51 protein-coding genes (2 of these 51 running past the window's edge) are annotated in these 56,450 nt (G+C 65.4%); 29 read left to right on the top strand and 22 right to left on the bottom strand.

The features are described from left to right. Positions 1-235, top strand: partial view of an acyltransferase family protein gene (locus D0T21_RS26805; protein WP_116992651.1) — the final stretch only. It extends 1,742 nt beyond the left edge of the window; 235 of the gene's 1,977 nt are visible here — the last part of the coding sequence; its start codon lies off the left edge, out of view; it ends in the stop codon at positions 233-235. Positions 236-279: 44 nt separating this feature from the next. On the opposite strand, the gene D0T21_RS26810 is transcribed toward D0T21_RS26805, so the two are convergent. Beyond that, positions 280-2,202, bottom strand: coding sequence for a PhoX family phosphatase (locus D0T21_RS26810; RefSeq protein ID WP_116992650.1), 1,923 nt, complete (start codon positions 2,200-2,202; stop codon positions 280-282). 217 nt (positions 2,203-2,419) lie between these two features. Between D0T21_RS26810 and D0T21_RS26815 the strand changes: the two genes are divergently transcribed. Further along, the gene (locus tag D0T21_RS26815) at positions 2,420-2,911 is read left to right on the top strand and encodes a DUF3016 domain-containing protein (RefSeq protein ID WP_116992649.1); all 492 of its coding nucleotides are present in this window, start codon (positions 2,420-2,422) and stop codon (positions 2,909-2,911) included. 14 nt (positions 2,912-2,925) lie between these two features. Here D0T21_RS26815 and D0T21_RS26820 read toward each other — a convergent pair whose 3' ends face one another. The 3 genes from D0T21_RS26820 to D0T21_RS26830 are packed head-to-tail and all read right to left on the bottom strand — an operon-like array spanning position 2,926 to position 5,749. Continuing rightward, positions 2,926-3,369 (bottom strand): thioesterase family protein, encoded by a 444-nt coding sequence (locus D0T21_RS26820; protein ID WP_116992648.1) that lies wholly within the window; start codon positions 3,367-3,369, stop codon positions 2,926-2,928. Continuing rightward, a complete protein-coding gene (locus tag D0T21_RS26825; protein WP_116992647.1) occupies positions 3,369-4,067 on the bottom strand; it encodes a dienelactone hydrolase family protein in 699 nt (232 codons plus the stop codon). The genes D0T21_RS26820 and D0T21_RS26825 overlap by 1 nt, the downstream gene beginning before the upstream one ends. Positions 4,068-4,120: 53 nt before the next feature. Then, entirely contained in the window at positions 4,121-5,749 is a 1,629-nt protein-coding gene (locus tag D0T21_RS26830) for a M28 family peptidase (RefSeq protein ID WP_116992646.1), read from the bottom strand. 72 nt (positions 5,750-5,821) lie between these two features. On the opposite strand from D0T21_RS26830, the gene D0T21_RS26835 reads away from it, so the two are divergent. The 16 genes from D0T21_RS26835 to D0T21_RS26910 all read left to right on the top strand — a co-directional run bounded on the left by D0T21_RS26835 (position 5,822) and on the right by D0T21_RS26910 (position 21,924). Continuing rightward, positions 5,822-6,628 carry an SDR family oxidoreductase gene (locus D0T21_RS26835; RefSeq protein WP_116992645.1) on the top strand — a complete coding sequence of 269 codons (807 nt, stop codon included), beginning with the start codon at positions 5,822-5,824 and terminating at the stop codon, positions 6,626-6,628. Between the two features lie 143 nt (positions 6,629-6,771). Beyond that, positions 6,772-7,029 (top strand): hypothetical protein, encoded by a 258-nt coding sequence (locus tag D0T21_RS26840; protein WP_116992644.1) that lies wholly within the window; start codon positions 6,772-6,774, stop codon positions 7,027-7,029. Between the two features lie 39 nt (positions 7,030-7,068). After that, positions 7,069-7,314, top strand: coding sequence for a hypothetical protein (locus tag D0T21_RS26845; RefSeq protein ID WP_116992640.1), 246 nt, complete (start codon positions 7,069-7,071; stop codon positions 7,312-7,314). A 211-nt stretch (positions 7,315-7,525) separates the two neighbouring features. Next, positions 7,526-7,768: a hypothetical protein gene (locus D0T21_RS26850; protein WP_116992643.1), complete on the top strand. Its 243-nt coding sequence runs from the start codon at positions 7,526-7,528 to the stop codon at positions 7,766-7,768. 39 nt (positions 7,769-7,807) lie between these two features. After that, positions 7,808-8,053, top strand: a complete 246-nt coding sequence (locus tag D0T21_RS26855) for a hypothetical protein (protein ID WP_116992642.1) — start codon at positions 7,808-7,810, stop codon at positions 8,051-8,053. A 211-nt stretch (positions 8,054-8,264) separates the two neighbouring features. Further along, the gene (locus tag D0T21_RS26860) at positions 8,265-8,561 is read left to right on the top strand and encodes a hypothetical protein (RefSeq protein WP_116994559.1); all 297 of its coding nucleotides are present in this window, start codon (positions 8,265-8,267) and stop codon (positions 8,559-8,561) included. Between the two features lie 48 nt (positions 8,562-8,609). Further along, the gene (locus D0T21_RS26865) at positions 8,610-8,855 is read left to right on the top strand and encodes a hypothetical protein (RefSeq protein ID WP_116992640.1); all 246 of its coding nucleotides are present in this window, start codon (positions 8,610-8,612) and stop codon (positions 8,853-8,855) included. Between the two features lie 226 nt (positions 8,856-9,081). Next, positions 9,082-11,322, top strand: a complete 2,241-nt coding sequence (locus D0T21_RS26870; RefSeq protein WP_116992639.1) for a DEAD/DEAH box helicase — start codon at positions 9,082-9,084, stop codon at positions 11,320-11,322. A gap of 281 nt (positions 11,323-11,603) precedes the next feature. Beyond that, positions 11,604-13,517 carry a Mu transposase C-terminal domain-containing protein gene (locus tag D0T21_RS26875; protein ID WP_116992638.1) on the top strand — a complete coding sequence of 638 codons (1,914 nt, stop codon included), beginning with the start codon at positions 11,604-11,606 and terminating at the stop codon, positions 13,515-13,517. A gap of 280 nt (positions 13,518-13,797) precedes the next feature. Next, the gene (locus tag D0T21_RS26880; RefSeq protein WP_116992637.1) at positions 13,798-15,405 is read left to right on the top strand and encodes a flavin monoamine oxidase family protein; all 1,608 of its coding nucleotides are present in this window, start codon (positions 13,798-13,800) and stop codon (positions 15,403-15,405) included. Next, complete coding sequence (locus D0T21_RS26885; RefSeq protein WP_116992636.1) at positions 15,402-15,815, top strand: cytochrome c; 414 nt, start codon at positions 15,402-15,404, stop codon at positions 15,813-15,815. Before D0T21_RS26880 ends, D0T21_RS26885 begins: the two co-directional genes overlap by 4 nt. An 11-nt stretch (positions 15,816-15,826) precedes the next feature. Continuing rightward, a complete protein-coding gene (locus tag D0T21_RS26890) occupies positions 15,827-16,342 on the top strand; it encodes a RidA family protein (protein ID WP_116992635.1) in 516 nt (171 codons plus the stop codon). 45 nt (positions 16,343-16,387) lie between these two features. Then, positions 16,388-18,826: a TonB-dependent siderophore receptor gene (locus D0T21_RS26895; protein ID WP_116992634.1), complete on the top strand. Its 2,439-nt coding sequence runs from the start codon at positions 16,388-16,390 to the stop codon at positions 18,824-18,826. A gap of 137 nt (positions 18,827-18,963) precedes the next feature. Beyond that, positions 18,964-19,860, top strand: coding sequence for an alpha/beta hydrolase (locus tag D0T21_RS26900; protein ID WP_116992633.1), 897 nt, complete (start codon positions 18,964-18,966; stop codon positions 19,858-19,860). A 116-nt stretch (positions 19,861-19,976) separates the two neighbouring features. Beyond that, on the top strand, positions 19,977-21,209 hold the full coding sequence (locus D0T21_RS26905) for a helix-turn-helix domain-containing protein (protein WP_116992632.1): 1,233 nt from the start codon (positions 19,977-19,979) through the stop codon (positions 21,207-21,209). Between the two features lie 49 nt (positions 21,210-21,258). After that, positions 21,259-21,924 (top strand): PQQ-binding-like beta-propeller repeat protein, encoded by a 666-nt coding sequence (locus tag D0T21_RS26910; RefSeq protein WP_116992631.1) that lies wholly within the window; start codon positions 21,259-21,261, stop codon positions 21,922-21,924. 4 nt (positions 21,925-21,928) lie between these two features. On the opposite strand, the gene D0T21_RS26915 is transcribed toward D0T21_RS26910, so the two are convergent. Next, complete coding sequence (locus tag D0T21_RS26915) at positions 21,929-22,291, bottom strand: nucleotide pyrophosphohydrolase (protein WP_116992630.1); 363 nt, start codon at positions 22,289-22,291, stop codon at positions 21,929-21,931. Positions 22,292-22,465: 174 nt separating this feature from the next. Between D0T21_RS26915 and D0T21_RS26920 the strand changes: the two genes are divergently transcribed. After that, positions 22,466-23,347 (top strand): head GIN domain-containing protein, encoded by an 882-nt coding sequence (locus tag D0T21_RS26920; protein ID WP_116992820.1) that lies wholly within the window; start codon positions 22,466-22,468, stop codon positions 23,345-23,347. Here the strand turns inward: D0T21_RS26920 and D0T21_RS26925 are convergent. From D0T21_RS26925 to D0T21_RS26940, 4 genes are all read right to left on the bottom strand, one after another. Then, the gene (locus D0T21_RS26925; protein WP_116992629.1) at positions 23,331-24,332 is read right to left on the bottom strand and encodes an alpha/beta fold hydrolase; all 1,002 of its coding nucleotides are present in this window, start codon (positions 24,330-24,332) and stop codon (positions 23,331-23,333) included. The two genes, D0T21_RS26920 and D0T21_RS26925, sit on opposite strands and share 17 nt — an antisense overlap. Before the next feature lie 18 nt (positions 24,333-24,350). After that, positions 24,351-25,850: a methyl-accepting chemotaxis protein gene (locus D0T21_RS26930; RefSeq protein WP_116992628.1), complete on the bottom strand. Its 1,500-nt coding sequence runs from the start codon at positions 25,848-25,850 to the stop codon at positions 24,351-24,353. Between the two features lie 26 nt (positions 25,851-25,876). Next, positions 25,877-28,168: a bifunctional diguanylate cyclase/phosphodiesterase gene (locus D0T21_RS26935; RefSeq protein ID WP_116992627.1), complete on the bottom strand. Its 2,292-nt coding sequence runs from the start codon at positions 28,166-28,168 to the stop codon at positions 25,877-25,879. 92 nt (positions 28,169-28,260) lie between these two features. Beyond that, complete coding sequence (locus D0T21_RS26940; protein ID WP_116992626.1) at positions 28,261-28,893, bottom strand: GIN domain-containing protein; 633 nt, start codon at positions 28,891-28,893, stop codon at positions 28,261-28,263. 239 nt (positions 28,894-29,132) lie between these two features. Between D0T21_RS26940 and D0T21_RS26945 the strand changes: the two genes are divergently transcribed. Beyond that, positions 29,133-30,440 (top strand): MFS transporter, encoded by a 1,308-nt coding sequence (locus D0T21_RS26945; RefSeq protein ID WP_116992625.1) that lies wholly within the window; start codon positions 29,133-29,135, stop codon positions 30,438-30,440. 81 nt (positions 30,441-30,521) lie between these two features. Here the strand turns inward: D0T21_RS26945 and D0T21_RS26950 are convergent, their stop codons facing one another. Both D0T21_RS26950 and D0T21_RS26955 read right to left on the bottom strand, forming a co-directional pair. After that, entirely contained in the window at positions 30,522-30,809 is a 288-nt protein-coding gene (locus D0T21_RS26950; RefSeq protein WP_116992624.1) for a PsiF family protein, read from the bottom strand. 90 nt (positions 30,810-30,899) lie between these two features. Then, positions 30,900-34,019: an alpha-1,6-glucosidase domain-containing protein gene (locus tag D0T21_RS26955; RefSeq protein WP_116994560.1), complete on the bottom strand. Its 3,120-nt coding sequence runs from the start codon at positions 34,017-34,019 to the stop codon at positions 30,900-30,902. 232 nt (positions 34,020-34,251) lie between these two features. Here D0T21_RS26955 and D0T21_RS26960 point away from each other — a divergent pair, with 232 nt between their 5' ends. Continuing rightward, the gene (locus tag D0T21_RS26960; protein ID WP_116992622.1) at positions 34,252-35,106 is read left to right on the top strand and encodes a glycine betaine ABC transporter substrate-binding protein; all 855 of its coding nucleotides are present in this window, start codon (positions 34,252-34,254) and stop codon (positions 35,104-35,106) included. On the opposite strand, the gene D0T21_RS26965 is transcribed toward D0T21_RS26960, so the two are convergent. From D0T21_RS26965 to D0T21_RS26985, 5 genes are all read right to left on the bottom strand, one after another. Next, positions 35,070-36,596, bottom strand: coding sequence for a tryptophan halogenase family protein (locus tag D0T21_RS26965; protein ID WP_116992621.1), 1,527 nt, complete (start codon positions 36,594-36,596; stop codon positions 35,070-35,072). The two genes, D0T21_RS26960 and D0T21_RS26965, sit on opposite strands and share 37 nt — an antisense overlap. 10 nt (positions 36,597-36,606) lie before the next feature. Further along, the gene (locus tag D0T21_RS26970; RefSeq protein WP_116992620.1) at positions 36,607-37,611 is read right to left on the bottom strand and encodes a cupin-like domain-containing protein; all 1,005 of its coding nucleotides are present in this window, start codon (positions 37,609-37,611) and stop codon (positions 36,607-36,609) included. Continuing rightward, on the bottom strand, positions 37,604-38,305 hold the full coding sequence (locus tag D0T21_RS26975; protein ID WP_116992619.1) for a SapC family protein: 702 nt from the start codon (positions 38,303-38,305) through the stop codon (positions 37,604-37,606). Before D0T21_RS26975 ends, D0T21_RS26970 begins: the two co-directional genes overlap by 8 nt. A 15-nt stretch (positions 38,306-38,320) precedes the next feature. Beyond that, positions 38,321-39,844: a tryptophan halogenase family protein gene (locus D0T21_RS26980; RefSeq protein ID WP_116992618.1), complete on the bottom strand. Its 1,524-nt coding sequence runs from the start codon at positions 39,842-39,844 to the stop codon at positions 38,321-38,323. 91 nt (positions 39,845-39,935) lie between these two features. Beyond that, positions 39,936-42,893, bottom strand: coding sequence for a TonB-dependent receptor (locus tag D0T21_RS26985; RefSeq protein WP_116992617.1), 2,958 nt, complete (start codon positions 42,891-42,893; stop codon positions 39,936-39,938). A 237-nt stretch (positions 42,894-43,130) separates the two neighbouring features. Between D0T21_RS26985 and D0T21_RS26990 the strand changes: the two genes are divergently transcribed. The 3 genes from D0T21_RS26990 to D0T21_RS27000 all read left to right on the top strand — a co-directional run bounded on the left by D0T21_RS26990 (position 43,131) and on the right by D0T21_RS27000 (position 47,592). After that, positions 43,131-44,174, top strand: coding sequence for a LacI family DNA-binding transcriptional regulator (locus D0T21_RS26990; protein ID WP_116992616.1), 1,044 nt, complete (start codon positions 43,131-43,133; stop codon positions 44,172-44,174). A gap of 218 nt (positions 44,175-44,392) precedes the next feature. Further along, a complete protein-coding gene (locus D0T21_RS26995; protein ID WP_116992615.1) occupies positions 44,393-46,978 on the top strand; it encodes a TonB-dependent siderophore receptor in 2,586 nt (861 codons plus the stop codon). Between the two features lie 74 nt (positions 46,979-47,052). After that, positions 47,053-47,592, top strand: coding sequence for a DUF2058 domain-containing protein (locus D0T21_RS27000; RefSeq protein ID WP_116992614.1), 540 nt, complete (start codon positions 47,053-47,055; stop codon positions 47,590-47,592). On the opposite strand, the gene D0T21_RS27005 is transcribed toward D0T21_RS27000, so the two are convergent. The 4 genes from D0T21_RS27005 to D0T21_RS27020 form a co-directional block, all read right to left on the bottom strand. Beyond that, a complete protein-coding gene (locus D0T21_RS27005) occupies positions 47,593-48,012 on the bottom strand; it encodes a YidB family protein (protein WP_229211647.1) in 420 nt (139 codons plus the stop codon). It abuts the gene before it with no gap. 95 nt (positions 48,013-48,107) lie between these two features. Further along, the gene (locus D0T21_RS27010) at positions 48,108-48,785 is read right to left on the bottom strand and encodes a type 1 glutamine amidotransferase domain-containing protein (protein WP_116992612.1); all 678 of its coding nucleotides are present in this window, start codon (positions 48,783-48,785) and stop codon (positions 48,108-48,110) included. 30 nt (positions 48,786-48,815) lie between these two features. Then, positions 48,816-49,973 (bottom strand): iron-containing alcohol dehydrogenase, encoded by a 1,158-nt coding sequence (locus tag D0T21_RS27015; RefSeq protein WP_116992611.1) that lies wholly within the window; start codon positions 49,971-49,973, stop codon positions 48,816-48,818. Between the two features lie 118 nt (positions 49,974-50,091). Next, positions 50,092-50,703, bottom strand: coding sequence for a TetR/AcrR family transcriptional regulator (locus D0T21_RS27020; protein ID WP_116992610.1), 612 nt, complete (start codon positions 50,701-50,703; stop codon positions 50,092-50,094). Between the two features lie 153 nt (positions 50,704-50,856). On the opposite strand from D0T21_RS27020, the gene D0T21_RS27025 reads away from it, so the two are divergent. Beyond that, entirely contained in the window at positions 50,857-51,498 is a 642-nt protein-coding gene (locus tag D0T21_RS27025; protein ID WP_229211648.1) for a PEP-CTERM sorting domain-containing protein, read from the top strand. A gap of 60 nt (positions 51,499-51,558) precedes the next feature. Here the strand turns inward: D0T21_RS27025 and D0T21_RS27030 are convergent, their stop codons facing one another. Next, positions 51,559-52,116, bottom strand: a complete 558-nt coding sequence (locus D0T21_RS27030) for a PEP-CTERM sorting domain-containing protein (protein WP_116992609.1) — start codon at positions 52,114-52,116, stop codon at positions 51,559-51,561. A 129-nt stretch (positions 52,117-52,245) separates the two neighbouring features. Between D0T21_RS27030 and D0T21_RS27035 the strand changes: the two genes are divergently transcribed. From D0T21_RS27035 to D0T21_RS27050, 4 genes are all read left to right on the top strand, one after another. Further along, positions 52,246-53,340 (top strand): histidine kinase, encoded by a 1,095-nt coding sequence (locus D0T21_RS27035; protein WP_116992608.1) that lies wholly within the window; start codon positions 52,246-52,248, stop codon positions 53,338-53,340. Continuing rightward, on the top strand, positions 53,330-54,475 hold the full coding sequence (locus tag D0T21_RS27040) for a sensor histidine kinase (RefSeq protein ID WP_229211649.1): 1,146 nt from the start codon (positions 53,330-53,332) through the stop codon (positions 54,473-54,475). The genes D0T21_RS27035 and D0T21_RS27040 overlap by 11 nt, the downstream gene beginning before the upstream one ends. Continuing rightward, complete coding sequence (locus D0T21_RS27045; protein ID WP_116992606.1) at positions 54,417-55,226, top strand: LytTR family DNA-binding domain-containing protein; 810 nt, start codon at positions 54,417-54,419, stop codon at positions 55,224-55,226. The genes D0T21_RS27040 and D0T21_RS27045 overlap by 59 nt, the downstream gene beginning before the upstream one ends. A 121-nt stretch (positions 55,227-55,347) precedes the next feature. Next, positions 55,348-56,295, top strand: coding sequence for an alpha/beta fold hydrolase (locus tag D0T21_RS27050; RefSeq protein ID WP_116992605.1), 948 nt, complete (start codon positions 55,348-55,350; stop codon positions 56,293-56,295). Between the two features lie 13 nt (positions 56,296-56,308). On the opposite strand, the gene D0T21_RS27055 is transcribed toward D0T21_RS27050, so the two are convergent. After that, positions 56,309-56,450: the 3' end of a serine hydrolase gene (locus tag D0T21_RS27055; protein WP_116992604.1), read on the bottom strand. The gene runs 1,505 nt beyond the window's last position; only the last 142 of its 1,647 coding nucleotides appear in the window; its start codon lies off the right edge, out of view; the stop codon is at positions 56,309-56,311.

Here is a 56,450-nt window from a genome sequence, read left to right on the forward strand (position 1 = left end):
CGGCGGCTACCGCAGCCGCATGCTGCCGCTGCTGGCGCAGTCCGGGGTGGCGGTGTTCGACCCGTTCCCGGTGCTGTGTCCCGGCAAGGTCTGCAAGACCCTGGACGGCGAGCGCATCCTGTACGCCGACATCAATCACCTGAGCCTGTTCGGCGCCCAGTACCTGGCCCGCAACGGCAGGCCGGCGCTGGACGCCGTGCTGCCGCGCCATGAAAAAAGCCCGCAAGGAGCGTGACGCTCGTTGCGGGCCGGGACAGCTGGGGTAACTAGTTCAACGGCTTAGCTCAGGGTCGGGAAGCCGGTCAGGTAGCCGACGGCGGCGCCGAAGCGGTCGCGGTAGTTGGCGCGGATCAGCGGGTCCAGCGTGGTCTGCACCTTGCCGTGCAGCGCCGAGTCCCAGTCGCCCGGATGCTGGAAGTTGCTCATGATGTAGGCGAAGCCGTTCATGTCGTCGACCGCGTGCAGGCCGGTCGACTCGGCGCCGGCCGGGGTCGACAGCATGCGCGTCAGCGCCTTGGTGTCGACGTTGTAGGCCCACAGGAAGTTGTTGACGTGCATACCGCTGTCTTCGCCGATGAACAGCGTGCGCAGCTTTTCCGAGAACTTGATGTTGTCCGGATTGGCGATCTTGTCCGGATTGGCCAGGTTGCCCAGCACGTCGGGCTTGGCCAGGTCCTCGCCCACCAGCGCAGGCACCGCGGCCATGTCGACCGGCACCCATTCGCTGTTGATGGCGGCGCCGGTGTCGTCGACCTGGCCGGCCTTCAGGTTCAGCGCGTAGACGATGCCGGCGCTCGGACCCTGGATCTTGATGCCGCCGGAGCCGTCCTTCATGGCGCCGTTGATGTAGCTCATCGCGCTGTAGGCGATCTTGTCCTTGGCGTTGACGGTGGTGCCTTCCATCTTGGTGAAGCCCATGCTGCCGCCCTTGAGCGCGGCGTAGCGGTGGGTTTCCAGGAAGGCCGCGGCTTTTTCCTTGCCCGGCACGATCTTGACCCAGTTGCTCTTGCCGCTGAACGGGATCTTGGTATAGCTGGCGTCGGCCGGGTCGCTGGTCTTGGCGCTGAGGATGTCGGCCGCCTTCAGGGTGTCGGCCAGGGCCTTGATCTCGGCGCTGGTGGCGCTGCCCAGCTTGATCCACGACAGCGTCGCCGAACCGCCGTTTTCGGCGGTCTTCTGGTTCCACTTGGCGACGTACAGCGTGCCGGAGGACAGGTCCTGCGCCTTGTCGGCGACGAACATGAACAGGCCGCCGTTGGTGGCGTCGTCGCCCATCAGCGCGGTGCGCTCGTCCGGCATCACCTGCACCAGCTCGTGCGAGATGCGGCCCATGCAGTAGTGCTTCTTGATGCTGCCGGTGCCGTCCGGGTTGACGGTGATCTCCGGCATGTGGCCGTAGTGGTAAGGGTTGGCCTTGGTGGCGTCGCCGAACAGGTTGCTGCTGAAGGCGGCGAACTGGGTGTTGCTGGCGATGGTGGTCGCGTCCGGCTCGTACTCTTCGCTCGACAGGTGGGTGTTCCACGGCGAGCGGCTGGCGCCGCAGGTGATCCACAGGCCGTTGACGCCGGCCGTGTTGACGTTGTGGTATTTCACCAGCGTCAGCGCGCCGGTGGTCTTGTCCTGGTCCAGGGTCAGCACGGCGATCGGCGATGGCAGCATGCCGTACATCGAGTCGCCCTTGACGTTGCGGGTGGCGTATTCGAACTGCACCACGGCGAACACGGTGTTGCCCTTGATGCCGGCCACGGTCGGCGCGGCCAGCTTGAGCAGCGAGGTGCCGTCCGGGCAGTCGGAGAAGAACTGGCGCTGGGCGGCGTCGGTCTTGTCGACGATGGGCTGGTTGTTGATGTCGTAGTAGCCGCCGGCCAGCACGGTGCCGCCGCTGCCGTTGGACACTTTGGCGCCGGTGATGAAGAAGGTCTGGTAAGCCAGCGAGTAGGGCTGGGTCTTGCCGTCGGAGTAGGTCAGGTTCAGCGTCGAGCCGACCGTGGTGGTGGCCATGGCGGCGGCGTCGCCCAGGGACGGCGCGGCCATGCCGGTGAAGGTCACGGACAGCAGCTGCGGCGCTTGCGCGGCGGTGTCGCCGCCGCCGCAGGCGGCCAGCAGGGCGGCGGTGGCGCTGCCGCCGGCCAGCGGCAGCAGCGGCGCACTGGACAAGAATTTGAGGATGCTGCGGCGGGACAGATCGAGCGACTCGGTCATGGGGAAATCCTGTTGTAATAGTGGCCATTCCATGTGCCGCGCCGGGCGCGGCATCATGCGAGGTGGTGGCTTCACCTCGACGGGCGCAATATTAGTGATTTGATATGACAAGGGCGTGACATGGGAGTAAAGTAAGTTCGGTAACAAAGCAATTCAGCGCGGGCCGGCGACCGCGAAAAGGGCTATATTGAAAGCATCAACCGTGAAGGAGAAGCAAATGCGAGTACTCCCCCGTACCATGCTGGCGGCCGCTTTGGCGCTGCTGGCCAGCGCCGCCTGGGCCGACGTCAGCGTCAGCTACGTCAAGCCGGACGACTATGCCGACGTGCCGCGCAACGCCGTCGACCGCGAACGCGTGCTGAAGGATTTCAGCGACTATTTCGCCACCCTGAACAAGAAGCTGCCGGCCGGCCAGAACCTGAAGATCGAGGTGCTGGATATCGACCTGGCGGGCCGCATGTGGCCGCGCCGTAACGGCGGCGAGGACATCCGCGTGCTGAACGGCGGCGCCGACTGGCCGCGCATGCACCTGCGCTACACGCTGGAGCAGGATGGCAAGGTGCTGCGTAGCGGCGACGAGCAGCTGTCGAACATGAACTACATGCAGGGCATGAGCCGCTACAGCGACAGCGACACGCTGCGTTATGAAAAGCAGATGCTGGACGACTGGTTCAACAAGGTCATCGTGCCGAAGGTGGCCACGCGCTGAGCCGAGGCGCGGCCTCAGTCGAGGCGGTTGACCTTGGGGAACTTGGCCAGGAATTCCGGCGCCATCGGCGTTACCTGGCCGGTTTTGTAGTTGAAGAAGACGAAGCCGGACTTGGCCATCGCCACCAGCTTGCCGTCCTTGGGGCGGCTGATGCGGAAGGTGATGTCGCCGCCGTAGGCGTTGAAGTCCATCACGCCGATCTCGAACAGCAGCTGGTCGCGCGCGTGGGCTTCGGCCTTGTAGGTGGTGGCCAGGTCGGTGACGATGATGCCGACGCCGTCGCTGCCGGTTTCCTGCACGCCGAAGTCGTACAGGAAGCGGGCGCGCGCCTCGGAGATCATCGAGATCATCGAGTCGTTGCCCAGGTGGTTGGCGCCGTTGATGTCGGTCACGCGCACCGTCAGCTGGGTTTGAAAGTAGTATTGGTCTTCCGGGAAGACCAGCGTCAGGCGGGCCATTACAGCTGCTCGCCGAGGAACAGCAGCGTGTTGCCGTGCGCCTGGGCGGCGGCGCGCTGGTGGTAGGCGGAGCGGTGGTTGCAGTTGAAGCCGTGCTCGGCCCCCGGGTAGATGTGGATCTCGACCTGCTCGTTGTCCTCGAAACGCTCGGCGATGCTTTGCACGGCGGCCGGCGGGATGTGGCTGTCGGCGCCGCCGAAGTGCATCAGCATCGGCACCGTGATCTGGCCGGCGCGCTCCAGCGCGTTGTGGATGCCGCCGCCGTAGTAGCACACCGCCGCGTCCACCAGGCCGTTGGCGGCCGTGTGGTAGGACAGGCGGCCGCCGAAGCAGTAGCCGATGCTGGCGATCTTGTCTGCCACGCCGTCGGTCGCGCGCAGCGCCTTGACGGTGGCGGCGATGTCGGACTGCGCCAGCGCGACGTCGGTGGCGTTCATCAGTTCGACGGCGCGCTTCCAGCCGGCGTCGTCGTAACCCAGCTCGATGCGCGCGCCGTGGCGCCAGAACAGGTCCGGCGCGATCACCACGTAGCCGTCGGCCGCGTACTGGTCGGCGACGTTGCGGATGTGCTGGTTGACGCCGAAGATCTCCTGCAACAGCACGATGCCCGGGCCCTTGCCGCCGCGCGGCAGCGAGACGTAGGCGCCGAAGCTGCCGTCGGCGGTGGCGATGTCGATCCAGTGGCTGTTGGTTTCCATGGTGTTCCTTATGCGTGGGTGGACGGAGCGGCCATCCTACCTTTTTTTGCGGTTTAGCGTTTGACCTTGCCGAAGGCGTCGCCGGCCTTCCAGCTTTGCATGGCCGGCGCGTTGCCGACCGCGTAGCCGAGGTTGAGCGTGAACTGCGCCTGCTGCACCATGCCCGACAAGTCCCAGTCGGCGTGGTATTCGTCGCTGACCTGGTGGTAGTCTTGTTTGAACGCGACCAGGCGCGCGGCCGATTGCTCCGGATCCTTGACGAACTCGAAATGGCCGTCGCCGGAGAACACCGCCGAGCCGACGTTGAACGCCGGCACGCCGGCCTTGGCGAAGTTGAAGTGGTCGGCGCGGAAGTAGGCGCCGGACAGGTCGGGGATGGCCGGCGCCAGCTTCAGTCCCATCTTGCGCGCCACCGCGCCGGCAGCCTCGTACAGGCTGCTGCGCTCGGCGCCGGCGACGCCGATGTCGCGCGTCAGGCCGACGAAGTTCATGCTGTCCAGATTGAGGTCGGCCGTGGTCTGCGCCAGCGGCCAGGCAGGGTTGCGCACATAGGCGGCGCTGCCCAGCAGGCCTTGTTCCTCGGCGGCCGGCCACAGGAAGACCTGGGTGCGCTTGGCCGGATGCTTGACCGCTTCGGCCGCCATCGCCAGCAGCGCGGCGGCGCCGGAGGCGTTGTCGATGGCGCCGTTCCAGATATGGTCGCTGCGGTCGTCGCGGCGCACGCCTTCGTCCATGCCCAGGTGGTCCCAATGGGCCGAGTAGACCACCGCCTGCGCCTTCAGCTTGGCGTCCGAGCCGGGCACGATGCCGGCCACGTTGAACTGCTCGATCTGGCGGATCGCGCTGTGGACTTCGGCGTGCACGCTGGTCTTCAGGTCGACCGGACGGAACTCGCGGGTCTCGGCCTGGGCGCGCAGCGCGTCCAGGTCGAAGCCGGCGGCGGCGAACAACGCGCGCGCGGTCTCCTCCTGCAGCCAGCCTTCGACCGGATTGCCGGCGCCGGCCAGGTGGAAGCGCTCGTGACTGAAACCGTTGGCCGGCACGCTCCATGGATACGAGGCGGAAGGCGTGGTGTGGATCAGCAGCACGCCGGCCGCGCCCTGGCGCACCGCTTCCTCGTACTTGTACAGCCAGCGGCCGTAGTAGGTGTAGGCCTTGCCGGCGAAGCGGTTCGGTTCTTCGGCGGTGGGCTGCGGATCGTTGACCATCATGACCAGGATCTTGCCCTTCATGTCGACGCCCTTGTAGTCGTCCCATTTCTCTTCCGGCGCGATGGCGCCGTAGCCGACGAACACCAGCGGCGCGTCGATGGTGATGTCGGCCTTGCCGGCGGCGGTGCCGAACACGATCTCGCTGCCGTTTTGCGGCGTGATGCTTTTGCCGTTGGCGTCGAACCGCACGAGGCTATTTGCCAACAGTTTGGTGCCCTCGATCTTGACCGGCATGCGATAGCCGCCGCCGGCCAGCGGCTTGAGGCCGATGATGGCGGCCTGGGTTTCCAGGTAGCGTACCGCGAGGTCGCCGCCGCGCTGGCCGGTGCCGCGGCCTTCGAACAGGTCGTCGGCCAGGAAGGACAGGTGGGCGCGCAGCGGCGCTTCCGTCACCACCGGCGCCTGCTGGGCGGCGGCGTGGAGGGAAGCCAGGCCAAGGCCGGCGGCGATTGCGAGGGCTGGAAGACGCATATTTACTCCGTAATGTGTGATTCGGTGCAGAAGCGGGCTATCTTACTGTACTTGCCCAAATAAAGGAGAGCTATGAAAGTCATCATCATCACCGGCAGTTCGGACGGCATCGGCGCCGAGATGGCGCGCCAGCTGGCGCGCAGCCATGGCGGCGGCGTGGCGCTGGTGCTGGCGGCGCGCAACGCTGAGGCGCTGGAGCTGGTGGCAGCCGATTGCGCGGCGGCCGGCGCGCAGACGCTGGTGGCGCCGACCGACGTCTCGGTGCAGGCGCAGTGCACGGCGCTGGTGGCGGCCTGCGTGGCGCGCTTCGGCCGCGTCGATGCGCTGATCAACAACGCAGGCCGCTCGGCGCATGCGCTGTTCGAGGAGGTCGACAACCTGGCCTGGTACGAGGAGCTCATGAAGATCAACCTGTGGGGCAGTGTGTGGTGCACCCATGCGGCGCTGCCTTATTTGAAGCAGTCGCGCGGCAGCATCGTCGCGGTGTCGTCGCTGGCGGGGCTGGTCGGGGTGCCGGGGCGCACCGCCTACGGCGCCAGCAAGTTCGCCATGAGCGGCTTCTTCGAGGCCTTGCGCGCTGAATTGAAGGCGGCCGGGGTGAGCGTGACGATCGCCTATCCGGGCGTGGTGGCGACGCAGATCCGTTATCGCGGCTACAACGCGGCCGGAGGGGCGCTGGGCAGCAGCAGCCTGAAAGAGGACAAGGCGATGCCGGTGGAAGAATGCGCGCGGCTGATCGTCGACGGCATGCAGGCGCGCCGGCGCGAGGTGGTGATGTCGGCCAAGGGCAAGTTGGGGCGCTGGATGAAGCTGATCGCCCCGGGACTGGTGGAGCGCATGGCGCTGGCGGCGCTGAAGGATGACGTGAAACCGCATTGAGGATGGCTGCGGCGAGTTGTAAGCGAGTGTAAGAGTCGGTAAGAGCTTGTAATGGGCGTCAACTGATCGGGTGGCTGCGCCGTTTTTTGCTCATGCGACACGGGATAGTCCCGATGCCGAAACCCAGAAAAAGGAAATACATCATGACCAAAATTATCGCTTCCCTGATCGCCGGCTTGTTCGCTACCGCAGCATTCGCACAAGCGCCAGTCGCCGCCACCACCGCGCCAGCCGCCAAGCCAGCCGTGCTGAAAACCGAAGCGAAGGCTGAAGTCAAAGCCGCCGATGTTAAAACCGAAGCCAAAGTCCATCACAAGGCCAAAGAATCCAAAGTCGCAGCGCCGGTCGTCGCTGCGAAAGTAGAAACCAAGGTTGCCGCGCCAGTGGCCGCAGCCAAGTAATTAAATAAACTATCTAAATCATTTTAAGGAAAACACATCATGAAAAAAGTAATCGCTACCCTGATCGCCACCCTGTTCGCAGGCGCCGCATTCGCTCAAGCTCCAGCCGCTTCGGCCTCCGCAACCGTCGCCGCATCGACCCCGGCTCCAGCCGCATCGGCGCCAGCAGCCAGCGCACCGGCCAAGAAAGTGCATCACAAGAAGGCCAAGGCAGTCAAAGCCGCCAGCGCACCGGCAGCATCGACCCCGGCGCCGGCAGCATCGGCTCCAGCAGCAAGCAAGTAATCCAAGACGCAGTACGGCTTCGGCCCGAATGCCGCCCAGTTCACGCTGGGCGGCATTTTTCATTTCAGCCGGCCGCAGGGCGAGTTGTAAGCGAGTGTAAGAGTCGGTAAGTGCTTGTAATGAGCGTCAACTGAACGGGTGGCTGCACCGTTTTTTACTCATGCGACACGGGATAGTCCCGATGCCGAAACCCAGAAAAAGGAAATACATCATGACCAAAATTATCGCTTCCCTGATCGCCGGCTTGTTCGCTACCGTAGCATTCGCACAAGCGCCAGTCGCCGCCACCACCGCTCCAGCCGCCAAGCCAGCCGTGCTGAAAACCGAAGCGAAGGCTGAAGTCAAAACCGAAGCCAAAGTCCATCACAAGGCCAAAGAATCCAAAGTCGCAGCGCCAGTCGCCGCTGCGAAAGTAGACACCAAGGTTGCCGCGCCAGTGGCCGCAGCCAAGTAATTAAATAAACTATCTAAATCATTTTAAGGAAAACACATCATGAAAAAAGTAATCGCCACCCTGATCGCCACCCTGTTCGCAGGCGCCGCATTCGCTCAAGCTCCAGCCGCTTCGGCCTCCGCAACCGTCGCCGCATCGACCCCGGCTCCAGCCGCATCGGCGCCAGCAGCCAGCGCACCGGCCAAGAAAATGCATCACAAGAAGGCCAAGGCAGTCAAAGCCGCCAGCGCACCGGCAGCATCGACCCCGGCGCCGGCAGCATCGGCTCCAGCAGCCAGCAAGTAATCCAAGACGCAATAAGGCTTCGGCCCGAATGCCGCCCAGTTCACGCTGGGCGGCATTTTTCATTTCAGCCGGCCGCAGGGCGAGTTGTAAGCGAGTGTAAGAGTCGGTAAGAGCTTGTAATGAGCGTCAACTGAACGGGTGGCTGCGCCGTTTTTTACTCATGCGACACGGGATAGTCCCGATGCCGAAACCCAGAAAAAGGAAATACATCATGACCAAAATTATCGCTTCCCTGATCGCCGGCTTGTTCGCTACCGCAGCATTCGCACAAGCACCAGTCGCCACCACCACCGCTCCAGCCGCCAAGCCAGCCGTGGTAAAAACCGAAGCGAAGGCTGAAGTCAAAAACGCCGATGTCAAAACCGAAGCCAAGCCTGAAGTGAAAGCTGAAGTGAAGACCGCGAAGACCAAAGTCCATCACAAGGCCAAAGAATCCAAAGTCGCAGCGCCAGTCGCCGCAGCAAAAGTAGAAGCCAAAGCCGACACCAAAGTCGCAGCAGCCAAGTAATCCAAGTAATTAAATAAACTATATAAACCATTTTAAGGAAATCACATCATGAAAAAAGTAATCGCTACCCTGATCGCCACCCTGTTCGCAGGCGCCGCATTCGCTCAAGCTCCAGCCGCTTCGGCTTCCGCAACCGTCGCCGCATCGACCCCGGCTCCAGCCGCATCGGCACCGGCGGCCAGCGCACCGGCCAAGAAAGTGCATCACAAGAAGGCCAAGGCAGTCAAAGCCGCCAGCGCACCGGCAGCATCGACCCCGGCACCAGCAGCATCGGCTCCAGCCGCCAGCAAATAAGTCGCATCCGCTAGCGCAGGACGTGCCGCCCCGGACCTCTGGCCTGGGCGGCGCAAGAAAAAGGGACAGGCTCAGGCCTGTCCCTTTTTTTGGGCGGCTGATGTCGCGCTTTTGCCTGTAAATGGCGGTTTTTGTCCATTTTTCGGCTCAAAGTGTCGATAGAGAGTAAACTACGCACAAATTTCTTTCGCAATTAGGCGATTCGAACATACTTGTGAGTGACGCCATGTCTGAAACCCCAACATCCCCGATTACCCTTTTTACCGACCTGAACCTCAGCGCGCCCCTGATTCAAGCGCTGAAAGATGTCGGCTACGAGTCGCCGTCGCCTATCCAGGCCGCGACCATCCCGTCGCTGCTGGACAACCAAGACGTCCTGGGCCAGGCGCAAACGGGTACGGGTAAAACCGCCGCCTTCGCGCTGCCTATCCTGTCGCGCATCGATATCAAACAGACCACGCCACAGGCGCTGGTGCTGGCGCCGACCCGCGAACTGGCGATCCAGGTCGCCGAAGCCTTCCAGACCTACGCCGCGCACATCCCCGGCTTCCACGTGCTGCCGATTTACGGCGGCCAAAGCTACGGCCCACAGCTGTCGGCGCTGCGCCGCGGCGTGCACGTCGTCGTCGGCACGCCGGGCCGCGTCATCGATCACCTGGACAAGGGTTCGCTCGACCTGTCCAAGCTGAAAACGCTGGTGCTGGACGAAGCCGATGAAATGCTGCGCATGGGCTTCATCGACGACGTCGAACGCATCCTGCAGGAGACCCCGGATACGCGCCAGACCGCGCTGTTCTCGGCCACCATGCCGTCGGCCATCCGCCGCATCGCCAATACCTACCTGCGCAATCCGAAGGAAATCACGGTAGCCGCCAAGACCGGCACCAATGAAAACATCCGCCAGCGCTACTGGCTGGTGTCCGGCATGCACAAGCTGGACGCGCTGACCCGCATCTTGGAAGCCGAGAACTTCGACGGCATGATCATCTTCTCGCGCACCAAGCTCGGTACCGAGGAACTGGCGCAGAAGCTGCAGGCACGCGGCTTCTCGGCGGCCGCCATCAACGGCGACATCCAGCAGGCGCAGCGCGAGCGCACCATCCAGCAGCTCAAGGACGGCAAGATCGACATCCTGGTGGCGACCGACGTCGCCGCGCGCGGCCTGGACGTGGAGCGCATCAGCCACGTGGTCAACTACGACGTGCCGCACGATCCGGAAAGCTATACCCACCGCATCGGCCGCACCGGCCGCGCAGGCCGCAGCGGCGAGGCGATCCTGTTCATCACCCCGCGTGAAAAGAACCTGCTCAAATCGATCGAGCGCGCCACCCGCCAGCCGATCGGCATGCTGGAGCTGCCGACCATCCAGGCCGTCAACGACGTCCGCATCGCCAAGTTCAAGTCGCAGATCAGCGAAACCCTGGCACAGGGCGAGCTGGAACAGTTCCAGTCGCTGATCGAGGACTTCGAGCGCGAACAGAACATCCCGGCGATCGAGATCGCCGCCGCGCTGGCCAAGATGGCACGCGGCGACGTGCCGCTGCTGCTGGACAAAAAACAGCAAGTCGCTGCCGCCACCTGGGACGAACGTCCGGGCCGTCAAGTCGGCTTCGAGCGCAACGACCGCAATGACCGCGGCGATCGCGGCGACCGTTTCGAACGCGCCGACCGCGGCGAACGTCCGGACCGCAGCGAGCGTTTCCCTAAAAAGGAACGCATCGTGCGCGCCGCCGATCCTGGCATGCAGACCTTCCGCATCGAAGTGGGCTACCAGCACGGCGTCAAGCCGGGCAATATCGTCGGCGCCATCGCCAACGAAGGCGGCATCGACTCCAAGAACATCGGCCGCATCGAGATCTACGACGACTATAGCGTGCTCGATATGCCGGACAACCTGACCGGCGACGTGCTTGATCACTTGGCCAGCATCAAGGTCGCCGGCCAGCAGCTGCGCATCAGCCGCGATGGCGGCGAGGGCGCACCGTCGCCGGCGCCAGCACCTGCACCGGTTGCGGCCCGTCCGGTACCGGCGCGCGCGCCGGCCGCACCGACGGCTTCACCGCTGGCCAAGGCCGCACGCGTTGAATCGGCCGAAGTGGAAGAGGAAGCCGCGCCGAAGAAGAAAAAGGAAAAGCCGGGCAAGGTCACTCTGCCAATGAGCGCTTTCCGCATCGAAGTGGGCAGCAACCATGCGGCCACGCCGTCCAACATCGTCGGCGCCATCGCCAACGAGGCTGGCCTGGAAGCCAAGCATATCGGCCGCATCGAGATCTTCGATACCTACAGCATGCTGGAGCTGCCGGACGGGATGCCGCCGGAACTGTTCAAGCACCTGGGCAAAGTGTGGGTCGGCGGCGCACAGCTGAAGATCAGCCACGCCGAGCGCATGCCGCCGGAGTCCGGCAAATCGACGCCGCCTAAAAAGCCGGCGCCGGGCGCCAAGGGCGCGTTCAAGAAGAAGTATTGATCGCTAAGTTATAGATCGCTTGTAGATCGTTTCACACCACAGGGCCGCAAGGCCCTGTTTTCATATGGGCCGCCTGCACGCGCACGGTGCGCCCGGCGCACCAAAACCACGCCGGGCGCGGTGTGCCGGAAACGCCCGATTGGTATCGTTTTCATAGGGGCGGGCGCGCCGGCCGCCATCTGGCCCGCTTATTGCATTGAGGATGGGATAAACCGACAAGTCGTTGAGCAAGGAGCACGGAATGACCGTATTGTTTCTACACTCCCGCATACGAGGCGCCGATGCTGCTGCGGAATGACCTGCTGCACTACACGCACCCGTCTCCGCGCACCGTCCGCGTGCTGTGGATCGCCCCCGAGCAAAGCCACGCCTACGTGTTCGACGTCGCGGCGCGGTCGGCCGACGTCGAACTGGTGACGCTGCCGGCGCTGCACGCCGACATCTGCGCCGGCCATGCACGCGTGCTGGCGGCCGATCCCTACCTGATGGTGGTCAGCCAGGAGCTGCTGCCGCCCAAGCACCTGCAGCTGCGCGCCCGCGCGTGGCAGATCGTCGAAGCGCTGGTGGCGCTGGAGCCGGGCATCTACGAAGCGCGACAGCGCGGCCAGCTGATCGCGCAGGCCACCGCCACGCACGGCGTATCGCATCCCACCATCTACCGCTACCTGCGCCGCTACTGGCAGCGCGGCCAGACGCCCAACGCGCTGCTGCCCGACTACTGCAACTCCGGTGGGCGCGGCAAGGTGCGCCAGGCCTCGGCCGGCGTCAAGCGCGGAAGGCCGCGCAAGAACGGCGCCGACGACGGTCCCGGCATGAACGCCGACGAGGAAATCCGCCGCACCTTCCGGGTCGCCATCGCGCACTACGCGGCCGGCCACGCCAAGTTCTCGCGGCTGGGCGCCTACCAGCAGATGCTGACCGACTTCTTCTGCGAGCGCCGCATCGACGCCGACAGCGGCCGCGTGCTGGCGACGCAGGGCGCGCAGGCAGCCGCGCTGCCGACCTTCGGCCAGTTCAACTACTGGCTCGATCACGATGATGACCGGCCGCCGGAAGTGGCGCGCCGCAGTGCCGCCGCCGCAGCGCGTGGCTCGCAGGCCGCCGGCCACGGCGCCGTGGGCGCTGGCACGGGCACCGGCACCGGCAACAGCGTCGGCACCGGCACCGGCACTGGCCGCGGCGACGATGCCCGCCAGCAGGCCATCGATGCCGCAGCGCTGTCCGGCCGGCCCGGCGCCGGCTTCCACTTGGACGTGGTACGCGCCGAAGTGCAACTGGTCTCGCGCGCGGACCGCCAGCAGGCCATCGGCCGGCCGCTGGTGTACGTGGCGGTCGATGCTTTCAGCCGCATGGTGACGGGCGTCTACATCGGCCTGGGCGCACCCAGCTGGCAGCACGCCATGCTGGCCCTGGCCAACTGCGGCGCCGACAAGCAGCGCTACAGCCAGCAGTACGGCCGCGCCATCGAGGCGGGGCAGTGGCCCTGCCGCCACCTGCCGGAAACCCTGGCCACCAATGCAGCCCTGAGCGGTGGCGCCCAGTGCGAAACACTGCTCAACAACTTCAACCTGCGCTGCACCGACGCCGACGAGGGCCCGGACGAATGGAAGGCCGTGCTGGAAAAACGCTTCCGGCTGCTGGCGCCGGGCGACGCCGGCACGGCCTGCCGGCTGGACGGCGTGCTCGATCTGGACCAGTTCACCCGCATCGTCATCGACGCCATCCTCTACCACAACAACAGCCGCCAGTTGCCCAACCACGGCCATGCCACGCCGCGCGAACTGTGGGAGTGGGGCGTGGCCCAGCGCGGCGGCAGCCTGAAGACCTATCCCGAACAGCTGCTGCGCTGCAGCCTGATGCCGGCCACCACGGCCACCGTCACCGCCGACGGCATCGTGCTGTTCGACAGCGTCTACACCTGCGCACGCGCTATCAACGAGCGCTGGCTCGAGCGCGCGCGCCTGCGCGGACAATGGCAGGTGCGCGTCGCCTACGACCCGGCCGACATGGACATGATTTATTTGTTGGACGTCAGCGCGCCCATGCAATTCCACGTCTGCCACATGGCCGACAGCGGCAGCGCGCAGCGCCACCTCGCGGCGGCGGAAATCGCTTACCTGCCACACCCCATCCCCACCGTCTCCGCAGCACCCCTACGTAGCACTACGCACGCTTACGCCAGCTACGCTAACTGATTTCCAAAGTCGATAGCAGACGGCGCTGTCCAGCGCCGTGCATGCCACTTCTCGCCATTCCGGTGCACGCCTCCCGCTGGTGCGGCGCGCCGTTTTTACCTGCCATACGCGCCGAATAATCCGCAAATAAAGTCTGTCGCCGGAAGTGCTTTGCCGGATGGCGTATCGCCTTATTCCATAAGGACCGCTTCAACGACGAAGCATGTTTATTTTGCTTGGCATTGTGGCACGGCGATTGCTAGATGAGGACTATGCATACGCAAGTCACGAGAGGGAATCGATGAATAGTAAAACAGTCAAATCGTTTAAATCGTTTAGTGCATTGACGCGAAGGGATTTCCTGTATCGGGCGGCGGCGGTCGGCGGCACTGGCCTGCTGTTGAACACCATGAACGCCTGGGGCATGGGCATAGGCTCGACCGCCTCCGCACCGCCGGCGCTGAGCGGCAGCGGCAAAGGCAAGAAGGTGCTGATATTGGGCGCCGGCCTGGCCGGCATGACCGCCGCCTACGAGCTGGAGAAGCTGGGCTACCACTGCCAGATCCTCGAAGCGCGCTCGTTCGCCGGCGGCCGCTGCCAGACCGCGCGCAAGGGCTTCAGCCTGACCGAGCTTGGCGGCGACAAGCAGACTTGCGAATTCGACGACGGCCAGTACATCAACCACGGCCCGTGGCGCATCCCGCTGCACCACCAGTCGACGCTGCACTACACGCGGCTATTCGAAGTGCCGCTGGAAGTCATGGTCAACGATAACGACCACTCCTTCGTCTACTCGGAAAACGCCGGCCCTTACGCCGGCAAGCGCATGCGGGTGGCCGAGATCAAGGCCGACATGCGCGGCCACGTCTCCGAGCTGCTGGCCAAGTCGGTCAAGAGCAAACAGCTGGACGCCGAACTGACGGCCGACGACCAGCGCCTGCTGCTGGACTACCTGGCGCACGAAGGCCAGCTGGCCGGCGCCGACCTGCAATACAAGGGCCGCAGCGGCCGAGGCTACACCGTCAATCCCGGCGCCGGCATCGCGCCGGGAGCGGGCACGCCGTCCGACCCGCTGGGCTTCAAGGACCTGCTGGCCTCCAAGCTGGGCAACGTCTACAGCGCGGTGCAGGACTTCCCGATGCAGAACACCATGTTCCAGCCGGTCGGCGGCATGGACGCCATCGCCAAGGCGTTTGAAAAACGCGTCGGCAAGAACATCCGCTACCGCGCGGAAGTGCAGACCATCCGCCAGAACGACAAGGGCGTCACCGTCACCTACAAGGATACCGGCACCGGCAAAAGCGACAGCATCGCCGCCGACTACTGCCTGGTGGCGATGCCGCTGTCGGTGCTGCGCCAGATCGATACCGACTTCTCGGACAAGTTCAAGAAGGCCGTCGCCACGGTGGCCTACGCGCCGGTCGGCAAGATCGGCCTGCAGATGAAGCGCCGCTTCTGGGAAGAGGACGAGCACCTGTACGGCGGCCATGTGCTCACCGACCTCAAAGGCATCAACACCATCTCGATGCCGTCCTACGGCTGGCAAAAGAAGAAGGGCGTGCTGCTCGGTTATTACCAGTACCAGACGGCCGCGATCGAGACCAGCGCGCTGTCGCCGAAGGAGCGCGCCGCCTTCGCGCTGGAGGCCGGGCAGAAGATCTTCCCGCAGTACACGGAGAATTTCGAGACCGCGTTCTCGGTTGCCTGGCACCGCGTGCAGTACAACCTGGGCGGCTGGGCCGAGTGGACCGACAAGACCCGCGCCGCCGCTTATCCAATCCTGGTGGAGGGCGAGGGCCGCGTGCTGCTGGCCGGAGAGCACCTGAGCTACCTGACCGGCTGGCAGGCCGGCGCCATCGAATCGGCGTGGCAGCAGATCGCCAAGATCCATGAAAGGGCCAGCGCATGAAAGAGGTATTGATCAAGGCGGCGATGGCGATCATCGCCGTGCTGGCCGCCGGCGCCACGGCGCCGTCGCGCGCGCAAGAGATGGATGGCAAGGCGCTGTTCATGAAGAACTGCGCGGCCTGTCATCAGGCCACCGGCAAGGGCATACCGGGCGCCTTCCCGGCGCTGGCGGGGAACAAGTTCGTGCAGGGGAAGGGTGTGGATGTCGCCGCCGTGCTGCTGAAAGGGCGCGGCGGCATGCCTGATTTCAGCGACAGCCTGAGCGACCAGGAGATCGCCACCATTCTCAGTTTCGTGCGCAGCAACTGGGGCAACCAGGCGGCGCCGCTGAGCGAGCCGGAAGTGCTGGCGCTGCGCGATGTGCTGCAAGTCGACCATTTTAGTAACGGCCAGATGTCCAACAAACACTGAAAGAAGAACGCATGAACAAAGCACTCGCCACACTGTTGATTCCGGCCGCACTGGCACTCATGCCGGTTGCCGCTGATGCGGCGCCCAAGGCCGCCGCCACCGATATCGTCCGCCACAAGATCCCCGGCTCGGATTTCCCGATCGCGCTGGCGGTCACGGTGCCGTCCACCGCCACCATCCACTTCGTCAGTGGCCAGGTGCCCGCCATCGCCGACGCCAGCGCCGCGCCGGATTCGTTGGCCGCCTTTGGCGACACTAAAACCCAGTCCGAATCAGTGCTGAAGAAGATCAAGGAAGTCCTGGAGGGCATGAAGCTCGACATGACCGACGTGGTCAAGATGACCGTCTACCTGGTCGGCGATCCGGCCAAGGGCGGCAAGGCCGACACCAAGGGCTTCATGGAAGCTTACACCCAGCACTTCGGCGGCGCGCAGACCAAGCTGCCGGCGCGCGCCGTGGTGCAGGTGGCGGCCCTGAGCAATCCGGGCTGGCTGGTGGAAATCGAAGTCGTCGCCGCAAAAAAATAATACGCATCAGGTCTTACTTTTCTTTTATTCAAATGGGGATTCACTATGCATAAGGCCATACTCAAGACCGGCGTCGCCGCCGTGTTGTCCACCCTGTCGATGGGTTCCGTCTACGCCGCCGACGCAGCAGCGGCGGCGGCCGACGAGGCCACCGTCAGCGCGGTGATCGTCACCGGCACCCGCTCCAGCGGCATCAAGGTGGAGAACAGCGCCTCGCCGATCCAGGTGCTGGACTCGGCCTCGTTGCAGCGCACCGGCCAGCCGGATCTGATCCAGGCGCTGGCGCAGAACCTGCCGTCGTTCACCGCGCAAGCCTTCGGCGGCGACACCGCCAACCTGACGCTGTCGGCCCGCCTGCGCGGCCTGAGCCCGAACAACACACTGGTGCTGATCAACGGCAAACGCCGCCACGGCACCGCCAACCTGGCCGTGTTGGGCGGGCCATACCAGGGCGGCGCCGCGGCTGACCTGAACTACATCCCGGTATCCGCGATCGACCACATCGAAGTGCTGCAGGACGGCGCCGCCGCCCAATACGGCTCCGACGCCATCGCCGGCGTGATCAACATCATCCTCAAATCGAACAACCATGGCGGTACCGCCAGCGCCACCGGCGGCGGCTATTCCGACGGCGGCGGCCGCACCGGCGACGCCTCGGCCAACGTCGGCGTCGAACCCTTCAAGGACGCCTACCTGAGCCTGACCGCCGAATCCAAGTACCACGGCTACAGCGACCGTGGCGGCATCGACCCGCGCGTGATCACCGCCGCCAACATGGCGGCCTATCCCGGCATGTTCCAACAGGCCGGCTACCCGCACGTCAACCACATCTCGGGCGACGCGCAATACCACCTGAACGTCCTGGCGGCCAACTTCGGCTACGACTTCGCGCCGGACAGCCAGCTGTACGCCATCGCCACCTGGGGCCACAAGGAAGCGCGCGCCTACGAGAACTACCGTCTGCCGAGCCGCCTGCCGAAGGTCTATCCGACCGGCTTCTCGCCGAAGGAGACCATGAAGCAGGACGACTACGCGCTGACCGGCGGCATCAAGGGCGTGGTGGCTGGCTGGAACCTGGACCTGAGCTCCACCTACGGCAAGGACACCAGCAAGATCGGCGTAGCCGATTCGGGCAACGTCTCGCTGTTCAACGACACCGGCACCACGCCCACAGTGTTCCATGCCGGTTCCTTCATCGCCAGCCAACTGACCACATCGCTGGAAGCGAGCCGCGAGTTCGCGGTCGGCTGGGCCAAGCCGCTGAACGTGGCGGCAGGCCTGGAGCACCGCATCGACAAGTACGAGATCGAAGCGGGCGACGCCGCCTCGCGCTACAAGGAAGGTTCGCAGTCCTATCCGGGCTTCTCGCTGACCGACGCCGGCAGCCACCGCCGCACCAACGAAGCGGCCTACATCGACCTGGCCGGCAACCCGGTCACCGACCTGACGCTGGACCTGGCGGCCCGCTACGAACACTTCTCCGACTTCGGCAACGCCAAGGTCGGCAAGTTCACGGCCCGCTACGACGTCTCGCCGCTGGTCGGCGTGCGCGGCACCTTCAGCAACGGCTTCCGCGCGCCGACGCTGGCCGAGGAATACTATTCGGCCACCAACGTCAGCCCGACTTCCGCCTTCGTACAGCTGGCGCCGAATTCGGCCGGCGCCAAGCTGGTGGGCGTCGATGGCCTGAAGCCTGAGCGTTCGACCAACTTCAGCCTGGGCCTGGTGCTGAACCCGGCCGCCAACCTGGCCATCACGCTGGACGCCTACCAGATCAAGATCCGCGACCGCATCGTCGGTTCCGGCGCCCTGTATGGCTCGGGCGGATCGGTGAACTCGCCGGCGGTGGTGGCGGCGATCAAGGCCAACGGCAATGTGCTCGACAGCACCGTCAGCCAGACCGGCATCAACATCTTCTCCAACGCGGTCGACACCCGCAGCCGCGGTCTGGAATTCGTCGCCACGCTCAACGAGAGCTACGGCACGGCGGGCAAGGTGGATTGGACTGTGGCGGCCAACTACAACAAGGTGGAAGTCACCAAGATCAACCAGGCGCCGGCCCAGCTGCTGCCGCAAACGCTGCTCGACCAGACCGCGATCTCCGACCTGGAAACCGCCTCGCCGAAGATGCGCATCAACCTGGGCGCGTTGTGGAAGATCGGCGCCTGGACCATCAACCTGCGTGAAGCGCTGTATGGCAAATCGTCGGAGTACGGCAGCGAGGACGGTTCGGTGTATCACCTGACCGAAATCTCGGCCAAGGCGATCACCGACCTGGAAGTGGGCTACAAGCTCAGTCCCGCATGGTCGGTGGCGGTGGGCGCCAACAACCTGTTCAACAAGTATCCGAACGGCGTGAACCCGGCGCTGCTGGCCGACCAGCGCGCGGCCGGCGACAACGCGGCGGTGACGGTGCTGCCATCGTTCTCGCCGATCGGCATCAACGGCGGCTACTACTACGCCCGCGCGAACTACAAGTTCTAAACCCCCGGGGTCAAGTCTGACATTCGGACACGGGCTCCGCCGTAGCGGCCACTACGGCGGAGCCCGTGTCCGATTGACAGACTTGACCCCGTTTTTTTTATGTGTAGCATGGCGCTATCGTCAATCGGAGCACATGCATGTTTAAACCTATGGGCAGGACTTTGCTGGCGGCGGCCATCGCGGGCAATGTGGGCGGCGCTGGTGCGGCGCCCATGACTTTGCAGGACTATCTGGCGCTGAGCGGTCCCGCGCCGACGCTGCACGTGGCCTACGGTGCGGCGCCGTCGCAGTTCGCGGAGCTGTTCCAGCCGGCCGGCGACGGCCCGTTCCCGGTCGCGGTGATCGTCCACGGCGGCTGCTGGACCAAGGAGTTTGGCGGCATTACACAGATGCACAATATGGCCGGCGACCTGCAGCGGCAGGGCATCGCGGTCTGGAATATCGAGTACCGCCGCTTCGACGAGGCGGGTGGCGGCTATCCCGGCATGTACCACGACGTCGCCACGGCGGTCGACCATTTGCGCGCGCTGGCGCCGCAGCGGCGGCTGGACTTGTCGCGCATCGTGCTGGTCGGGCATTCGGCCGGCGGCCATCTGGCGCAGTGGGCGGCCTCGCGCGCGCGCCTGCCGCGCAGCAGCCCGCTGTACGTGGCCGATCCGCTGCCGGTCCCCACCGTCATCAGCCTGGGCGGCCTGGCCGACCTGCGCAACGAGCAGCAACTGATCAAGACCAGCTGCGAGCGCGACATGGTGCAGCTGGCCGGTGCCGCCAGCGCCACGCGGCCGGACATTTTCTCGGACACCTCGCCGGCCGAGCTGCTGCCGTCCGGCGTGCGCACGGTGCTGATCCACGGCGAGTTCGACACCGTCTCGCCGCTGCGCGCGGGCCACGACTATGCGCGCCGCGCCCAGGCGGCCGGCGACCACGCCGAAGTGATCGTGCTGCCGGGTGGCAGCCATTACGACGAAGTGGCGGCCACGTCGCCGTCGTGGACCATCGTCTCGGCGCAGATCCGCAAGGCGCTGGGCCGCTGACGCCGCACCATCAACGCTGAGTCGCTGAGCCGCTGCGCCACTGGCGCCGCGTCGCCGGCTCTGCACCGTCCGCGGCGCGCCACGGACGCCGACGCGCGCCGGTGTATGCTATCACCATGGACTCCCTGATCGCCGCCTCCGCGCGCGCCCTCGCAGCCGGTGACGCGCTCGGCGCCCTCAAACGCGTCGCCCTGCGCGACGATCCGCCGGCCATGGCCCTGCGCGGCATCGCCATGGCCCAACTGGGCGAGCACGGGCGCGCCCGCGAACTGCTGCGGCGCGCCGCGCGCGGCTTCGGCTCCCATGAAGAATTGTCGCGCGCCCGCTGCGTGATCGCCGAGGCCGAGGTGGCGTTGGCGGTGCGCGATTTCGCCGGCTCGCCGCGCGCACTGACCTCGGCGCTGGCCACGCTGGAAGCCCACGCCGACCGCGCCAACGCGCTGCACGCGCGCCTGATCGCGGTGCGCCGCCTGCTGTTGCTGGGCCGCCTGGAAGAAGCCGGAGCCGCACTGGCGCTGCTCGACGCGCGCGGCCTGCCGCCGGCACTGGAGGCGGTGGCGGAACTGGCGGCGGCGGAACTGGCGCTGCGCTCCCTGCGCATCGCCCCGGCCCGCACGGCGTTGGAGCGCGCGCAGGCGGCCGCCGCGCGCGCCGGCATCCCGGCCTTGCTGGCCGAGGTGGCGGAGGCGCGCAACGCCTTCGGAAGGCCGGCCGCCCGCCGCCTGGCCGCCGGCGCCGAACAGATGCTGCGCCTGGACCAGGTGGCCGCGCTGCTGGCCTCCGACACACTGGTGGTCGACGCCTGCCGCCGGGGCATGGGCACGGGCGCGGAATGGCGCTCGCTGGCGCGGCGGCCGGTGCTGTTCGCGCTGGCGCGCGCGCTGGCCGAAGCCTGGCCCGGCGACATCGCCCGCGAAGCCCTGATCGCCTCCGCTTTCAACACCCGCGACCCCGACGACACCCACCGCGCCCGCCTGCGGGTCGAGATCGGCCGCCTGCGCGCGCTGGTCAAGGCCCAGGCGAGCATCGAGGCCACCGCGTCCGGCTTCGCGCTCAAGCCGCTGGGCGCGGGCGAGGTGGCGGTGCTGGCGCCGCCCATCGACGGCGAGCAGGGCGCGCTGCAGGCCTTGCTGGCCGACGGCGCGGCCTGGTCGACCTCGGCGCTGGCGCTGGCCATGGACGCCAGCCAGCGCACCGTGCAGCGCGCGCTGGCCGAGCTGGAAGCGGCCGGCCGCGCGCGGCCGATCGGCCAGGCGCGCACGCGGCGCTGGCTGGCGCCGCCGCTGTCGGGCTCCATGGCACAATTCACGACAATCTTGTTACTCCCTGCGGCGCTGCCGTTGGCATAAAGTTCTCTTGCGGCGCCGATCGCGGCGCACCAACCACCAGGAGGCAGCAATGAACGCGAACACCAGACCATCCCAGCTTCAAGCCAAGGCGCGCCCGGCCGAGATCGTGCGCGAGTACGGCCCCTTCGACGGCGCCGAACGCATCCACGGCGTCACGCACGACGGCCAGCGCGTCTGGGCCGCCACCGGCGCCCAGCTGATCGCCTTCGACCCGGCCAGCGGCGCCACCACCCGCACGCTCGATGTCGCCGCCGATGCCGGCACCGCCTTCGACGGCACCTATCTGTACCAGATCGCCGAACGGCGCATCGACAAGCTCGATCCGGCCACCGGCAAGGTGCTGGCCTCGATCCCGGCGCCGGGCGACGGCTACGATTCCGGCCTGACCTGGGCCGAGGGCAGTCTGTGGGTAGGCGAATACCGCGACCGCAAGATCCACCAGGTCGACCCGGCCACCGGCAAGGTCCTGCGCAGCATAGCTTCCAACCGCTTCGTCACCGGCGTGACGTGGGTGGACGGCGAGTTGTGGCACGGGACGTGGGAAGGCGATGACAGCGACATCCGCCGCGTCGACCCGTCCAGCGGCGAGGTGCTGGAACGGCTGGAGATGCCGGCCGGCGTCGGCGTCAGCGGCCTGGAATCGGACGGCGCGGGGCTGTTTTACTGCGGCGGTGGCGGCAGCGGCAAGGTGCGCGCGGTGCGCCGGCCGAAGTGAGGGCTTAGTACTGGTTGTACTTGCGGGCGTCGCCGCGCACCTGCTCGGCCGGATACTTGGCGGCGTTGAGCGCCATCTTCTCCAGCGCGGCGGCGTGCAGGTCGACGCCGCTCTTGTCGGCCAGCTGCACCAGGTAGAGCAGCACGTCGGCCAGCTCGTGGCGGATGCCGGTGCGGCGGGCGTCATCCAGCTCGGCGTCGGCGCCGGTCTGCAGCCACTGGAAATGTTCGGCCAGTTCGGCCGCTTCCACCGTCAGCGCCATCGCCAGGTTCTTCGGCGTGTGGAACTGCTGCCAATCGCGTTCGGCGGAGAATTGGCGGGTCAGGTCGCGCAGGGCGATCAGGCTGTCGGCGGGGGCGGAGGTCATAGTCGGCGGTGGCAGGGCTGGTGGATGGCGTCATGATAGCACCGCCGGCGCCGGGCCTGAGTACCGGCTTTGGGCGGCCTGTCCCCCGTTTTCTGCCGTTCGTCGCACGGCGCGGACGGCGCGCCGGCGATGGCGCTACAGTGGCGTCACTATAACTTCAGGGACATCCCCATCATGCGCACTGCCATCTCCATCGCCGTCATCACCGCCTTCGCCACCCTCGCCGGCTGCGCCGTCATCGTCGTTCCGGACGACGGCAGCGGCAACGGCGGTGTGCGTTACAGCTCCGCCTTCGGCAGTTCGGCAGTGCAGGGCAACGGCCAGCAGGCCACCGAACGCCGCGACGCGGCCAGCAGCGACGGCATCGACATCAACGGCCCGATGCAGGTCGAAGTGCGGGTCGGCGACGCCACCTCGCTGCAAGTGGAAGGCGACAGCAACCTGCTGCCAATGCTGCGCACCGACTCCAGCGGCGGCATGCTGCGCGTCTGGATCGACGGTAACATCCAGAGCGCCAACCCGCTGCGCGTGATCTACACCACGCCGCAGCTGCGCCAGATCGACGCCAGCGGCTCCGGGCGCCTGACGGTCAGCGGCTTGAACGGCGGTCCACTGAGCCTGAGCCAGAAGGGTTCGCGCCAGATCCAGCTGTCGGGCAGCGTCAGCCGCTTCGATGTGCGCATCGGCGGTTCGGGCAGCGTCAGCGCCACCGGCCTGCAAAGCGGCTCCACCGTCGCCAGCCTGACCAGCTCCGGCCGCCTGGACCTGGGCCGCCTGAACGGCGACTCGCTCAACCTGGACGTCAAGGGTTCGGGCGGCGTCAACGCCAGCGGCACCGTGCGCAGCATGAATGTGCGCCTGTACGGTTCAGGCAGCGCCGACCTGGCCGGCCTGACCAGCCAGACCGCGGAACTGGTGTCCTACGGCTCGGGCAGCATCTCGGCCGGCGTCAGCCAGTCGCTGGTGGCCGACGCCACCGGTTCCGGCCACGTCACCGTGTACGGCAACCCGGCGCAGCGCAGCATCAGCGGCAAGCGCGTTAGCGTGATGCAGTAAGCATCTCGTCGGCGTCCGCGGTTTCGCGTTCGCCGTCGTCGTGCTCCGCCGCCGCCTGCGCCAGCCGACGGCGGAACTCGAAGTAGTCCCTGGCGCTGCGGCGCGGCGCCTCCAGCATCGGCAGGTGGCCGATGCCCGGCATCAGAATCACGCGGTGCTCGCCGAACAGCGCGGCCAGCGTGGCCGCGCCGGACGGATGCAGGATGCGGTCCTGCTCTCCCCAGACGATCAAGGCCGGCGTGCGCAGCCCGTGGTACTGCTGCTCCAGCAGCGGCGACGCCACCACCTGGCGCATGATCTCCGTGTGCAGCACGTAGTCGGCCGCCGCGCGCCGCGCCAGCGCGGTGCGCACCGAATACGGCAGGAAGAATTTGCGGTGCGCGGAATACGCCAGCAACCGCGCGAAGTCGCGCTCCGTCGGCACCAGCAGCGGCATGGCGCCACTGTCGCGATACTCCTCCAGCACGGCCGAACTTTGCGCCGCCGCAGTTCCTGCCGCATCCAGCAGCCACACGCTGGCCACCCGCTCGGGATGGCAGGCCGCGAACTGCGCGGCGATATAGCCGCCCATCGAATTGCCACCCAAATGAATCCGCCCCGGCGCATGGCGGTCGAGGAAGACGCGCAGCCGTTCGACCTGGTCGGTGATGGCGTAGCCGGCCTGCGGCGCGCGCCCGGCCTCGCCGAAGCCGGGCAGGTCGGGGATGAGGACGCGGTAGCGCGGCGTCAGGAAACGGGCGATGCGGGTGAAGTTGTCCTTGTCGCCGGCGAAGCCGTGCACCAGCACCAGGATCTCGCCGCTGCCTCCTTCCAGGTAGGGCATGCTGAAACCGGGCAGGGCGCCGTCGCGCCGCCGCAGGCCCGCGCGCTTGCGCTCCAGCGCCATGCCGAGGCGGGCCGCCGTCAGCGGCGCCGCCCGTTCGAACAGCAGCACCGCGGCGGCCAGCGCCGCCAGCATGAGGATAACGGTATAAATGATATGCATCGTTGTGTGGTTCTCCCTTTAACGCACTTTGAAGAAGGACATGGAACTCTGGAGCTGCTCGGCCTGGCCGCTCATCTCCTCGGCGGTGGCGGCCAGCTGCTCGGAGCTGGAGGCGTTCATCTGCGTGGTCTGGCTCAACTGGCTCATGGCCGAGTTGATCTGGCCCGCGCCCGTGGTCTGCTCCTCCGACGCCGCCGTGATCTCCTGCACCAGGTCGGAGGTGCGTTTGATGTTGGGCAGCATGGTGTCGAGCAGGGCGCCGGCCTTCTCGGCCAGGCTGACGCTGCCGCTGGCGACCTGTTCGATCTCCTGCGCCGCCACCTGGCTGCGTTCGGCCAGCTTGCGCACCTCGGCCGCCACCACCGCGAAGCCCTTGCCATGTTCGCCGGCACGCGCCGCCTCGATCGCCGCGTTCAGCGCCAGCAGATTGGTCTGGTAGGCGATGTCGTCGATGATGCCGATTTTTTTCGCGATCTCGCGCATCGCCACCACCGTCGAGCGCACCGCCTCGCCGCCTTCGCCCGCTTCCTGCGCGGCCTTGCCGGCCATGCCGTCGGTGACCTTGGCGTTCTCGGTGTTTTGCGCGATCGAGGCCGACATCTGCTCGATGGCGGCGCTGGATTCCTCGGCCGCCGCCGCCTGCTCGCTGGCGCCCTGCGACAGCGATTGCGCGGTGGCGCTGACTTCTTCCGAAGCGCTGGCCAGCGCCTCGGCGCCGTCATTGACCTCGCTCACCACCCGCGACAGGTTGTTGACCATGGTGTTCATCGCCGCCAGCAGGCTGGTGGTGTCGCCCGGCTTGATGCGCACCTGCAGGGTCAGGTCGCCGGCGGCCACGCGGTTGACCACTTCGGCGGCGTAATCCGGCTCGCCGCCCAGCTGGCGCAGCAGCACGCGCGTGATGAAGGCGCTGATCAGCGCCACCACCACCAGCGTGCAGACCGAGATGATGATGGAAGTGCGCATGGCCTTTTGCTTGAGCACCGTGGCCGCCTCCGCGCCTTGCTGGCCCAGCTCGACGTTGTAGTCGAAATGGTTTTCGATCGCCGCTTGCATCACCTGGATCTCGGGGCGGGCCTTCTCCAGCAGCACGCGCGCCTTGTCGTCGTGGTTCTGGCGCGATTCGACCAGCACCGCCTCGATCTGCGGCTGCACCTTGGCCCACGAGTCGCGCTCGCGCGTCAGGATGGCCTTGTCCTTGTCGTCGCTGAGCAGCTTCTCGTATTTTTTCAGATTGTCGTCGACACCCTTGCGCATTTCCGTGATCTGGGCGTCGATTTCTTCGATCTTCTTGGGATCGTCGTTGAGCACGTGCTGGTTGATGCGGATGCGCATGCGCAGGAAGCTGTCGCGCAGCCGGTCCAGCGTGACCAGGCTGGGCACCGTGTTGATGGTTGAGTAGTTGGCTGCCTCGTAGACGTCGCCCATCTGGTACTGGCTGACGCCGGCCAGCAGCGCGATGCCGGCCAGCGCGGACCCGGCCAGCACGATCATTTTCTGCACTACGCTTAGTTTCATTATGTGCTCCCCCAATGATTAGTGGCTTATGCGGCAGCCACTGCCGTTTTTCCCTGCAATCGTTCGATCAGCGCCGCCAGCGGCATCGGCCGCGCGTACAGATAGCCCTGCATGCAGTTGCAGGCGTGGGCCACCAGGAAATCGGCCTGCGCCTGCGTCTCCACGCCTTCGGCCACCACCCGCAGCCCCAGGTGGCCGGCCATCGCCAGGATGGACTGCACCAGCGCGCGGCTGCTGGCGTCTTCCGGCGTGTCCATGATGAAGCTGCGGTCTATCTTCAGTTCATACAACGGCATTTTTTTCAGGTAGGCCAGGCTGGAATAGCCGGTGCCGAAATCGTCGATCGAAAAGCGCAGCCCCAGCGCCGCCAGCTGGTGCATGCGGTCTATGGTCTGGTCCATCTTGTCGATCAACAGGCCTTCGGTCACCTCCAGCACCAGCATGGCGGCCGGGGCGCCGGTGTCGGCCAGCGTGCGCTGCACCACTTCGACGAAATCGGCCTGGCGGAACTGGGTCGGGCTGACGTTGACCGACAGCGGCATGGCCAGCCCGGCGCGCTGCAGCTGCAGCACCGCCTCGCAGGCCTGGCGCAGCGCCCACGCGCCCAGCTCGACGATCAGCCCCGATTCCTCGGCCACCGGGATGAACACCGCCGGCGGCACCATCGCGCCGTCGGCCAGCGGCCAGCGCATCAGCAGCTCGCCGCCGACCGCGCGGCCGCTGCGGTCGACCTGGGCCTGGACGTGCATCTGCAGGCTGCCGGCGGCCAGCGCGGCGGCCAGGTCGCGCTCCATGCTCAGGCGCCGCTCGACCTCGGCCTGCATCGCCGTCTCATAGAAGGCGATGCCGTTGCGGCCCTCGGCCTTGGCGCGGTACATCGCGGTGTCGGCCTCGCGCAGCAGGTCCTGCGCGCTCTGGCCACCCTGCGGCAGCATGGTCACGCCGATGCTGGCGGTGGAGTTGTAGGTTTGGCCCTCGATCTCGAAATCCTGGCCGATGGCGGCGCGGATCTTTTCCGCCACGGTGGAGGCGGCGAGGGTGGCGCTGTGCAGCTCGTGCGCCAGGTGGCCCAACAGCACCACGAATTCGTCGCCGCCGATGCGGGCCACGGTGTCGGCCTTGCGCATCAGCTGCGACAGGCGGCCGGCGGCGTTGCGCAGCAGGGCGTCGCCGATGGCGTGGCCGCGCGCGTCGTTGATGGTCTTGAAGCGGTCGAGGTCGATGAACATCACGGCGCTGTAGGTGGCGCCGCGCTCGGAGCTGGCCAGCAGCTTGTCGATGCGGTCCATCAGCAGGCGGCGGTTGGGCAGGCCGGTCAGCACGTCGAAGAAGGCCAGGCGGTGGATATCGTCCTGCGACTTCTTGCGCTCGGTGATGTCGCGCTCGACCGCCACCCAGTGCGTGTTGACGCCGCCCTCGTCGGCGAACGGCACCAGCTCGGTCTCCACCCAGTACGGTTCGCCGTCCTTGGTGTAGTTCAGCAGCTCGGCGCGCACCGCCTCGCTGCGCGCCATGGCCCGTTCGATATGCTCCAGCACCGCCGCCTCGGTGTCCGGCCCTTGCAGCAGGCGCAGGCTGCGGCCCAGCACTTCGCCGCGCCGGTAGCCGGTGCGGCGCTCGAAGGCTTCGTTGACGAAGATGATGTGCTGGCCCGCCTCGCCGCCGGCGCCGTCCGGGTCGACCTGGGCGATCAGCACCATGTCGTTCAGGCGCGACACCGCGGCCGAGGTCAGGCGCAGCTCGGCGTTCAGCGCCGACAGTTCCAGCTGGTGGTCTTGCAGTTCGTTGAAGGAGCGCGCCAGGTGTTGCAGCAGCACGGCGCAGGACAGCGTCAGCACCGCCGTCATGAACATGAAGTTGAGCGTGATGATGGCGGCCTTGAGGAAGCCATAGTCCGGCATGCCTTCGATGTGCAGCTGGGAATTCTGCTCGAAGCCGACCACCATCACGGCCAGCCCGGCCACGCCCAGGGTCCACAGCGCCGGCTTCAGGCCCAGCAGCAGCGCCGCCAGCACCGGGATGGCCATCAGGTAGATCTGGCTGACCGGCCCGACCTTGAGCAGCAGGCCGATGCCGACCACGAAGGCGACCATCAGGAAGTTGACCACGCGCAGGGTGTAGGGCAGGCGGCGCAGGCGCCAGATGCCGGCCAGCCACAGCAGGGCGACGATGTCGATGACGACGATGGACCACATGCCTTCGCTGGCCGCCAGCAGGATGCTGGGGATGGCCGTGGCCGTGCCCAGCGCGAACACGACCAGCAGCAGCTTCGCAAAGATTTGCGCGCGCCAGTGCGCGATGTCGTTCGGCACAGCCACCGTGACAGCCTCCGAGGTGCGTTTGCGGTTCCCTATCGTCGATAGTACCCGCAATCTCCCGGCGTGTCAGTAGGGCAAGTTACTTGCTGAAGTCAGTCCCGGGCGTTGACGCTGCCGATGCCGGCCACCGACTTGTTGACGGTCTTCGGATGGCCGTAGTAGTCCAGTTCGCCCATGCCCTTGGCGACCGCGTTGAGCAGCTCGGTGGCGTGCACGCTGACATGGCCCACGCCTTCGAAATTGACGTCCACCCGCTCGGCGACTAGCGACTTGGTATCGAGTTCGCCGACGCCCTTGGCGTTGACCCGCAGGTACTTGACCTTGCCGTTGGCCACCAGGTGGCCGGCGCCCAGGTAGCCGATGTCGAGGCGGTCGGTGTTGACCTTGTTGAGGATGGTTTCGCCCGCGCCTTCGACCTTGACCCGGCTCAGCGACGGCACCGTGATGGTGATGCGCGGCTCGTTCTTGCTGGACTTGAAGCTCTTGTCCGGCATGGTGATCAGCAGTTCATTGCCCACCACCTCGGTCTTGAGCGAGCCGACGAACTGATCGTCGCCGCTGACCACCACCGACTGGGCCTTGCCCACTTCCACCGTCATGGCGAAGGCGCCCTTGGCGTTGATGGCGACGAAGGACGCCAGCGGGCGGGTCGATTCGGCGGCCGACGCGGCGGCGCTCAGGGCGAACAGGGCGGGGATCAGGACGGCAGCAGCGGTACGGCGCATGGAATTCCTCGGTGAGTTGTTAATTTGAACAGGATGAATTTTACTTAAGCTGGCCGCCGCTGCCGACAACTTTGCGATAAACGGTCGAAATCCGGGGATGTGTTGCATTATGGCTACGTTCAATGGTCGGCAAGGGGGCGCCATTGAAGGCGAAATGAAAGAAAACCGGCGTATGATCGCCAAAAGCCCGGCGGACCCGATCCGACCTGTATCAACAAAGTCAACACAGCGAGACACTCATGACTTCCTCAACTTCCCCCCAAGGCCAGCAGTCGCACTTCAGCACGGTGTTCCGCGTCGTCAGCGGCAACTTCATGGAGATGTTCGACTTCTTCCTGTTCGGCTTTTACGCCAACGCCATCGCCAAGGCCTTCTTCCCCAGCGACGATGAAGTCGCCTCGCTGATGATGACCTTCATGACCTTCGGCGCCGGTTTCCTGATGCGTCCGCTCGGCGCCATCATCCTGGGCGCCTATGTCGACCGCGTCGGCCGCCGCCAGGGCCTGATCGTCACCCTGGCGCTGATGGCGCTAGGCACCTTGCTGATCGCCTGCGTGCCGGGCTATGCCGCGATCGGCTACCTGGCGCCGGCGCTGGTGCTGACCGGCCGGCTGCTGCAAGGCTTCTCGGCCGGCGTCGAGCTGGGCGGGGTGTCGGTCTACCTCTCGGAGATGGCGACGCCGGGCCGCAAGGGCTTTTATGTGAGCTGGCAGTCGGCCAGCCAGCAGGTGGCGGTGGTGGCCGCCGCCGCGCTGGGCTACGGCCTGAACCAGTGGCTGACGCCGGCCGAAGTGGGCGCCTGGGGCTGGCGCATTCCCTTCTTTGTCGGCTGCCTGATCGTGCCGGTGCTGTTCGTGATCCGCCGTTCGCTGCAGGAGACCGAGGAATTCAAGGCGCGCAAGCACCGCCCGGAACTGAAGGAAATCTTCCGCTCCATGCTCAACAACTGGGCGCTGGTGATCTCCGGCATGATGCTGGTGGCGATGACCACCGTGTCGTTCTACCTGATCACGGTCTACACGCCGACCTTCGGCAAGACTGTGCTGCACCTGTCCACCACCGATGCGCTGATGGTGACCTTGTTCGTCGGCGTCTCCAACTTCTTCTGGCTGCCGGTGATGGGTTCGCTGTCGGACCGCGTCGGCCGCCGTCCGTTGTTGATCTGCTTTACCGTGCTGGCGATCTGCACCGCGTATCCGGCGCTGCACTGGCTGGTGCAGTCGCCGAGCTTCGGCCGCATGCTGGGGGTGGAGTTGTGGCTGTCCTTCCTGTACGCCAGCTACAACGGTGCGATGGTGGTGGCGCTGACCGAGGTGATGCCGGTCGAAGTGCGGACGGTGGGCTTTTCGCTGGCCTACAGCCTGGCGACGGCGGTGTTCGGCGGCTTCACGCCGGCCATCGCGACCGGGCTGATCGAATACACCGGCGACAAGAGCGCGCCGGGCTGGTGGATGACGTTTGCCGCCGTCTGCGGTTTGTGTGCGACGTTGATCCTGTATCGCCGCCAGGCGCGGCAGCAACAGCACTCGGCCGGCGCGACGGTCTAGCACAAATGAAAACGCCATGTGGCATTGCGACGGTCTTGACCGTCGCAGCGCACATGGCGTTTTTTTTATGTGCGGTACGGCTTATTTGTTGCTCAGGCATTCCTTCATGAAGCCCTTGCGCTCGTCGCCTTTTTTGCCGGTGGCGTCGGCATTACATTTTTTCATCTTCTCCTGCTGGGTCACTTTCGGCGCCGGTGCTTCGGCCTTGGCGCTCAGGCATTCCTTCATGAACGCTTTGCGCTCATCGCCTTTCTTGCCGGTCGCATCGGCGTTGCAGGTTTTCATCTTGCTTTGCTGGGCCGTCGGCTCGGCTGCGGAGACGGCGCCGCACAGGGAAAGGATCAGGCTGGCAACAAACAGTTTTTTCATTTTCATTTCCTCGAAGGTCGATAGACGGTAGGCGCGGCGTAGTGCTTGCCACACGGTCACTATAACCGAGTTGGCAAGCACCGGCCAATCCTATTGGCCTTCCTCCACGAACACCACGGCAGTGCGCGCGGCGACGCTGAACTTGCCGCCGGCGCTGACGTAGTTGCCCACGCGCGCGCTGCGGCCGCCGTCGGCGTTCAGCTGGATGTGGTGCACGCTCAGCTTGCGGCCCGCCAGTTCCGGCACGGCGATGGTCTTGCCGACCTTGTCGACGTTGAACAGCACCACCACCATCTTGTAGCGGGCGCCGTCGTAGCGGCTTGGATGCTGGCCGTCGATGCTCATGACGATCAGCCCCGGCACCTGCTGCGGCCCGGTGTTATAGAAGCGTAGCCGCTCCGACACGTCCTGCGCCGTGCGCAGCCGGAACAGGCTGCTGTCCTGGCGGATCGCCAGCAAGTCGTTGACGGCGTCGCGGGCGCTGACGATGGCGATGTGGTCGGCCTTGAGCAGTGGGTTAGCCAGCAGCGGCGCCATCAGCGGCCAGTTGTCCTGGTTGACGCTCGCCATCGGCAGGCCGACGCCGAAGTTGTTCGACTGGTAGCTGTAGTCCAGCTTGTTGAACCAGTCGCCGGCGTCGTAGCTGTCGCGGTCCATCGACTTCGAGCGCAGGATTTCCTGGCCGGCGTGCAGGAAGGGCACGCCCTGCGCCAGCACATTGATGGCCGCGCCCAGCGTCTGTACCTTGACGCGGTCGGCCATGCTGGTGCCGACCGGCAGCTTGTAGGCGTTCAGGTCATACAGGGTCTGGTTGTCGTGCGCCTCGACGTAGTTGATGGTCTCGGCCGGGTTGGCGGCAAAGCCCGCCTGCTGGCCGAAGTAATCGATCTGCGAATTCTTGCGCAGCGTGCCGGTGCGGTCGACGAAGCTGTAGTCGCGCAGCGTGCCGGACAGGCCCACTTTGACCAGGTCGCCCAGGCGCAGCAAGTCGTCCTTGGTCTGCGTCGATTGCGCGTTCGGATCGTAGTAGACACCGTTGATGAAGCCTTGCTGGCTGATCAGGCTGGAGCCGCTGTCGCAGCAGCCGCCGCCGCGCACGGTGTCGCGGATGCGGTCGTTGAACGAGCCGATGCCGCTGCCGAACATATTGGCCTGGCGCGCCTGCACGAAGCGGGCGTCGTTGCTCACCGTGCCGAAGTTCCAGGCTTCGCCGTACAGGTAGATGTCGCGCCCGGCCGCGCTGTTGACCGCCGTCTGCAACTGCTTCATCACGGCCAGCGGCGTGAAGCCCATGATGTCGAAGCGGAAGCTGTCCACCTTGTAGTCGCGCGCCCAGGTGCTAACCGAATCGATCATCAGCTTGGCCATCATGGCGTTCTCGGACGCCGTGTCGGCGCAGCAGCTGTCGTTGGTGATGCCGCCGCCGGCGTTGAGGCGGTAGTAGTAGGCCGGCACGATTTTATCCAGCACCGACAACGGGCCCTGCTGCGATGCGCTGGTGTGGTTGTAGACCACGTCCATCGTCACCCGCAGGCCTTGCTTGTGCAGGCCCTGCACCATGGCGCGGAACTCGCGCACCCGCACCGCGCCGTCGTTGGCGTTGGTCGAGTAGCTGCCTTCCGGCGCCGTGTAGTGCACCGGATCGTAGCCCCAGTTGAAGCAGTCGCCGCCGCGTGTGGCCTCCACCGCCGCCTGCTGCGCGCTGGAATCGGCGGCGGCGTTGGGGATGGTCGGCGTGGTGCAGCCGGCTTCGTTGACGCTGGCGTAGTCGAACGACGGCAGCAGATGGATGTGGGTCAGGCCGGATTTCTGCATCAGGCGCAGGTGGCGCATGCCGTCCGAGTCCTGGTCGGTGAAGGCCAGGTATTTGCCGCGGTGCGCGACCGGCACGGTGGCGTCGCTGGCGCTGAAGTCGCGGATGTGCAGCTCGTACAGGGCGATGTCGGTCGGGCCGTCGAGGCGCGGCACCTGGTGGTGGTCCCAGCCGTCCGGCTTGAGCGCGGCGCTGTCCAGGTTGGCGACGAAGCTGCGCTGGCTGTTGGCGTTCAGGCTGAAGGAATACGGATCGGTCGCGCTGTTGTCGACCAGCGTGTTGCCGGCCCAGCGCGACAGCACCTGCACCTGGTAGGTGTAGTAGTAGCGGTTGACCCAGCTGGCGTCCGGCGCGGTGTAGCTCCAGACGCCGCTGGCGGCGTCGCGGTTCATGGCGCGGCTCAGCGTGCTGGCGCTGGTGGCGTCCGGGTACAGCTTGAGGCTGACCGACTTGGCGGTCGGCGCCCACACGCGGAAGGTCGGCGCGCCGTTGCGGTCGTAGCTCAGGCCCAGCGTGGCGCCGGCGGCGGCCGGGGCGAACACGCTGTCGAGCATGCCGCTCATTTGCAGCGAGGTCACTTGCACCAGCTTGCCATTGGCGTCCAGCTGGGCGATGGCGAACTGGCTGCTGGCCCTGGCCGCGATGCCGGCCGCGTCGGCGTCCGCCATGGTCAGCGCGGTGGCGCCGGCCAGGTGCGGATACTTTTGCTGCAAGGCTGCCGGCAAGGCGCCGGTGCTCAGCGCGATGCTGCCGTCGGCGCCGGTGACGCCTGCGCTGCTGGTGCCGAGGCCGCCATTGGCCGCGTAGTACAGCCGGTAGCTGCCGCCGGCGGCCGCGCCCGGCCAGGCCAGTGTCGAGGCCGACAGCCAGTGCGCGCTAGCGTTGTTGAGGTTGCCGTAGCTGATGGCCGGCGGCGCGCTGTAGACGCTGCAATCGCCTTCCAGCATCCAGACTTCCTGGCCGTTGCTGGCGATGTCGGGGCTGAAGTTGGCCGACTGGTCGTTGCCGCAGTTCTTGTTGCCGCTGCCGTCGGTCACCAGGAACCAGATCGCCGACTTGGCGGTGTTGACGGGGATGTCGACGTAGCCGCCGAAGTCGTCGCTCTGGGTCATCATGAAGCGGCCGCTGATCCAGCCGGGGCTCGGGTTGACCGGGCCGTCCCACGAGTACACGCCCCACTGGCTGGCGTCGCCGGCGGCGCGGTGGAAGTGCATGCGGATATTGGCCGGCGCGGGCGGCGCCGCCACCAGGCCCGATACCATTTTGTCGCCCAATAGTTTGGCGGCCGGGGCGGCGCTGCTGGCGCTGTCGCTGCCACCGCAGGCGGCCAGCAGGGCGAGCACGCCCGTGGCCGTGATAACTTTCAGATGTGAAACTAAACTACAGTGCAGTTTCATGCTGGTCTCCGTGTTTTATAGGTATTTGCCTCCAATCGTCTGCGGACTGGATGGGTTTGTAATATTACTACCTAAAAAATGTGGAAATGATAAATATTTCAGCAGAGTGTTGTTGGCCGTGGACAGACGCATTTTCGCGTTCCGTTTGAAAGTATTTCTTGGCTGCCGGGCTAGCTGGATGGCTGCGGCGCGCCTACCATGCGACCGCTATCAACTTGTGAAGGCAGCTCGAATGAAACCGATCATCAGGCTGGGCCATATCGGCCTCAGCTTCCACGCCGCCGGCGCGGCGGTCGTCCAGCGCATCCTCGAAAGCCACGGCTACATGGTGCAGAGCACGGCGGCGGCGCATGAAGAGATGTTCCGCCGCTACGGCGCCGGCGAGGTCGACATGCTGGCCTCGGCATGGCTGTCGGCCAGCCATGGCGCTTACCTGGCGCCGTATCAGGCGCAGACGCGCAAGCTCGGCGTGCTGTACCGGCCGTATTGCATCTGGGGCGTGCCCGACTATGTGCCTGAAGAACTGGTCGCATCGGTTGACGATCTGGCGACGCCGGCGGTCGCCGCGCGCATGAGCAAGCTTTTGCAGGGCATCAATCCCGGTGCGGGCATCAGCCGCTTTTCCCGCCAGATGATGTCGGCGTATGGCCTGGAAGGGCTGGGCTACCGCTTTGAAAACGGCAGCGAAGACGCATGCTTCCGTCGCTATGAAGACGCGGTGCGCCAGGGCCTGTGGCTGGTCGTGCCGCTATGGCATCCGCAGTTCCTGCACCATCGGCAGCGCATCCGCGCGTTGGCGGAACCCTTGGGCTTGCTGGGCGGCCGCGACGAGGCGACCTTGATTGTGCGGGAAGAATGCGCCGCCCGCATGGCGCCTGCGGCATTGGCGCAGTTGAGCGAACTGAGCCTGGGCAACCGCGCGATCAGCGAATTGGACCACATGATTTGCCGCCAGGGCTTGTCGCCCCTGTCCGCGGCGGACGCCTGGCTGGCGCAACAAAAAAACGCCACCGGAGTTGGCGGTGGCGTTGCGTGGAACGGCGTGCAGGATCAGGCGGCCTTGGCCGATTCCGCGCGGCCGCAGTAGCGTTCCACATAGGCCTGGTGGGTCGGCAGCTGCACCACGATGCGGTCCACCCGCGACTTGATGCCGCCGAGGAAATGCTTGAGCTCCGCGTCGCCCATCAGGTCGGCGGTCTGGTGGTGCGAGCGCGGCATGATGCCCTGGCCCAGCATCACTTGTATCCACGAGTTCTCCGCGAACAGCTCGTTTGGCACGCGGAACACGCGGCCGGTTTCGCGGAACAGGTTGATGCGGTGTTGCAGCGAGGCGGGGATGCTCATCTCGCGCGCAGCTATCCAGAACTGCGAGTCGGTGCGGTTGTTGACGTGGTAGTGCAGGATGATGAAATCGCGGATGTGCTCGATCTCGTCGTTGCACTGCTTGTTGTACTCGTCGATGTCGGCCTGGCTGATGCCGTCGGTCGGGAAGGTCTGCATCAGCCGCACCACGGCGCGCTGGATCAGGTGGATGCTGGTCGATTCGATCGGCTCCAGGAAACCGCTGGCCAAACCGACCGCCACCACATTGCCTTTCCACGTGTGCTTGCGCTGGCAAGGCTTGAACTGGATCACGCGCGGCGTGACCAGCGCCTTGCCTTCGATGTTGGACATCAGCTGCTGCATCGCCGCGTCATCGTCCAGGTGGCGGCTCGAATAGACGATGCCGTTGCCGACCCGGTGTTGCAGCGGTATGCGCCACTGCCAGCCGGCCTGGTGCGCCATCGAGCGCGTCAGCGGCACGGCGTCGCCCACCGACTCGGTCTGCACGGCGATGGCGCGGTCGCAGAACAGCCATTGCGACCAGTCCTCCATCGGCTCCTGCATGGCGTCGCCGATCAGCAGGCCGCGGAAGCCGGTGCAGTCGATGAACAGGTCGCCTTCGATTTCCTGGCCCGATTCCAGCACCACCGAGCGCACGTCGCCGTTGTCCTCGTGCTTGGTGTAGCGCACGATCTTGCCTTCGATGCGCAGCACGCCGCGCGGTTCGCTCAGGCGCCGCAGGTATTTGGCGTAGCGGCTGGCGTCCAGGTGGTAGGCGTAGTTCATGCCGTTGTCGGGCAGGTGGGCGAAGCGGTTTTCCAGCGAGGCCTTCAGTTCCAGGCAGTAGTCGCCGTAGTCGCCGGCCAGGCCGCGCTCGACGCCCTTGTGCCAGAAGTGCTGGAAGCCGGCGGTCCAGTGGTCGGTGCCGGTGATGCCGAAGGAGTGGATGTAGTCCTCCTTGACGTTGCGCCAGCCTTCGAAGCTGATGCCCAGCTTGAAGGTGGCCTGGGTCTCGGCCATGAATTCCTGCTCGTTGATTTCCAGCAGATTGTGGAAATTCATCAGCGTTGGAATGGTGGCCTCGCCGACGCCCACCGTGCCGATCTCGTCGGACTCGATCAGCTTGATGTCGAGCCGCTTGCCCAGCACCTTGGCGATGCCGGCCGCCGCCATCCAGCCGGCCGTGCCGCCGCCGACGATGACGACGCGGTGCACCGGCCGTCGGTGATTGGGATCTCGTGTGCCTGGGTTCATCGATGTCTCCTTAGCGGTTCATTTTTTTAAGTGTCTGGGCGCGCAGCACGCGCGCGGCCTCGTCGTTGAGCGGCGCCAGCACGTGGCGGGCGTGCTCGGGGATATGGGCGGCCGTGGTCTCGTCGGCTTCGAAGATGTAGTGGCGGAAGATCTCCTGCCAGGCCTTGCGCTGCGCCGTCGGCAGGTCGCGCATGGTGAGGAAGGCCAGCATCAGCGCGCTGGTCGGCGTATCCATGTAGTCGGGCGACTGGCGCCACCAGTAGTTGACCAGCACGTTGAACGGATCCAGCGCCTCGATGTGGTGCCACCACATGCTGGGAATGAAGATGGCGTCGCCCGGTCCCAGTTCGGCGGTGCGCGCGTGCGCCAGCGCCTCGGCGAATTTCGGATATTTGTCGAAGTCCGGGTTCAGCAGGTCCACCAGGCTGACGGCCTGGCCGGCCGGCGTGAAGTCCAGCGGGCCGACGTACAGATTCTTCAGCTGCGCCGGCGGGAACAGGGTGAAGCGGCGATGGCCGGCCGCCACCACGGCCAGGTTGTCCGGCACATCGTAATGGGCCGCGATGCGGCTGCGGTTGCCGATCCAGATGCTGGCCAGCGCGTCGCGGCCGCCGAGGCCGATGTCGTTCTGTTCGCGGAAGCCGGGCAGGCAGGTGTCCACTGTGGTCGAGCCGACGTAGACTGTGGCCGGCGTGGCATGGTGGCGCTTGGCTTCGATCTCGTCCAGCACGGCGGTCAGCTTGGCGTGCACCGGGTAGAAGTTGAAGCCGTTCATGTCGGCGTTGTAGAAGAAGCGGCCGCCCGCTTCCGGCGGACCCAGCATGGCGCCGACCGTGGCGTCGCGATAATGGCTGCGCAGGTAGGCGTCGCCGCCGCGTTCGGACGCCAGCGTGGCGCGCACCATCGGCCAGCTGGCGGCAAGGCCGCGCAGCACCAATGGTTCGGTGGCGTTGAGGATGTCGTCGCCCAGGTCGTTCGCGCCCAGGCCGCTGATCTCGCGCAGGGCTTCAGGCATGGGCGGCGTTCTTACGGTCGATCAGCATGCGGAAGTTCGACAGCGAGGCCAGCACCATGTAGATGCTGCGCAGGTGCCCGGCCTGGTGCAGCGCGGCCACGGCGTCCGACCCCAACGCCGACAGCTTGTCTTCGTTGATGGTGTAGAAGCCGACCAGGCGGTTCTGCGAGCCGTCGTTCAGTTCGACGTCGAGCACGAAGCTTTCCAGCAGCTCGTGCTGCAGCAGCGCGGCCAGCAAGGCCGGCGTCTCTTGCAGGCCCTGGTGGATGGCCAGCAGCATCGAGCTGGCCTGTTCCAGGAATTCGCTGTTGCCGCCGTGCGGCTTGAACACTGGCTCGCCTTCGGTGCGGCTGACGCGCGGGCTGTTGGCATCGATGTGCACCATCAGCTCGCTGCCGTTGACGCCTATCATGAAGGGCTGGCGGGCTATCATCATCGGCACGTAGGGCGCGTCCCAGCGTTCACCGTTGAGGAACAGGTTTTCCTCTTCCTGGAAGCCGAACAGCGCGATCGGCTCGAAGCCCAGGCCGTCCGTGGTCTTGCGGAAGACGATGGGGTAGCAGGCTTGCACGTCGCGGAATTCGGCCGGGAAGGTGACGGCCGACATCTGGCGCTCGCCGAACTGCGCGCCGCGGCGGGTGATGATGCGCAGATCCTTGTGGTCTACGTTGTTGAGCAATACGGTGTTCGACATGTGGTCTCTCATGTTTTAGATTTTCTGCAAGCCGTGGCGCTTGATGTGGTTGATCAGTTCGCGGTTGTCCGGCAGCGCGCCCAGCATCTTGTGGGTCAGCGCGGCCGCTTCGCGGAAGTAGCCGTCGGCCAGCGCTGCTTGCCGTGGCTGTGGGTTCATGAATTCGCTGCGGAAGCCCATGCCGTACAACACATACTGGTAGCTGGCCGATGGGAACACTTCTTCGATGCGGTTGAAGTCGTTGCGCGATGGCGCGCGGTGGCGCCACAAGGTCAGCAAGTCGTTCAGCCGGTCGGGGATGGCGGCGGTGTTGTCGCGCCAGTAGTCGCTGTCGCGGCGCTGGCTCAGCACGTAGTGCAGCTTGAGGAAATCGATCACGCGTTCCCAGCGGTAGCTAAAGGCGTCGTTGAAGCGTTGGGCGACGATGTCCATCGCCGCGCGCGTGGCCGGCAGCTCGTCGCTGACCATGGCGGCCGACATTTCCACCAGCGCCAGGGCCGACGCTTCCAGCGGCTCGATGAAGCCGGCCGACAGGCCGATGGCCACGCAGTTGCGGTGCCAGAAGCGCTCGCGGTAGCCGGGGTTGAAGCTGAGCTTGCGCGGCTGCGGTATGTCTTGCGGGCCGCCGGTGGCGGCGATGTAGCGGCGCAGCTCGGCCTCGGCCTGCTCGTCGCCGATGTGGGCGCTGGAATACACGTGGCCAATGCCGCGCCGGGTCGGCAGGCCGATGTCCCAGATCCAGCCGGCGCTTTGCGCGGTGGACGAGGTTTGCGAGGCGATCGGATAGTTGTCGTCGGGGTAGGGGATCTGCACCGCCAGCGCCGAGTCGTTGTACAGCACGTGCTTCTGCGACAGGAAGGGCACTTCGTAGTGCTTGCCCAATAGTAGCGATTGCATGCCGGTGCAGTCGATGAACAGGTCGCCCTCAAGCGCGCCATGCGTCTGGGTTTGCAGCGCGGCGATGTCGCCGTTGTCGTGGTTGGCGATGCCGACGACGTTGTCCGGCACGTAATGCACGCCCAGCTTTTCCAGGCAGTGCTTGCGCAGGAAGGCGCCGAACTTGCCGGCGTCAAGGTGGTAACCGTAGTTGGCCACCGAGGAAAATTCCGGCGTCACCACTTGCTTGGGCGCGCGGCCGTTGACGCACAGGTGCGGCTGATAGCTGACCAGGTCGGCGAACGGGATGTTCGGGTGTTGCGCTTGCCATTGCTCCGGCAGGTTCACTTCGCCGTAGCCTTGTGGCAGCACGAAGGGATGGAAATAGTAGTCGTGGTCGCTTCCATTGACCCAGCAATTGAAGCGCGAACCCTGCTTGAACGAGGCGTCGCACTCGCGGAAGAAATCGGCTTCGGACACGCCGATGCGGCGCAGCGTATCGCGCATGCTGGGCCAGGTGCCTTCACCGACGCCGATGGGCGCGATGTCGGGCGATTCGATCAGGGTGACGTGCAGGGACGAGCCCTGGTGGTCGGCGGCGATCAGCCCGGCTGTGAGCCAGCCGGCGGAACCGCCCCCCACAATCACGATGCGTCGGACCATATTGCTCGCCTTGAGTTGAGGATGAGATGGCTGAAAGTCTAACCGAAAAGGGCCGCTGACTGGCAGCGGCCCCGGAACGATCAACTACCGGTTAAAACTTGTAGCGGGCGCCTATCATGTAACGCGGACCCTGCTGCGTCACCGATTCCAGCTGCTGCTGGGTACGGCTGTGCGTGCGCTGGATCGAGTTGCCGACGTTGATGCCCTCGAACTGGAAGCTCAGCTTCTCGTTGTAGTTGTAGCCGATGCTGACGTCGACCTGGCCGTATGCCTCGACGTACTGAGGATTCGGGCCGGAGCCGTCAAACGTCGACGACAGGAACTCGCCGCGCCAGTTGTAGGCCAGGCGTGCGGTGAAGTTCTTGTCCTCGTAGATGCCGACCACGTTCGACGAGTTCGACAGGCCGACCAGCGCGAACTGCTCGCCGATCTTGGCGTTGTCGTACTTCAGGCCCGAGTGCACATAGGTGTAGTTGGTCGACACGCCGAAGCCGCTGTTGCCGAACATGTGCTGCAAGTTCACTTCCAGGCCGTTCAGGCTGGCCGCCTTCTGGTTGGAGAAGGAGTTGATCTTGAAGTTGGCGATCGGATCGCTCGGCTGGCCGACGATGGTGCCGGTGGCGTGGCCGTTGGCATCGGTTCCGCGCGTCACGCCCGGCGCACCGTCGTGGTTTTTGAAGATGTAGTCGCGGATGCAGGTGGTGTCGGCGCCGGCGCAACCGCTGGCCAGCGCCTCGTTCCAGAACTTGCCGCCCACCGGCGTGTGCAGGTTGAACGGCGTGGCGTCGAACTGCGACTGGCCTGCGTAGTTTTCCAGGTTCTTGCGGAAGTAGCCCAGCGAGAAGAAGTTCTGCTTGCCGTAGTACCACTCGTAGGACAGGTCCAGGTTCTTGGACTTGACCGGTTTCAGCGCCGGATTGCCCTGGCTGCCGGTGCCGCCGTCGGCGCGGGTCAGCGAGTTGAGCGTGGTGCCGCCCTGGATCTGGTCGTAGCGCGGACGGCCGATGGTCTCACCCAGGCTCAAACGGATCTTCTGGTCCGGCGTGATCTCGATGTCGGAGTCAAAGCTCGGCAGCAGGTTGTGGTACTTGCCGGTCAGCGTGGTGAAGGTCGGGTCGCCGAAGGTGATCGGCAACTCGTTCTGCGACACCCAGCTGATGCCGACGGCGGCCGGCACCAGCGCGGTCGAGGTGACGTCGGTGGTTTCGTAGCGCAGGCCGATCGAGGTGCGGATCGGCAGTTTGGTGTCCCAGTCGGTGTTGAACTGGATGTAGGCCGCCTTCGATTTCTCGGTGGTGCGGGCGTCGTTGTCGAAGGTGGTCTTCGGCAGGTACAGCGCCGGCAGGCCGGAGGCGGTGGCCGCCAGCTGGCGCACCTGGGCGAAGTTGAAGGTGTAGAACTGGTTGAACAGGTTGGGGCTGCCGCTGCCGTCGATATGGTCGAAGTACTGGGCCACCGACGCCGGATGGAACACGCTGGCCGGATAGTCGGACGGCTTGGTGGCGCCGCCCCAGGTGTCGCGCTGCTGGTTGGAGAAGGCCGAACGGTTCTTGACCTCGGACGCGGTGGCGCCGAATTTCAGTTCGGACGCTTCCAGCACTTTCCATGCACCCTTGACCTGGGTCTGGTCGACCTCGCCCTTCATGTAGCCGTTGGTGAACACCGATCCGGTGACCTGCTGCGGCGCTTTGGTAAAGTCGGCGCCGGTGATGCTCAGCACCGGGAAATCGTGGCTGAAGTCGGCCGTGGTGTCGCCGCGGCTGAAGCTGGCCGTGCCAAGCGTGTTGCTTGAACCGAAGGGGCTGTCGGCCTTGGACTCGGCGGTCGAGTGGTGGGTGTCGAGTTCGAAACGCAGGTCGCTGGTCGGCTTCCAGACGGCGTTGAAGCCCAGCGACTTGTTCTGCGTCTTGGTGGCGAAGTCGGCCGCGCCCATGGCGATGTCCGAGGAGGCGATCCCGGTGTCCTTGTTGGGAGGGATGAGTTCCTTGTAGATCAGCGGGCTGGAGACGGGGCCGCTGGTCCACGAGCTGGTCGACGGGCCGAAGTTGAACCAGGCCGACAGATCGTTGCGCTTGGTCTGGATCTTGTTTTCGGAGTAGGTGTAGTCCAGCGTGGTGACCAGCTTGTCGGTCGGCTTGTACTGCAAGGTCAGCTGGGCGTTGGTGCGCTGGCGCTTGACGCCGTTGAAGTTGTAGTTCAGGTTTTGCGGCACCGAGTACAGGTTGGCGCCGGTCGGGCGGTTGATCGCGCCGTCCTGCGGGATGGTGCCCCAGGTGTTTTCGTCGCCGCGGAACGGGCCCTTCCAGCCGTTGGAGACGGCCGCGGTGTTGTAGCCCAGGTTGCGTTCCTGGTAGCTGCCGGTCAGCGCCACGCCGAACTTGTTGTTGTCGAAGGTGTTCGAGTACAGGCCGGAGAATTCCGGCGTGGTCGAGCTGCTGGCCTTGACGTCGCCCGGCAGGTTGCCGTTGGTGCTGTCGTACACGCCCTTGACGCCCACGCTCGAGTGCATGCCGGGCCGGTCGAACGGGCGCGCCGTCATCACGTTGACGGTGGCGCCGATGCCGCCGGTCGGCGTTTCGGCGCGGCTGGTTTTGTACACTTGCAGCTGGGAGATCGCTTCCGACGCCAGGTTGGCGAAGTCGAAGGCGCGGCCGTTGAGGTCGCCCAGGTTGGAGGTCGGCATCTGGCGGCCGTTCAGCAGCACCAGGTTGAAGTCGGGGCCGACGCCGCGCACGGTGATCTTCGAACCTTCGCCGATCGAGCGGTCGATCGACACGCCGGAAATGCGTTGCAGCGATTCGGCCAGGTTGGTGTCGGGGAACTTGCCGATGTCCTCGGCCACGATGCCGTCGACGATGCCGTCGGAATTGCGCTTCAGGTTCATCGAGGACAGCAAGCTCTGGCGAAGGCCGGTGACGACCACGCTCTGGACTTCCGGTTCAGCTGCCTTGACGGATGCTTCCTGCGCCAGTGCCTGCCCGGCCGCCGCCGCGCAGGCACTGGCCACCGCCAGGCTCATTAGTTTCTGTCGTGCCTTTGGATAATGCATGTGATCTCCTGTGTTTTTATGAACAGCTCGCTTTGCCACTTTCCCCAACCTAGATTTGGAAAGGTTTCCATTTCGTGTGGCAAATATAGCACCGAACGAATTTCAAAGTCAATTTGCAATGCCGCATAAGCCGGCCCCGGTTTTCGTTGACAGAGGAAATCAACCCGTGCACCATGTCTGGGAACGTTTCCAAAAAGAGACACTTTTACCGATCACCTACGTGAAAAGGCATCAGCCGTGGCCACCATCAAAGACGTAGCCCGCCTCGCGGGCGTAGGACTGGGCACCGCTTCGCGCGTCGTCAGCGGCAAGGGTTCGGTATCGCCGGCCACGCTGGCGAAGGTCAAGGCGGCCATCGAGCAGCTGGACTTCCGGCCCTCGCACGCGGCGCGCACGCTGCTGTCGGGCTCCAGCCAGATGATAGGTGTGTACATCCCGGTGCTCAGCGGCACCTTCTACACGCCCATCCTGCAAATCATCGACAACGAACTGCGCACCGCCGGCCTGCACATGGTGGTGGCCTTCGGCGCCGGCCTGGGCGGCGCGCGCCAGCAGGCGATCGAGGGCATCGCCTTCCTCATCGAGCGCGGTTGCGACGGCCTGATCCTGATGACCAATGTGCTGCAGGAGGAAGACATCGCCGCGCTGCGCTTCAAGCATGAGCGCATGGTGGTGCTCAACCACAGCTTCGACAACATCGCCGGCCAGTGCTTCACGGTCGACCACACGCTGGGCGGACGGATGGCGGCGCGCGCCTTGCTCGACCACGGGCACCGGCAGATCGCCGTGGTGGCCGGCCCGGCCAGCCTGCCGGACAACGTGGTGCGGGTCAACGCCTTCCTCGCCGAGCTGCACGCCAACGGCGTCGACACCGGCAAGCTGTGGATGACCGAGCGCGACTTTTCGCCGGCCGGCGGCTGGTCGGCGGCCAAGGAGTTGATGGACTCCAAGCACCCGTGCAGCGCGCTGTTCTGCGCCAACGACGAGATGGCGGTGGGCGCGCTGTCGTATTTCCAGGAGGCCGGCATCCGCGTGCCGCACGAGCTGTCGGTGATCGGCTACGACGATACGCCCAGCGCGGAATTCTCAGCGCCGCGCCTGACCACGGTGCACATGCCGTGGCGCGAGATGACGCAGAACGGCATCAACGCGCTGCTCAACAGCTGCTACGACTTGCAGCGTCCCGTCACGCGCGGCTATCCGGTGACGATGACCTTGCGCGCCTCGCTGGCGGCGCTGCCGGCGGCGGCCAAGCCGGCCCGCCGCCGCAAGCCGGCCTGAGCTCCGCCCGCGACTGGAAACAATGTCCAAATGCTATTGGGAAAACGTTTATGTAGTTGTTAATTTGCCGCATGAATCTGGATTCACGTTGAAGTTTAGTGGAAACAATAGACGGTCAGTAATGATGTCTATACATTCAGCCATGGCAACAATCACTACTTAGCATCTATGTTGCTAGCAACAGACACCCAACATCACGACAATAAAAGAGATCGCACATGAAGAAGAATTTTCCATTCGCAGCGTTGTTGTTGTCCGCCAGCCCATACGTCCTGGCACAAGCCCAGGTCGAAGCGGCTGCCGTCGCCCAAGCCGCCGCCGTCCAGCCTGCCGCAGCAGCCGATGTGACGCCGGACGATATCCAGAAAGTGGTGATTGTCTCCACCGGTAGCCGCGGCGCCCAGCGCACCATGGTCGATACGCCAGTGCCAGTCGATATCATCGGCTCGCGTGAGCTCACCAAGACCGGCCAGGCTTCGCTCGATAAAGCGCTGCAATTCCGCGTACCCTCTTTTAACACCGTGCAGACTCCGGTCAACGATGCCACGTCGCTGCTCGACCCCTATGAAATCCGCAATATGGGACCGAGCCGCGTGCTGATCCTGATCAACGGCAAACGCAAGAACGCCAGTTCGCTGGTGTACACGCAGACGTCGCCGGGCCGTGGTGAAAGCGGCTCCGACATTTCCGCCATTCCGCAGGACGCGATCAAGCGCATTGAAGTGCTGCGCGACGGCGCCTCGGCCCAGTACGGTTCCGACGCCATCGCCGGCGTGGTCAATATCATCCTCAAGGATAACGCCGAGGGCGGTTCGATCACCGCGCGCGCCGGCATCACCCATGAGAGCGACGGCAAGATGGGCGGCCTGAGCCTGAACCAGGGCGTGGCGCTGGGCGATCGCGGCTTTGTCAACTACACGCTCGATCTTTCCCATGTGGGCTTGTCCAACCGCCCTGGCCGGGTGGATGCCCGGGCCGAGCCCGACACGCTGGGCGGCACGCTGGCCGATGCGCAAGCGTTCCTGGCGATCAAGCCCGACGCCGGCAACATCAACGGCTCGCCTGCCACCTCCGCGCAGAAAGCCCTGGTCAACAGCCGCTACGAATTGAGCGATGACGTCTCGCTCTACGGTAATGCCGCCTATGTGCACAAGCAGGTCGACAGCTATGCCAACTACCGCACCCCGTACTGGCGTCCGACGGACTACGGCCTGCTGCACCCGGCCGGCACTCCCTACCTCGGTTACGTGCCTACGTTTGTCGGCAAGCTCGATGACTACAACGCCACCGGCGGCGTGAAGTTCCAGCTGGGCGGCTGGGGAACCGACCTGAGCCTGACCTACGGCGGCAATGAACAAAGCTATGAAGTCGGCAATTCGGTCAACCGCAGCCTGGGCGCCGCCTCGCCGACGCACTTCAACGCCGGCGGCGTGAAGTTCGAACATTTCGTGTTGAACGGCGACATCTCCAAGCAGGTCGCGTCGACCGTCAGCGCGTATGCGGGTACCGAAATCCGCCATGAGAAATTCAAGACCATCGCTGGCGAAGAAGCCTCGTATATCGGCACCGGCGCCGATTCCTTCGCCGGCAACGATCCGCGCAATTCCTTCCCGACGTCGCGTTCGAACTACGGCGTGTACGGCGGCGCAACCTGGGATATCAGCGACAGCCTGCTGGTCGACGGCACGGGCCGCTACGAGAAATACAGCGACTTCGGCAGCGCCTTCGTCTGGAAACTGTCGTCCCGCCTCAAGGTCAGCGACCAGCTGACCCTGCGCGCGTCGGCATCGACCGGCTTCCGCGCGCCATCGCTGGCGCAGATCTACACGCAGAAAGCCCAGTACTCCTTCGTGCCGGGCAAGGGGATTCAGGTCTCCGGCCTGGTCAACAATGTGTCCAAGGAAGCGGCGGCGCTCGGCGTGCCGAAACTGCAGGCCGAGAAGTCGGACAACATCACGCTGGGCCTGGGTCTGAAGCCTGACAACAACACCAGCATCACGGTCGATTACTACAACATCAAGGTGAAGAACCGTATCGTGCTGGGCAAGGAAATTGTGCCGGCCTGTAACGAAACCGATCCGGTCAAACAAGACGCTTGCGTCAAGGCCAGCCCGCTCGACCAGGTGTTGAACGCCAACGGCATCGTCTCGGTGAGCTTCTTCGCCAATGCACTGACCAGCCGTACGTCGGGCATCGACTATGTGCTGTCGCGCAAGAACCTGACGTTGGGCGAAGGCAAAGTGACGCTGAACCTGTCGGGCAACCTGTCGCTGAAAAACGAGCGTGAGGGCGCCGTCAACAATCCATCGACGGTGGCGGCGGCGAACCAGTCGGTGCTCGATCCGACCCAGGAAGCGCTGATGTTCACCTCGCGTCCGAAGTACAAGACCATCTTCGGCGCAGATCTCGATTACCGGGACTACAACTTCTCGTTGAATAACACCATGTTCGGTCCTACGCGTTTCCGCAATGCCGGCCTGGACAACAACCTGGAAGTGGAGTTCAAGACCAAGGTGGTCACCGACTTCGCGTTCAACTATAACGTGGCCAAGAACGTCACCCTGTCGTTCAATATCAACAACATCCTGAACGTCACGCCGAAGTGGAACATGAAGGCGCTCAACTCGACCGGTCAAGCCCTGTTGGACAGCAAGACCAAAGATGCGGTCACCGGCATGACCCCGTCCGAGGTGCAATACAACTCGATCACCTTCGACGGCCGCTACTCGATGGTGACCTACGATGGTTCGCAGTTCAGCCAGCTGGGCCGCACCTTCGCCGCCTCGCTGAACTATCGCTTCTAAGCGGCACGCCGCAGCTATAATGAGGTCCGCAGCTCCGCAAGGGGCGGCGGACCTTTTTTTATGGAGTGGTACACATGGTTTCGTTACAAGATCAATTGCTGAAGGCCGGCCTGGTGGCCAAGAACAAGGTCAAGGTCGCCAATCAGGAAAAGAGCAAGCAGAAGAAGGAAGAGCGCCGCTCCGGCACCCAGAGCGTCGACGAAGCCAAGCTGGCCGCGCAGGAGGCGCAGCGCAAGCTGGCCGAGCGCAACCGCGAACTGAACGCCCAGCGCGACGCGGCGGCGCAGCAGAAAGCCATCCTGGCGCAGATCGCGCAGATGGTGCAGCAAAACCGCCAGGACAAGGGCCGCAACGGCGACATCGCCTACAACTACACGCACGGCAGCAAGATCGAGCGCATGTTCGTGACGGCGGCGGTGCGCGAGCACCTGGTGGCGGGCCGCCTGGTGATCGTGGTGCTGAACGGCGTGGCCGAACTGGTGCCGCGCGTGATCGCCGACAAGATCGCCGAGCGCGACGCCACTTTGGTGGTGCGCGTCAACAAGAGCACCACCGCGGTGGAGGAAGACGATCCGTACGCCGCCTTCCAGATCCCCGACGACCTGATGTGGTGATCAGGCGCTCAGGCGCGCCTTCAGCAGGTTCAGGCCTTGCGCCAGCAGGCCGTCGGCCGGCACTTCGCCGTGCGGCGTCAGCTGGTCGATAATCTGCGGCAGCAGGCTGGCCAGGCCGGACGACACGTGTTGCGGATCGATGCCGGCCTGGCCGGCGATCTGCTGCAGCTGGTCCGAACCCAGTGCCTGTTCCAGCTGGCTGCCGGAAATGGCCTGGTTGGCGCCGGTGCCGACCCACGACATGACCTGGTCGGCCAGGCCGCTTTGCTTGAGTTGCTCCAGCACGGCCGGCACGCCGCCGGCATTGTCTATCATCGCCATCACACCCGACAGCAAGTTCCCTTGCTGCGCTTCGCCTTGCTGGCCGCCGCCCAGCGATCCCAGTACTTGTCCTGCCAGTTGATCCAGTAAGCTCATCATGTTCTCCGGTGGGGTAAGGCAATGAAGATATCATTTTTGCACCGAATCAATGCCGCCGCAAGCGACTTTTGCGGCGGTGCAGCATGCTGGTCGCGTCAGGCCAGCAGCTTGAGCAGGGCCGCCGCAGCCGCTTCCGACGAGGCCGGATTCTGGCCGGTGACCAGCAGGCCGTCGGTGACGGCGTATGCTTGCCAGTCGGCGACTTTGGAGTAGATGCCGCCGTGTTCCTTCAGCATGTCCTCGACCAGGAAGGGCACGACCTTGGTCAGGCCGACCGCTTCTTCCTCGGTGTTGGTGAAGCCGGTTACCTGCTTGCCGCGCACCAGCGGGCTGCCGTCGGCCGCTTTCACATGGCGCAGCACGCCGGGCGCGTGGCACACCGCCGCCACCGGCTTGCCGGCCGCCAGCATGGCTTCGATCAGCGCGATCGAGGCGCGGTCTTCGGCCAAGTCCCACAGCGGGCCATGGCCGCCCGGATAAAACACGGCGTCGAAGTCGGCCGCCGAGACTTCGGCCAGCTTGCCGGTGTGGGCCAGCACGGCTTGCGCGTCGGCGTCGGCCTTGAAGCGGACCGTGGCCGGGGTTTGCGATTCCGGCGCGTCGCTTTTCGGGTCCAGCGGCGGCTGGCCGCCCAGCGGCGAGACCACCGTCAGTTGCGCGCCGGCTTCTTTCAGCGCGTAGTAGGGCGCGGCGAATTCTTCCAGCCAGAAGCCGGTCTTGTGGCCGGTGTTGCCCAGTTTGTCGTGCGAGGTGAGTACCATCAGGATGTTCATGGCTAGTCCTTGTGTGTGTAGTGGAGGGGCTTACAGTGCAACTTCAAGAATGCGGCGGCTGCGCGCCAGGTCGATGTCGCGGTGTTCGCCCAGGCTGGTCATGCCGTGCGCGGCCAGCTGCGCCAGCACGGCTTCCACCGCTTCCTGTCCCAGCTGGTAGGCCGACAGGCGGGTCGGGATGCCGAGGCCTTCGAAGAACGCGCGGGTATGGGCGATGGCGGCGTCGATGCGTTGCTCGTCGCTGCCGTCGCGGATGCCCCACACGCGCTCACCGTATTGCAGCAGCTTCTCGCGCTTGGTGGCGCGCTGCACGTCCAGCAGCGACGGCAGCACCAGCGCCAGCGTGCGCGCGTGGTCGATGTCGTACAGCGCGGTCAGCTCGTGGCCGATCATGTGGGTGGCCCAGTCCTGCGGCACGCCCGCGCCGATCAGGCCGTTCAGCGCCAGGGTGGCGGTCCACATCAGGTTGGCGCGGGTGGCGTAGTCGTCCGGCGCGGCCAGCGCCTGCGGCGCGATCTCGACCAGCGTTTGCAGCAAGCCTTCGGCAAAGCGGTCCTGCGCCAGCGCCCGCACCGGGTAGGTCAGATATTGTTCGACCGTGTGGACGAAGGCGTCGACCAGGCCGTTGGCCACTTGCTTGGTCGGCAGCGTGAAGGTCTTGGACGGATCAAGCACCGAGAATTGCGGGAACAGCAGCGGGCTGCGGAATGGCAGCTTGGTGTGGGTGGCCTTGTGGGTGACCACGGCGCCGTTGTTCATTTCCGAGCCGGTGGCCGGCAAGGTCAGCACGGCGCCGAAGGGCAGGGCGCGGCGCACCTTGGCGCCGCCGCTCTGGGCGATTTCCCACGGCTCGCCCTCGTACAGCGCGGCGGCGGCGACGAACTTGGTGCCGTCGATCACCGAGCCGCCGCCGACGGCCAGCAGGAAGTCGATCTCGTCGCGGCGCACCTGTTCGACCGCGCGCATCAGCGTTTCGTAGCTGGGGTTGGGTTCGATGCCGCCGAACTCGCGGACGGTGCGGGCGCCCAGCGCGCGGCGCACTTCGGCCAGGGTGCCGGTCTTTTCGGCGCTGGCGCCGCCGTACAGGATCAGCACGCGGGCGCTGTCCGGCACCAGCTTGGACAACTGGGCGACGGTGTCGGCGCCGAAGACGATCTTGGTGGGGTTGTGGAATTCAAAATTCTTCATGCTAGCTCCTGTTATTAGACTGGTCGTCTAGTGATGCGGTAAAAAATGAGGGTCAAGTCTGACATTCGGACACGTGCCCAGCCGTATTGGCCGCTATGGCTGGGCACGTGTCCGAATGTCAGACTTGACCCCCTTGGGTGTTGGCCGGCAGGCCCAGCATGGTTAGCGTGGTCTGCCAGGCGGCGTGCAGGGCGCTGGGCTCGCGCCGCAACTTGGTCAGCAGGGCGGCGCCCAGCCACAGCTGGTACAAGGCCAATGCCGTGAGCTTGGCGTCGGCGACCTGGCGCAGCGAACCGTCGGCCAGCGCCTGCTCGACGCAGACGGCCAGCCGGGCGACGATGCGGTTGGTGCCCTCCAGCAGGGTGACGCGCATGGCTTCCGACATGTCCGCCACTTCTCCGCTGAGCTTGACCACCAGGCAGCGGCAGTCGCAGCTGTCGGCGTCGAGGTCGTTCCAGCTGGCCCAGTAGTCCATCAGCGAGCGCGCGGCGCTTTGGCCGGGCTGGCTCAATATGGTTTCCATCTGCGCCAGGTATTGCCCGATATAGTCGTCCAGCAGCGCCTCGCCGAACAACTCCTTGGACTTGAAGTAGTGGTAGAAGGAACCCTTGGGCACGCCCGCCGCCGTCAGGATCTCGTTCAAGCCCACGCCGGCAAAGCCTTTGCCGGTGATGATGGTCTTGCCCGTGTCCAGGATGTGCTGGCGGACGCTGTTGTGTTCTGTGGTCATGGTGGACGCATCATAACACGATTAGACCGGTCGTCTATGAATCAATCAACGCCAAGTTTAATCATGTGAATACTTTATAAAAATAAAATATTAACAAATATTGATGTATTATTGTTATGTATTTCACATTATATTTTTAACATGGGAACGCATATGAACCAGATGAGTAAAGTCCTGTTTTCCACTCTGTTCGCCGTGAGCGCCGCCGCCCAGGCCGACACTACCTTTCACGCCAATGGCGAAGGGTGGTGTGCGAATTACGACCTCGGCGGCTACACCTGCAACAATGTCAATATGCAAAGCTGGGCCAACCTATATGCCGGCACCGACGGGCATGGTTTGGATACGCGCAACTGGATGGCTTTTAAGCCAAGTGCCGGCCACATAGAGAAGGCCACGATCAGCATCTTTAACGATGGCATAGATACGGACTTCAATCCTGCCGCTGTGTATAGTCTGCATGCAGCGACTGCGGTGGACTTCGGCAGCCTGGGCGTGGGCCCTTCGCTGGGCTCGGTCACCGCCGGCGAGGCAAACAGCCTGAAGGTGCGTTACGTCGATATCCAGCTCAACGCCTTCGGTGTTGCTTATCTGAATGCCCACCAGGGCCAACAGGTGATCTTTGGCGGTGTGGTGACCGGCAGCGGCCACACTGGGCTCTTCGGCGGTAGCCGCGGTGTTCCGGAGGCCCTGCTGACCGTGTCGGCGGTGCCTGAGCCGGAAAGCTACGCCATGCTGCTGGCGGGGCTGGGGCTGGTCGGCTGGCTGGCACGTCGCAAACAACGGGTAGCCTGATCCGGCGGCCCGGTCGTTAGGGATTGCCAGGCGGCCGCCCGCCGCCGTCTGGCCCCATGTTTAAGCGCCTGCCCGCCGACGGCGGCGGACCGCCGCGCCGACCACGCCCAGGCCGGCCAGCAGCATGGCGTAGGCGTCCACTTCCGGCACGGCGCGCACCACCAGCTGCTCGCCAAAGGACGGCGCGCCCGGCGTGCCGGCCCATGGGCCGAATGGCTGGCCCTTGCCGTCCTGCCAGTCGCAGTTGCTGTAGATCTTGCTGAAGTAGGGCGCGGCGCAGGCGGCGGCGCCGGTCAGCTGGCTGTTGATCGCCGAGAAGTTGGCGCCGCTCATGGGATCCGTGCCGCCCAGCGGCACGTTGGCGCCGGCGAAGATGAAGTCGGTGGCCAGCGGGGCGTTGGCCAGTTCCGCGGCGGTCGGCAGGCGCCAGCCGAATTGCGACTGGTACGACAGGTCCAGGCCGCTCGAAGCGGGCAGCGGCGAGGCCCATGCCCAATCCAGGTTGTTGCGCGTGATGTAGGCGTTGCTGGCGACCGGCGCGTCGACCTGCGCTGCGACGGCGGCGCCGGCGGTGGCGCACAGGGCGATGGCGATGGTCAGGCGTTTGACAAAAATCATGACTTCCTCAAATTAAGTGGCGACAAGAGCAGAAAAAATGTTACATCGACAACTGCCAAAAAACAATTAGAATAATTGAATTAAAATTAAGTTTGTGCCACCGTAGCAGGAATCTACACAGGAATCGTCATGCCGCCGTCCGTCGCCATGCCCAGTCTAGTCAAGCTGCACGCCTGGCTGCCGCCGTTTGCCGCGGCGGCGCTGGCCTGGAACCTGCTCGCGCTGTCCGGCGCGCTGGCCAGCTATGGCGACGCCCAGCAGCATGGTGTGGTTCACGCGTCGTTCGCGCTGACGCTGCTGCGTTTTGTGGCGCAGCACGTGCCGCTGGTGGCGCTCAGCCTGGTGCTGGCGGTCGGCTTCTATCGCGCGCAACGGCGCCCGCCGCAGCTGGCGCAACTGCTGCCGGCCTATCTCGGCATGCTGGCGCTGGGCGTGCCCTTGCTGTGCATCTGGCAAAGCGCGATCAACGGCATTTTCAGCGGCAACGGCCTGGCCTCGCCGCTGGCCTTGCTCGGGCAGCAGAGCGCGCTCAGCTGGTGGTTCCAGACCTTGCTGCTGACGCTGGCTTTCTGCGCGCACCTGGCCTACAGCGCTTGGCGCCACGCGCATGCGCAGGCGCTGGCCTGGCAGCTGGCGCAACAAGGCAATCTGGCGCTGCGGCTGCGCTTGTTGCAGGGCCAGCTGGAACCGTATTTGCTGTCGGGCGCGCTGGCCGGCATCGCCCAGCTGAACCGCCAGGGCTTGCGCGAGCAGGCCACGCGGGCGCTGGCGCGCTTGAGCGACCTGCTGCGTTATGCGCTGCGCGCCAGCCGCTCGGACTGGCAAAGCGTGGCCGATGAAGTGCGCTTCCTGCGCGACTATGTCGACCTGCAGCGCATCTGCCGCGACGCCGGCCTGCACGTCGACTGGCAGCTGGAAGCGATCGACTGGAGCGGCTACCGCTGCCCGCCGCTGCTGCTGTTGCCGCTGCTGGAGCAGGCGCTGGAGGCGGCGCCGCAGCGGCTGACGCTGCGCATCGGCCGCCGGCAAACGGACGCGGGCAGCCTGGTGCTGGTCGAGCTCAGCTATCCGCATGGCGCCCGCGTGGGCAAGGCACCGGTGCTGGCCGCGCTGGAGCAGCGCCTGGCCATGCAGTACGGCGGCGCTGCCACGCTGGCCATGCAGGCCGACGGCGATCTCACCCATCTGCGCCTGGCGTATCCGGTGGCGCACCATGATGATTGACGCCATCGCCCTGCCGCAAGCCGCGCCGGCATCCGCCTGGCCGGCGCTGCGCGTGCTGCGCTGGTGGCGGCCGTGCCTGTTGATCCTGCTGGGCTGGCAGCTGCTGGCGCTGCTGGAAGCGCTGGCCAGGGCTATCGACGCCAGCCACGCCGGCCGCGCACTGGCGCTGCCGGCCCTGTTGTCGACCCTGATGCTGCAATACCTGCCGCTGGTGTGCAACAGCTGGCTGCTGGCGCTGGTGTTCCGCCGTTGGCCGGATCGGCTGGCGCGGCGCTCGACGCTGCTGCTGGCGCTTTTGCTATCGATGGCGGTTTTCCTGCCACTGCTGACCGGCATCGATATCCTGGTCGTGCTGCTGCGCGACGGCCGCCCGCTGGCCGATTTCCCCGCCATGCTGGACCAGGTCGGCCGCATGACCTGGTGGTACAACCTCTTCGTGGTGGGCCTGGCCTTCCTGGCGCAGGCCGGCTACAGCGCCTGGCGGCGCGGCCGTCAGCAGGAACTGTCGGCGCAGCGCGCGCAAACGGAAAACCTGCAACTGCGCCTGGGCCTGCTGCAAGGCCAGCTCAAGCCGCACTTCCTGTTCAATGCGCTCAACAGCATCAGCGCCCTGGTGCGCACCGCCGATCCCGCGCTGGCCGACCAGGCGCTGGGCCATCTGGCGGAACTGCTGAACTATGCGCTGGCGGTAGGCCAGGGCAAGCAGCCCAGCGTCGCCGACGAGCTGCATTTCCTGCGCATCTACCTGGCGTTGCAAAGCCTGCGCTATGGCGACCGCATGCAGCTGGACTGGGCGATCGCGGAGCGCGACTGGAGCCGCTATCCCTGTCCGCCGCTGCTGTTCCAGCCGCTGGCGGAGAACGCCGTGCATCACGGCGTGGAAGCGCACCAGCAGCCTTGCCGCATCCACATCGGGCTGGAGCATGCCGCCGGCATGCTGAGCCTGCGTATCGCCAATCCGGTGCTGGCCGCCTCGCGCGCCGGCACCGGACTGGGTTTGAGCATGACGCGTGAACGCCTGGACATCCTGTACGGGCCGCGCGCTGAACTGAACATAGACGCCGATGAACACCACTATGCTATCGAACTACGCTTCCCCGTCGACGGACCGGCCGAGGACGGTCCTGATCGTTGACGATGAATTGCCGGCCATCGCCAACCTGGAATGGCTGCTGGCCCGGCGGCCGCAATGGCGCCTGCTGGAATCGTGCCGTTCCAGCGAGCAGGCCAGGGCGCGCCTGCAGACCTCATCGGTGGACTTGATCCTGCTCGACATCCAGATGCCGGGCCAGTCCGGCCTGGAGTTCGCGCGCGAGCTGTGCCAGCGGCCGGGCGCGCCGCTGATCGTGTTCGTCACCGCCTACGACGAGCATGCGCTGAGCGCTTTCGATATCTTCGCCCTGGACTATATGCTCAAGCCTTTCGACGACGAACGCTTCGATTTGATGCTGCGGCGCGCGGCCCTGATGCTGGAGCTGAACCAGCAGGCGGCGATGAACAGCGCGGTGCACGCCTACCTGCGCGACCGCGCGGCCGATGAGGCCGGGTACAGCGCGCCTGTCTTGCTGCAGGTGGTGGTGCGCACGGCCGCCGGCCTGGAGCGCATCGCCATCGACGATGTGATGTGGTTGGGCGCGGCCGGCAACTATGTCGAGCTGCATCTGGCCGGGCGGGTGGTCCTGCACCGCAGCACCATCACCGCCATCGTCGAACGCTTGCCGGAGCAGGAGTGGGTCCGTGTGCACCGGACCGCCGTGGTGCGGCGCAGCGCCATCGCCGGCCTGCGCAGCGACAGCGACGGCTACTACGCGGTGCGCCTGACGCAGGGCGATACGGTGCGGGTCAGCGCGCGCTACCTCAAGCAGGTGCAGGCCATGTTCGCCTGAATGCACGGCGCTTGCGGTTCGTCCCAGAACTGACGCGATTGATCACATAGTCGTAGCCGACAGTTTTACCTCCGTGGCAAGCTGGCCTCACCTTATGGCTTACCTCAGGAGGAACACCAGAATGAACCAGATCGTTATGACTATGCTGGCGCGGCTGGCGGCGATGATCGTCGCCTGCGCCGTGCTGGGCGCAGGCGCGCACGCGCAGTCGCTGGAAACGGACAAGTCGCTGGAACACAGCGTCAAGATCGTGCGCGTCCACAATCTCGATTTTCCCGTACTCGACGTCGGCAAAGGGCCTGTCGTCTTGCTATTGCATGGCTTCCCCGATTCGCACCGCGTGTGGCGCAATCAGGTGGCGCCATTGGTGCGCGCCGGCTACCGCGTGGTGGCGCCGGACCTGCGCGGCTATGGCGACGCGCCGATCTTGCCGGCCGTGTCCGACTACGCCATCGGCAAGGTGCTGGGCGACGTGACCGGCCTGCTCGATGTGCTGAACATCAAGCAGGCAAGCGTGGTCGGCCATGACTGGGGCGCGGCGGTGGCCTGGTATCTGGCGGCGTTCTATCCGGACCGGGTGGAGCGGCTGATGGTGATGTCGGTGGGCGCGCCGTGGAATCCGGAATTCAACAGCATCACCCAGCGCGAGAAATTCTGGTACTCGCTGTACTTCCAGTTTGAAGGCGTGGCGGAAGCGCGCTTTCAGCAGAACGACTTTGCTTTCTTCCACGCGCTGAGCCGTGATGAAGGCGATGTCGACGCGGCCATCGCGCATTTCAAGCTGCCGGGGACATTGACCGCGGCGCTCAACTGGTACCGCGCCAATTCGAAGCCGACGATGCCGCCGCCGGACGGCACGCCGGTGCCGCCGACGCCCAAGGTGCATTGCGATGTGGTGGGCGTCTGGAGCGAGCGGGACCACTACCTGACCGAGGAGCAGATGCAAGCCTCGGCCGACGATGTCACCGGCAAGTGGCGCTACCAGAAAGTGGAGCGGGCCGGCCACTGGATGATGCTGGAGCAGCCGCGCCAGGTCAGCGAGCTGATGCTCGACTTCCTGGCGCGTTGAGCGGGCCGGCCGGTCAACCGCGGCGCACCAGTTTCATGCCGTTGGCGCGGCCGACGTAGGCCACCATGCCGGTGATCTTGCCGGCCTTGTCGCGCTCCAGCCGGATCACGATGCCGCTACCGCTGGAGCCGAAGGCGTCGGCGAACACATTGTCG

This window comes from Duganella sp. BJB476 (assembly GCF_003416895.1).
GTDB lineage: Bacteria > Pseudomonadota > Gammaproteobacteria > Burkholderiales > Burkholderiaceae_D > Rugamonas.

What these genes read in the sequence shown, in the direction of transcription:
- D0T21_RS26810 (WP_116992650.1), bottom strand. Translation starts at nt 2,202, where the DNA reads ATGACCGAGTCGCTCGATCTGTCCCGCCGCAGCATCCTCAAATTCTTG.
- D0T21_RS26815 (WP_116992649.1), top strand. Translation starts at nt 2,420, where the DNA reads ATGCGAGTACTCCCCCGTACCATGCTGGCGGCCGCTTTGGCGCTGCTG.
- D0T21_RS26820 (WP_116992648.1), bottom strand. Translation starts at nt 3,369, where the DNA reads ATGGCCCGCCTGACGCTGGTCTTCCCGGAAGACCAATACTACTTTCAA.
- D0T21_RS26825 (WP_116992647.1), bottom strand. Translation starts at nt 4,067, where the DNA reads ATGGAAACCAACAGCCACTGGATCGACATCGCCACCGCCGACGGCAGC.
- D0T21_RS26830 (WP_116992646.1), bottom strand. Translation starts at nt 5,749, where the DNA reads ATGCGTCTTCCAGCCCTCGCAATCGCCGCCGGCCTTGGCCTGGCTTCC.
- D0T21_RS26835 (WP_116992645.1), top strand. Translation starts at nt 5,822, where the DNA reads ATGAAAGTCATCATCATCACCGGCAGTTCGGACGGCATCGGCGCCGAG.
- D0T21_RS26840 (WP_116992644.1), top strand. Translation starts at nt 6,772, where the DNA reads ATGACCAAAATTATCGCTTCCCTGATCGCCGGCTTGTTCGCTACCGCA.
- D0T21_RS26845 (WP_116992640.1), top strand. Translation starts at nt 7,069, where the DNA reads ATGAAAAAAGTAATCGCTACCCTGATCGCCACCCTGTTCGCAGGCGCC.
- D0T21_RS26850 (WP_116992643.1), top strand. Translation starts at nt 7,526, where the DNA reads ATGACCAAAATTATCGCTTCCCTGATCGCCGGCTTGTTCGCTACCGTA.
- D0T21_RS26855 (WP_116992642.1), top strand. Translation starts at nt 7,808, where the DNA reads ATGAAAAAAGTAATCGCCACCCTGATCGCCACCCTGTTCGCAGGCGCC.
- D0T21_RS26860 (WP_116994559.1), top strand. Translation starts at nt 8,265, where the DNA reads ATGACCAAAATTATCGCTTCCCTGATCGCCGGCTTGTTCGCTACCGCA.
- D0T21_RS26865 (WP_116992640.1), top strand. Translation starts at nt 8,610, where the DNA reads ATGAAAAAAGTAATCGCTACCCTGATCGCCACCCTGTTCGCAGGCGCC.
- D0T21_RS26870 (WP_116992639.1), top strand. Translation starts at nt 9,082, where the DNA reads ATGTCTGAAACCCCAACATCCCCGATTACCCTTTTTACCGACCTGAAC.
- D0T21_RS26875 (WP_116992638.1), top strand. Translation starts at nt 11,604, where the DNA reads ATGCTGCTGCGGAATGACCTGCTGCACTACACGCACCCGTCTCCGCGC.
- D0T21_RS26880 (WP_116992637.1), top strand. Translation starts at nt 13,798, where the DNA reads ATGAATAGTAAAACAGTCAAATCGTTTAAATCGTTTAGTGCATTGACG.
- D0T21_RS26885 (WP_116992636.1), top strand. Translation starts at nt 15,402, where the DNA reads ATGAAAGAGGTATTGATCAAGGCGGCGATGGCGATCATCGCCGTGCTG.
- D0T21_RS26890 (WP_116992635.1), top strand. Translation starts at nt 15,827, where the DNA reads ATGAACAAAGCACTCGCCACACTGTTGATTCCGGCCGCACTGGCACTC.
- D0T21_RS26895 (WP_116992634.1), top strand. Translation starts at nt 16,388, where the DNA reads ATGCATAAGGCCATACTCAAGACCGGCGTCGCCGCCGTGTTGTCCACC.
- D0T21_RS26900 (WP_116992633.1), top strand. Translation starts at nt 18,964, where the DNA reads ATGTTTAAACCTATGGGCAGGACTTTGCTGGCGGCGGCCATCGCGGGC.
- D0T21_RS26905 (WP_116992632.1), top strand. Translation starts at nt 19,977, where the DNA reads ATGGACTCCCTGATCGCCGCCTCCGCGCGCGCCCTCGCAGCCGGTGAC.
- D0T21_RS26910 (WP_116992631.1), top strand. Translation starts at nt 21,259, where the DNA reads ATGAACGCGAACACCAGACCATCCCAGCTTCAAGCCAAGGCGCGCCCG.
- D0T21_RS26915 (WP_116992630.1), bottom strand. Translation starts at nt 22,291, where the DNA reads ATGACCTCCGCCCCCGCCGACAGCCTGATCGCCCTGCGCGACCTGACC.
- D0T21_RS26920 (WP_116992820.1), top strand. Translation starts at nt 22,466, where the DNA reads ATGCGCACTGCCATCTCCATCGCCGTCATCACCGCCTTCGCCACCCTC.
- D0T21_RS26925 (WP_116992629.1), bottom strand. Translation starts at nt 24,332, where the DNA reads ATGCATATCATTTATACCGTTATCCTCATGCTGGCGGCGCTGGCCGCC.
- D0T21_RS26930 (WP_116992628.1), bottom strand. Translation starts at nt 25,850, where the DNA reads ATGAAACTAAGCGTAGTGCAGAAAATGATCGTGCTGGCCGGGTCCGCG.
- D0T21_RS26940 (WP_116992626.1), bottom strand. Translation starts at nt 28,893, where the DNA reads ATGCGCCGTACCGCTGCTGCCGTCCTGATCCCCGCCCTGTTCGCCCTG.
- D0T21_RS26945 (WP_116992625.1), top strand. Translation starts at nt 29,133, where the DNA reads ATGACTTCCTCAACTTCCCCCCAAGGCCAGCAGTCGCACTTCAGCACG.
- D0T21_RS26950 (WP_116992624.1), bottom strand. Translation starts at nt 30,809, where the DNA reads ATGAAAAAACTGTTTGTTGCCAGCCTGATCCTTTCCCTGTGCGGCGCC.
- D0T21_RS26955 (WP_116994560.1), bottom strand. Translation starts at nt 34,019, where the DNA reads ATGAAACTGCACTGTAGTTTAGTTTCACATCTGAAAGTTATCACGGCC.
- D0T21_RS26960 (WP_116992622.1), top strand. Translation starts at nt 34,252, where the DNA reads ATGAAACCGATCATCAGGCTGGGCCATATCGGCCTCAGCTTCCACGCC.
- D0T21_RS26965 (WP_116992621.1), bottom strand. Translation starts at nt 36,596, where the DNA reads ATGAACCCAGGCACACGAGATCCCAATCACCGACGGCCGGTGCACCGC.
- D0T21_RS26970 (WP_116992620.1), bottom strand. Translation starts at nt 37,611, where the DNA reads ATGCCTGAAGCCCTGCGCGAGATCAGCGGCCTGGGCGCGAACGACCTG.
- D0T21_RS26975 (WP_116992619.1), bottom strand. Translation starts at nt 38,305, where the DNA reads ATGTCGAACACCGTATTGCTCAACAACGTAGACCACAAGGATCTGCGC.
- D0T21_RS26980 (WP_116992618.1), bottom strand. Translation starts at nt 39,844, where the DNA reads ATGGTCCGACGCATCGTGATTGTGGGGGGCGGTTCCGCCGGCTGGCTC.
- D0T21_RS26985 (WP_116992617.1), bottom strand. Translation starts at nt 42,893, where the DNA reads ATGCATTATCCAAAGGCACGACAGAAACTAATGAGCCTGGCGGTGGCC.
- D0T21_RS26995 (WP_116992615.1), top strand. Translation starts at nt 44,393, where the DNA reads ATGAAGAAGAATTTTCCATTCGCAGCGTTGTTGTTGTCCGCCAGCCCA.
- D0T21_RS27000 (WP_116992614.1), top strand. Translation starts at nt 47,053, where the DNA reads ATGGTTTCGTTACAAGATCAATTGCTGAAGGCCGGCCTGGTGGCCAAG.
- D0T21_RS27005 (WP_229211647.1), bottom strand. Translation starts at nt 48,012, where the DNA reads ATGATGAGCTTACTGGATCAACTGGCAGGACAAGTACTGGGATCGCTG.
- D0T21_RS27010 (WP_116992612.1), bottom strand. Translation starts at nt 48,785, where the DNA reads ATGAACATCCTGATGGTACTCACCTCGCACGACAAACTGGGCAACACC.
- D0T21_RS27015 (WP_116992611.1), bottom strand. Translation starts at nt 49,973, where the DNA reads ATGAAGAATTTTGAATTCCACAACCCCACCAAGATCGTCTTCGGCGCC.
- D0T21_RS27020 (WP_116992610.1), bottom strand. Translation starts at nt 50,703, where the DNA reads ATGACCACAGAACACAACAGCGTCCGCCAGCACATCCTGGACACGGGC.
- D0T21_RS27025 (WP_229211648.1), top strand. Translation starts at nt 50,857, where the DNA reads ATGAACCAGATGAGTAAAGTCCTGTTTTCCACTCTGTTCGCCGTGAGC.
- D0T21_RS27030 (WP_116992609.1), bottom strand. Translation starts at nt 52,116, where the DNA reads ATGATTTTTGTCAAACGCCTGACCATCGCCATCGCCCTGTGCGCCACC.
- D0T21_RS27035 (WP_116992608.1), top strand. Translation starts at nt 52,246, where the DNA reads ATGCCGCCGTCCGTCGCCATGCCCAGTCTAGTCAAGCTGCACGCCTGG.
- D0T21_RS27040 (WP_229211649.1), top strand. Translation starts at nt 53,330, where the DNA reads ATGATGATTGACGCCATCGCCCTGCCGCAAGCCGCGCCGGCATCCGCC.
- D0T21_RS27045 (WP_116992606.1), top strand. Translation starts at nt 54,417, where the DNA reads ATGCTATCGAACTACGCTTCCCCGTCGACGGACCGGCCGAGGACGGTC.
- D0T21_RS27050 (WP_116992605.1), top strand. Translation starts at nt 55,348, where the DNA reads ATGAACCAGATCGTTATGACTATGCTGGCGCGGCTGGCGGCGATGATC.